Origin of the sequence: Anaeromyxobacter paludicola, assembly GCF_023169965.1 — a bacterium.
GTDB classification, from domain to species: domain Bacteria; phylum Myxococcota; class Myxococcia; order Myxococcales; family Anaeromyxobacteraceae; genus Anaeromyxobacter_B; species Anaeromyxobacter_B paludicola.
Genome location: NZ_AP025592.1, coordinates 4,300,001 through 4,355,593, shown reverse-complemented (window position 1 = coordinate 4,355,593; position 55,593 = coordinate 4,300,001). Strand labels below are relative to the sequence as shown.

At 74.5% G+C, this 55,593-nt stretch carries 48 protein-coding genes and 2 rRNA genes (2 of these 50 only partly in view); 22 read left to right on the top strand and 28 right to left on the bottom strand.

The window, feature by feature from the left end; translation table 11 throughout:
* The 5 genes from AMPC_RS19400 to AMPC_RS19380 all read left to right on the top strand — a co-directional run.
* A protein-coding gene (locus AMPC_RS19400; protein WP_248343180.1) for a sensor histidine kinase crosses the window boundary here: on the top strand, nt 1-1,388 show its 3' portion. 58 nt of this gene lie to the left of the window's left edge; the window shows 1,388 of its 1,446 coding nt (coding positions 59-1,446); its start codon lies off the left edge, out of view; the stop codon is at nt 1,386-1,388.
* Nucleotides 1,385-2,776 carry a sigma-54-dependent transcriptional regulator gene (locus AMPC_RS19395; protein ID WP_248343179.1) on the top strand — a complete coding sequence of 464 codons (1,392 nt, stop codon included), beginning with the start codon at nt 1,385-1,387 and terminating at the stop codon, nt 2,774-2,776. The genes AMPC_RS19400 and AMPC_RS19395 overlap by 4 nt, the downstream gene beginning before the upstream one ends.
* A gap of 253 nt (nt 2,777-3,029) precedes the next feature.
* Nucleotides 3,030-4,577: an ammonium transporter gene (locus AMPC_RS19390; RefSeq protein ID WP_248343178.1), complete on the top strand. Its 1,548-nt coding sequence runs from the start codon at nt 3,030-3,032 to the stop codon at nt 4,575-4,577.
* A gap of 79 nt (nt 4,578-4,656) precedes the next feature.
* Nucleotides 4,657-4,995: a P-II family nitrogen regulator gene (locus AMPC_RS19385; RefSeq protein WP_248343177.1), complete on the top strand. Its 339-nt coding sequence runs from the start codon at nt 4,657-4,659 to the stop codon at nt 4,993-4,995.
* A 207-nt stretch (nt 4,996-5,202) separates the two neighbouring features.
* On the top strand, nt 5,203-7,218 hold the full coding sequence (locus tag AMPC_RS19380) for a potassium transporter Kup (protein WP_248343176.1): 2,016 nt from the start codon (nt 5,203-5,205) through the stop codon (nt 7,216-7,218).
* A gap of 61 nt (nt 7,219-7,279) precedes the next feature.
* Here AMPC_RS19380 and AMPC_RS19375 read toward each other — a convergent pair whose 3' ends face one another.
* The 5 genes from AMPC_RS19375 to AMPC_RS19355 form a co-directional block, all read right to left on the bottom strand.
* On the bottom strand, nt 7,280-9,268 hold the full coding sequence (locus tag AMPC_RS19375; protein WP_248343175.1) for an ABC-F family ATP-binding cassette domain-containing protein: 1,989 nt from the start codon (nt 9,266-9,268) through the stop codon (nt 7,280-7,282).
* Nucleotides 9,265-12,042 (bottom strand): Hsp70 family protein, encoded by a 2,778-nt coding sequence (locus AMPC_RS19370; protein ID WP_248343174.1) that lies wholly within the window; start codon nt 12,040-12,042, stop codon nt 9,265-9,267. The genes AMPC_RS19375 and AMPC_RS19370 overlap by 4 nt, the downstream gene beginning before the upstream one ends.
* Before the next feature lie 11 nt (nt 12,043-12,053).
* A complete protein-coding gene (locus tag AMPC_RS19365; RefSeq protein WP_248343173.1) occupies nt 12,054-13,892 on the bottom strand; it encodes an Hsp70 family protein in 1,839 nt (612 codons plus the stop codon).
* A complete protein-coding gene (locus AMPC_RS19360; protein WP_248343172.1) occupies nt 13,889-14,611 on the bottom strand; it encodes a DUF2760 domain-containing protein in 723 nt (240 codons plus the stop codon). Before AMPC_RS19360 ends, AMPC_RS19365 begins: the two co-directional genes overlap by 4 nt.
* Before the next feature lie 115 nt (nt 14,612-14,726).
* Nucleotides 14,727-15,326, bottom strand: coding sequence for a glutathione S-transferase family protein (locus AMPC_RS19355; RefSeq protein ID WP_248343171.1), 600 nt, complete (start codon nt 15,324-15,326; stop codon nt 14,727-14,729).
* Nucleotides 15,327-15,367: 41 nt separating this feature from the next.
* Between AMPC_RS19355 and AMPC_RS19350 the strand changes: the two genes are divergently transcribed.
* The gene (locus AMPC_RS19350; protein ID WP_248343170.1) at nt 15,368-16,261 is read left to right on the top strand and encodes a DMT family transporter; all 894 of its coding nucleotides are present in this window, start codon (nt 15,368-15,370) and stop codon (nt 16,259-16,261) included.
* On the opposite strand, the gene AMPC_RS19345 is transcribed toward AMPC_RS19350, so the two are convergent.
* Nucleotides 16,224-17,027 carry a PP2C family protein-serine/threonine phosphatase gene (locus tag AMPC_RS19345; protein WP_248343169.1) on the bottom strand — a complete coding sequence of 268 codons (804 nt, stop codon included), beginning with the start codon at nt 17,025-17,027 and terminating at the stop codon, nt 16,224-16,226. The two genes, AMPC_RS19350 and AMPC_RS19345, sit on opposite strands and share 38 nt — an antisense overlap.
* Before the next feature lie 98 nt (nt 17,028-17,125).
* On the opposite strand from AMPC_RS19345, the gene AMPC_RS19340 reads away from it, so the two are divergent.
* Both AMPC_RS19340 and AMPC_RS19335 read left to right on the top strand, forming a co-directional pair.
* On the top strand, nt 17,126-18,127 hold the full coding sequence (locus AMPC_RS19340) for a serine/threonine-protein kinase (RefSeq protein WP_248343168.1): 1,002 nt from the start codon (nt 17,126-17,128) through the stop codon (nt 18,125-18,127).
* A 3-nt stretch (nt 18,128-18,130) separates the two neighbouring features.
* The gene (locus AMPC_RS19335; protein ID WP_248343167.1) at nt 18,131-19,468 is read left to right on the top strand and encodes an ammonium transporter; all 1,338 of its coding nucleotides are present in this window, start codon (nt 18,131-18,133) and stop codon (nt 19,466-19,468) included.
* 80 nt (nt 19,469-19,548) lie between these two features.
* On the opposite strand, the gene AMPC_RS19330 is transcribed toward AMPC_RS19335, so the two are convergent.
* Nucleotides 19,549-21,444, bottom strand: coding sequence for an APC family permease (locus AMPC_RS19330; protein ID WP_248343166.1), 1,896 nt, complete (start codon nt 21,442-21,444; stop codon nt 19,549-19,551).
* 338 nt (nt 21,445-21,782) lie between these two features.
* Complete coding sequence (locus AMPC_RS19325) at nt 21,783-22,445, bottom strand: helix-turn-helix domain-containing protein (RefSeq protein WP_248343165.1); 663 nt, start codon at nt 22,443-22,445, stop codon at nt 21,783-21,785.
* Between the two features lie 67 nt (nt 22,446-22,512).
* Here AMPC_RS19325 and AMPC_RS19320 point away from each other — a divergent pair, with 67 nt between their 5' ends.
* A complete protein-coding gene (locus AMPC_RS19320) occupies nt 22,513-23,541 on the top strand; it encodes a radical SAM protein (RefSeq protein ID WP_248343164.1) in 1,029 nt (342 codons plus the stop codon).
* Between the two features lie 278 nt (nt 23,542-23,819).
* On the opposite strand, the gene AMPC_RS19315 is transcribed toward AMPC_RS19320, so the two are convergent.
* From AMPC_RS19315 to AMPC_RS19300, 4 genes are all read right to left on the bottom strand, one after another.
* Nucleotides 23,820-23,972: a hypothetical protein gene (locus AMPC_RS19315; RefSeq protein ID WP_248343163.1), complete on the bottom strand. Its 153-nt coding sequence runs from the start codon at nt 23,970-23,972 to the stop codon at nt 23,820-23,822.
* Nucleotides 23,973-24,055: 83 nt separating this feature from the next.
* Nucleotides 24,056-24,688: a TPM domain-containing protein gene (locus AMPC_RS19310; protein ID WP_248343162.1), complete on the bottom strand. Its 633-nt coding sequence runs from the start codon at nt 24,686-24,688 to the stop codon at nt 24,056-24,058.
* A 10-nt stretch (nt 24,689-24,698) separates the two neighbouring features.
* Complete coding sequence (locus AMPC_RS19305) at nt 24,699-25,604, bottom strand: TPM domain-containing protein (protein WP_248343161.1); 906 nt, start codon at nt 25,602-25,604, stop codon at nt 24,699-24,701.
* Nucleotides 25,604-26,194 carry a LemA family protein gene (locus AMPC_RS19300; RefSeq protein WP_248343160.1) on the bottom strand — a complete coding sequence of 197 codons (591 nt, stop codon included), beginning with the start codon at nt 26,192-26,194 and terminating at the stop codon, nt 25,604-25,606. The genes AMPC_RS19305 and AMPC_RS19300 overlap by 1 nt, the downstream gene beginning before the upstream one ends.
* Before the next feature lie 58 nt (nt 26,195-26,252).
* Between AMPC_RS19300 and AMPC_RS19295 the strand changes: the two genes are divergently transcribed.
* Nucleotides 26,253-26,675, top strand: coding sequence for an MGMT family protein (locus tag AMPC_RS19295; RefSeq protein ID WP_248343159.1), 423 nt, complete (start codon nt 26,253-26,255; stop codon nt 26,673-26,675).
* Here AMPC_RS19295 and AMPC_RS19290 read toward each other — a convergent pair.
* From AMPC_RS19290 to AMPC_RS19280, 3 genes are all read right to left on the bottom strand, one after another.
* On the bottom strand, nt 26,617-28,161 hold the full coding sequence (locus AMPC_RS19290) for a sensor histidine kinase (protein WP_248343158.1): 1,545 nt from the start codon (nt 28,159-28,161) through the stop codon (nt 26,617-26,619). The two genes, AMPC_RS19295 and AMPC_RS19290, sit on opposite strands and share 59 nt — an antisense overlap.
* A gap of 143 nt (nt 28,162-28,304) precedes the next feature.
* Entirely contained in the window at nt 28,305-30,827 is a 2,523-nt protein-coding gene (locus tag AMPC_RS19285; protein WP_248343157.1) for a glycogen/starch/alpha-glucan phosphorylase, read from the bottom strand.
* 108 nt (nt 30,828-30,935) lie between these two features.
* Nucleotides 30,936-32,339 carry a M20/M25/M40 family metallo-hydrolase gene (locus tag AMPC_RS19280; RefSeq protein ID WP_248343156.1) on the bottom strand — a complete coding sequence of 468 codons (1,404 nt, stop codon included), beginning with the start codon at nt 32,337-32,339 and terminating at the stop codon, nt 30,936-30,938.
* An 82-nt stretch (nt 32,340-32,421) separates the two neighbouring features.
* On the opposite strand from AMPC_RS19280, the gene AMPC_RS19275 reads away from it, so the two are divergent.
* The 8 genes from AMPC_RS19275 to AMPC_RS19240 all read left to right on the top strand — a co-directional run bounded on the left by AMPC_RS19275 (nt 32,422) and on the right by AMPC_RS19240 (nt 40,505).
* On the top strand, nt 32,422-33,486 hold the full coding sequence (locus AMPC_RS19275; protein WP_248343155.1) for a YcaO-like family protein: 1,065 nt from the start codon (nt 32,422-32,424) through the stop codon (nt 33,484-33,486).
* Complete coding sequence (locus AMPC_RS19270) at nt 33,483-34,847, top strand: TfuA-like protein (protein ID WP_248343154.1); 1,365 nt, start codon at nt 33,483-33,485, stop codon at nt 34,845-34,847. Before AMPC_RS19275 ends, AMPC_RS19270 begins: the two co-directional genes overlap by 4 nt.
* On the top strand, nt 34,847-35,224 hold the full coding sequence (locus tag AMPC_RS19265) for a translation initiation factor (protein ID WP_248343153.1): 378 nt from the start codon (nt 34,847-34,849) through the stop codon (nt 35,222-35,224). Before AMPC_RS19270 ends, AMPC_RS19265 begins: the two co-directional genes overlap by 1 nt.
* Nucleotides 35,225-35,294: 70 nt before the next feature.
* Nucleotides 35,295-36,737: an efflux transporter outer membrane subunit gene (locus AMPC_RS19260; RefSeq protein ID WP_248343152.1), complete on the top strand. Its 1,443-nt coding sequence runs from the start codon at nt 35,295-35,297 to the stop codon at nt 36,735-36,737.
* Nucleotides 36,734-37,237 (top strand): MarR family winged helix-turn-helix transcriptional regulator, encoded by a 504-nt coding sequence (locus tag AMPC_RS19255; protein ID WP_248343151.1) that lies wholly within the window; start codon nt 36,734-36,736, stop codon nt 37,235-37,237. Before AMPC_RS19260 ends, AMPC_RS19255 begins: the two co-directional genes overlap by 4 nt.
* Nucleotides 37,238-39,397, top strand: coding sequence for an FUSC family protein (locus AMPC_RS19250; protein WP_248343150.1), 2,160 nt, complete (start codon nt 37,238-37,240; stop codon nt 39,395-39,397).
* Nucleotides 39,387-39,587, top strand: a complete 201-nt coding sequence (locus AMPC_RS19245; protein ID WP_248343149.1) for a DUF1656 domain-containing protein — start codon at nt 39,387-39,389, stop codon at nt 39,585-39,587. Before AMPC_RS19250 ends, AMPC_RS19245 begins: the two co-directional genes overlap by 11 nt.
* Before the next feature lie 18 nt (nt 39,588-39,605).
* A complete protein-coding gene (locus AMPC_RS19240) occupies nt 39,606-40,505 on the top strand; it encodes an efflux RND transporter periplasmic adaptor subunit (protein ID WP_248343148.1) in 900 nt (299 codons plus the stop codon).
* 1 nt (nt 40,506) lies between these two features.
* Here AMPC_RS19240 and AMPC_RS19235 read toward each other — a convergent pair whose 3' ends face one another.
* A complete protein-coding gene (locus tag AMPC_RS19235; protein ID WP_248343147.1) occupies nt 40,507-41,289 on the bottom strand; it encodes an MBL fold metallo-hydrolase in 783 nt (260 codons plus the stop codon).
* Nucleotides 41,290-41,515: 226 nt separating this feature from the next.
* Between AMPC_RS19235 and AMPC_RS19230 the strand changes: the two genes are divergently transcribed.
* Nucleotides 41,516-41,845, top strand: a complete 330-nt coding sequence (locus AMPC_RS19230) for a hypothetical protein (RefSeq protein ID WP_248343146.1) — start codon at nt 41,516-41,518, stop codon at nt 41,843-41,845.
* Here AMPC_RS19230 and sufT read toward each other — a convergent pair.
* From sufT to sufB, 6 genes are read right to left on the bottom strand one after another with little or no spacing between them, the layout of a single operon-like run.
* The gene (gene sufT, locus AMPC_RS19225) at nt 41,838-42,401 is read right to left on the bottom strand and encodes a putative Fe-S cluster assembly protein SufT (protein WP_248343145.1); all 564 of its coding nucleotides are present in this window, start codon (nt 42,399-42,401) and stop codon (nt 41,838-41,840) included. The two genes, AMPC_RS19230 and sufT, sit on opposite strands and share 8 nt — an antisense overlap.
* A gap of 2 nt (nt 42,402-42,403) precedes the next feature.
* Complete coding sequence (gene sufU, locus AMPC_RS19220) at nt 42,404-42,856, bottom strand: Fe-S cluster assembly sulfur transfer protein SufU (protein ID WP_248343144.1); 453 nt, start codon at nt 42,854-42,856, stop codon at nt 42,404-42,406.
* Complete coding sequence (locus AMPC_RS19215; protein ID WP_404800622.1) at nt 42,853-44,103, bottom strand: cysteine desulfurase; 1,251 nt, start codon at nt 44,101-44,103, stop codon at nt 42,853-42,855. The genes sufU and AMPC_RS19215 overlap by 4 nt, the downstream gene beginning before the upstream one ends.
* A gap of 1 nt (nt 44,104) precedes the next feature.
* The gene (gene sufD / locus AMPC_RS19210; RefSeq protein ID WP_248343143.1) at nt 44,105-45,409 is read right to left on the bottom strand and encodes a Fe-S cluster assembly protein SufD; all 1,305 of its coding nucleotides are present in this window, start codon (nt 45,407-45,409) and stop codon (nt 44,105-44,107) included.
* Nucleotides 45,406-46,194, bottom strand: a complete 789-nt coding sequence (gene sufC, locus AMPC_RS19205; RefSeq protein ID WP_248343142.1) for a Fe-S cluster assembly ATPase SufC — start codon at nt 46,192-46,194, stop codon at nt 45,406-45,408. The genes sufD and sufC overlap by 4 nt, the downstream gene beginning before the upstream one ends.
* A gap of 2 nt (nt 46,195-46,196) precedes the next feature.
* Nucleotides 46,197-47,636, bottom strand: coding sequence for a Fe-S cluster assembly protein SufB (gene sufB / locus AMPC_RS19200; RefSeq protein WP_248343141.1), 1,440 nt, complete (start codon nt 47,634-47,636; stop codon nt 46,197-46,199).
* Between the two features lie 214 nt (nt 47,637-47,850).
* On the opposite strand from sufB, the gene AMPC_RS19195 reads away from it, so the two are divergent.
* Nucleotides 47,851-48,705, top strand: coding sequence for a hypothetical protein (locus AMPC_RS19195; protein ID WP_248343140.1), 855 nt, complete (start codon nt 47,851-47,853; stop codon nt 48,703-48,705).
* Nucleotides 48,706-48,716: 11 nt separating this feature from the next.
* Nucleotides 48,717-49,334: a hypothetical protein gene (locus AMPC_RS19190; protein ID WP_248343139.1), complete on the top strand. Its 618-nt coding sequence runs from the start codon at nt 48,717-48,719 to the stop codon at nt 49,332-49,334.
* Between the two features lie 115 nt (nt 49,335-49,449).
* Here AMPC_RS19190 and AMPC_RS19185 read toward each other — a convergent pair whose 3' ends face one another.
* The 4 genes from AMPC_RS19185 to AMPC_RS19170 all read right to left on the bottom strand — a co-directional run bounded on the left by AMPC_RS19185 (nt 49,450) and on the right by AMPC_RS19170 (nt 53,681).
* Nucleotides 49,450-49,992 carry a YaeQ family protein gene (locus tag AMPC_RS19185; protein WP_248343138.1) on the bottom strand — a complete coding sequence of 181 codons (543 nt, stop codon included), beginning with the start codon at nt 49,990-49,992 and terminating at the stop codon, nt 49,450-49,452.
* 11 nt (nt 49,993-50,003) lie between these two features.
* The gene (locus AMPC_RS19180) at nt 50,004-51,932 is read right to left on the bottom strand and encodes a RecQ family ATP-dependent DNA helicase (protein WP_248343137.1); all 1,929 of its coding nucleotides are present in this window, start codon (nt 51,930-51,932) and stop codon (nt 50,004-50,006) included.
* Between the two features lie 110 nt (nt 51,933-52,042).
* Nucleotides 52,043-52,897: a nucleotide-binding protein gene (locus AMPC_RS19175; protein WP_248343136.1), complete on the bottom strand. Its 855-nt coding sequence runs from the start codon at nt 52,895-52,897 to the stop codon at nt 52,043-52,045.
* Between the two features lie 97 nt (nt 52,898-52,994).
* Nucleotides 52,995-53,681: an RNA polymerase sigma factor gene (locus AMPC_RS19170; protein WP_248343135.1), complete on the bottom strand. Its 687-nt coding sequence runs from the start codon at nt 53,679-53,681 to the stop codon at nt 52,995-52,997.
* 126 nt (nt 53,682-53,807) lie between these two features.
* On the opposite strand from AMPC_RS19170, the gene AMPC_RS19165 reads away from it, so the two are divergent.
* Nucleotides 53,808-54,233: a DoxX family membrane protein gene (locus AMPC_RS19165; protein WP_248343134.1), complete on the top strand. Its 426-nt coding sequence runs from the start codon at nt 53,808-53,810 to the stop codon at nt 54,231-54,233.
* A gap of 291 nt (nt 54,234-54,524) precedes the next feature.
* Here the strand turns inward: AMPC_RS19165 and rrf are convergent.
* A 5S ribosomal RNA gene (rrf, locus tag AMPC_RS19160) occupies nt 54,525-54,641 on the bottom strand.
* Nucleotides 54,642-54,786: 145 nt separating this feature from the next.
* Nucleotides 54,787-55,593, bottom strand: a 23S ribosomal RNA gene (locus tag AMPC_RS19155); it runs 2,191 nt beyond the window's last position.

Sequence of the window (55,593 nt, the reverse complement as noted above, 5' to 3'; positions counted from 1 at the left end):
TCCTCTTCGCCGGGGCCTCCTGGCTCGCCCTGTCGGCGCTCGCCGACGTGCGCGCCTCGCTGGCCCGCACCCGCGACCAGGCCGAGGGCGTGCGCGTGGCGCTCGAGCTCGCGAGCGCCGTGCGCGACCAGTACGCGCACCAGGCCCACACCATCATCATCGGGGACCAGAGCCACCTCGGCTTCTACACCGAGGCGGAGCGGCGGGTCCTCGACCACACGGCCGAGGTCCGCCGCCACGCGGTGAGCGACGAGGAGCGCCGCCACGTGGACGAGATCGAGCAGGCCTCGACCGAGCTCGACGGCATCTTCCGCCAGAGGATCGTCCCGGCGGTGGTGGCGGGGCGCGCCGCCGAGGTGCAGGCCGAGCACGCCCGGGCCCAGCTCGTGGTGACGCGCATCCAGGATCTCACCGAGGATCTCGTCACCGCCTTCGAGCGCGACATCGCGGTCCAGCAGGACCGGGCCGAGGTGGTGGGCCGGCGCACCTTCCGCCTGGCGCTCGCCGCGCTCGTCACGGCGCTCGGGGTCGCGCTCGCCGTGGGGCTCTACATCGGGCGCTCGGTGGCGCTCCCGGTGGCGCGGCTGCGCGCCGGCGCGGAGCGGCTCGCCGAGGGCGACCTCGACACCCGCATCGCCGTCGAGCGCGACGACGAGTTCGGGGCCCTGGCCCGCGGCTTCAACGCCATGACCGAGTCCCTGCGCCAGCACCAGGCGCAGCTCGTGGAGAGCGAGAAGCTCGCGGGGGTGGGCCGGCTCGCGGCCGGGGTGGCCCACGAGATCAACAACCCGCTCGGCGTGATCCTGGGCTACGTCCGGCTCCTGCGGAAGAAGGCGGAGGGGCCGCTCGACGAGGACCTGGCGGTGGTGGAGGAGGAGACGCTCCGCTGCCAGGAGATCGTGGAGGGGCTGCTCGACCTCGCGCGCACGCCGCGGATCGAGCGCCAGCCGGTGGATCTGGCCCGGGTCTGCGCCGAGACGGTGGCCCGGCTCCGGGAGGCGCACCTCCTCGACGGGGTGGAGGTGGGGGTGCGCGGCGAGGGCCGGGCCCGCGGGGCGCCCGCCAAGCTGCGGCAGGTGGTGCTCAACCTGGTGAAGAACGCGGCCGAGGCGGCCGGGCCGGGCGGACACGTGGCGGTGGAGGTCTCCGAGGGGGCCGGCGGCGCGGCGGTGGCGGTGGAGGACGACGGGCCGGGCGTCGCGGCCGAGGTGCGGGAGCGGCTCTTCGAGCCCTTCCAGACCTCCAAGCCGAGCGGCACCGGGCTCGGGCTGGCGGTGTCGCGCGCCATCGCCCGCGCCCACGGGGGAGACATCGAGGTCGGGACGTCGGCGCGGGGCGGGGCGAGGTTCGTGCTCCGCCTCCCCGCCGCGAGCGAGGTGGCGGCATGAGCGGACGGGGCAGGGTGCTGGTGGTGGACGACAAGGAGAACATGCTGAAGCTGTTCTCCAAGATGCTGGGCGACGACTACGACGTCACCACCGCGGGCGACGGCACACGGGCGCTGGCGCTCCTCGCCGCGCAGCGCTTCGACGTGGTGGTGACCGACCTGCGCATGCCGGGCGCCGACGGCTTCGCGGTGCTGCGGGCGGTGAAGGACCGCGCCCCCGACACCGAGGTGGTGATGATGACCGCCCACGCCACCGTGCCCGACGCGGTGGAGGCGATGCGGCAGGGCGCCTGGGACTACCTGCAGAAGCCGTTCGACCCCGACCAGGCGGGCGAGGTGGTCGCGAAGGCGCTCGCCCGCAAGCGCGAGCGCGAGGCCGCCCAGGCGCCGGAGACCGGCGAGGTGGGGGGGTACGGGGGCCTGGTGGGCCGGAGCGCCGCCATGCGCGAGGTCTACCGGCTCCTCGCGCAGGCCGCGTCCCTCGACATCACCGTCCTCCTGGGCGGCGAGACCGGCACCGGCAAGGAGCTCGCCGCCCGCGCCATCCACTTCCAGAGCGCCCGGCGCGAGAAGCGCTTCGTGCCGGTGAACTGCGGCGCGCTGCCGGCCGAGCTGGTGGAGTCGGAGCTCTTCGGCCACGCCCGGGGCGCCTTCACCGGCGCGGCGGCGGCCAAGGCCGGGCTCTTCGAGGAGGCGGAGGGCGGCACCCTGTTCCTCGACGAGGTGGGCGAGCTGCCGCTCCCGGCGCAGGTGAAGCTCAACCGCGCCCTGCAGGAGAAGGAGATCCGGCGCGTGGGCGAGAGCACGCCGGTGAAGGTGGACGTGCGGGTGATCGCCGCCACCCACCGCGACCTCGGCGCCGAGGTGAAGGCCGGCCGGTTCCGCGAGGACCTCTACTACCGGCTCCACGTCTTCCCGGTGGAGCTCCCGGCCCTGCGCGCGCGCAAGGAGGACCTGCCGCTCCTGGCCGCCGCCTTCCTCGACAAGTACGCCCGCGCCTTCCGGCGCGAGGTGACCGGCTTCACCCCCGCCGCGCTCGCCGCGCTCGCCGGCCACGCCTGGCCCGGCAACGTGCGCGAGCTCGAGAACGCGGTGGAGCGGGCGGTGGCGGTCACCGCCGGCCCGGAGATCCGGCCCGAGGACCTCCCGCCGGCCGTCACCCGCGCGCCGCAGGGGCTGCCCCCCGGCGAGGCGCTCTCGGGCCTGCCCTACCGGGAGGCGCTGGACCAGGCTCGCGACCAGTTCTCGCGCGAGTACCTCGTCGCCCTCATGAAGGAGTTCGGCGGCAACGTGACCCGCGCCGCCGAGCGCGCCGGCGTCGAGCGCGAGAGCCTGCACCGGCTGCTCAAGCGCCACGGGCTGCGGTCGCGGGACTTCGAGGGCCCTTAGGCGCTCCCTCCCGATGACCGGCGGGGCCCGCCGCGCGGCTTGCCGCGGCGCCGGGCAGCGCATGCCCCGAATCCGGGCGCACCGCGCGCCGGCCCCGAGGATTTCCGCGTAGACGCGCGATCCGCGCCGGGCATGCCCCGTGCACTGTCGCGTGGGCATCTGCACCATTGCCCGACGTCTACTGCCCGGCTCGAGGCCTCGCCCCGACCCGGATCGTCTCCGCGCTCCCGAGCCGAACCCGAAAGGACCCTTCGTGATCCGCAAGCTCATCGACAGACTGAACGAGAAGGAGGGGCGGCGGGTGCTCTTCGCCGTCCTCGGCGGCAAGGTCATCGCCGCCACCCTGCTCTGCCTCGGCATCTACGCAGCGTCGAACTTCGTCGGGAGCGCCTACGCCGACGACGCCCCCGCGCTCCCCGTCCACGTCAACGCCCTCAACACGGTCTGGGTGCTGGTCGCCGCCTTCCTGGTGTTCTTCATGCAGGCCGGCTTCATGATGCTCGAGGCCGGCTTCGCGCGGGGCCGCGAGACGGTGAACATCCTGCTCGAGGGCATCGTGGACACCGCCCTCTGCGGCATCCTCTTCTGGGCCTTCGGGTTCGCGTTCCTGTTCGGCTCCGGCAACGGCTTCATCGGCTACCACTACTTCTTCCTGCACGGCGCGCCCGAGACCTACGGCAGCACCGGCATCCCGATGCTCGCCTTCTGGCTCTTCCAGTTCGCCTTCGCCGACACCTGCAGCACCATCACCTCCGGCGCCATGGTCGGCCGCACCGGCTTCATCGGCGACCTCCTCTACAGCGTCGGCGTGAGCGGCTTCATCTACCCGATCGTCGGCCACTGGGCCTGGGGCCCGGACGGCTGGCTCAACAACATCAAGCCGGCCGCCTTCCACGACTTCGCCGGCTCGACCGTCGTCCACACCATCGGCGGCTTCATCGCCCTCGCCGGCGCGATCGCCCTCGGGCCCAGGCTCGGCCGCAAGTTCAAGCGCGACGGCGGCGGCATGCCCCCCGGCCACGACATGACCATCGCGGCGGTCGGCGGCGTGATCCTCTGGTTCGGCTGGTACGGCTTCAACCCCGGCAGCACGCTCTCGGCGATGGACCTGCAGGGCATGAGCCGCGTCGCCGCCAACACCACGCTCGCCGCGGCGGCGGGCGCCCTCGGCGCGCTCTTCTTCGTCTACCCGCGCCACAAGATCTGGGACACGGGCTTCACCGTGAACGGCTTCCTGGCCGGCCTGGTCGCCATCACCTGCCCCTGCTACTGGGTCTCCCCGCTCGGCGCGATCCTGATCGGCGCCATCGCCGGCGTGCTGGTGGTCGTGGTCTTCGACTTCATCGAGTGGCTGCGCATCGACGACCCGATCGGCGCCTTCGCGGTGCACGGCGCCAACGGCATCTGGGGCACGCTCAGCCTCGGCCTGTTCGCCACCGGCCAGTTCGGCGCGCCGGGCCCCGGCGGCGCCGACCTCTCGGGCGGCGTCGTGAAGGGGCTCTTCTACGGCGGCGGCCTCGACCAGCTGAAGGCGCAGCTCATCGGCAGCGGCGCCGTGACCCTCGCCACCTTCGCCGTGGCGCTGGTCCTCATGTACGCCGTGAAGGCCACCGGCACGCTGCGCGTCTCCGCCGAGGGCGAGATGATGGGCCTCGACCTGCACGAGCACGGCGGCTTCGCCTACCCGGAGATCATGTCCCCCTTCGGCAGCTCGATCAGCTCCGGCTACCACGATGCCTCGCCCGCCCCGAGCGGCAAGCCGGTCGCGGCGGCGGCGAAGCTCACCCCCAGCAACTCCTGACGCTCTCCCCGGGTGCGGGCCGGGGGCGCCCCGCGGCGCCCCGGCCCGCGCCTCTCCTCTTTTCGCCGTGAGGTGACACGTGAAGAAGATCGAAGCCATCATCAAGCCCTTCAAGCTCGACGAGGTGAAGGTGGCGCTGACCGAGCTCGGCGTGGCCGGCCTGACCGCCACCGAGGTGAAGGGGTTCGGCCGCCAGAAGGGCCACACCGAGCTCTACCGCGGCGCCGAGTACGTGGTGGACTTCCTCCCCAAGGTGAAGGTGGAGGTGGTCGTGGCCGACCAGCTCGTGGGGCGGATCCTCGAGGTGTTCGAGCGGACCGCCAAGACCGGCCGGATCGGGGACGGGAAGATCTTCGTCATCCCGGTCGAGGAGGCGATCCGGATCCGGACCGGCGACCGGGGCGAAGAGGCCCTCTAGCCGGAGGGGCGCCTCCGGGGCAGGCCGCGCCAGTGGCCCCGGACGGCGCTTTCCTCCAGCGGCGGGGGCGCCCGCGCTGCGTCGCGAGGCGCCGGGCCCCGAGGGTGCGGAGGATCCGCGAATCCGGCCGTTCCTCGGCTATACTCCCCCGCCTTCCGCGTCGAGACCATCTCGGTTGGGTGGCCTGACCAGCCTGGAGAGAGCAGCATGTCCGCGATGCCCCGGCGACCACCGCTGCCCGCTTCCACCGCCGCTGGGCTCGCGCGTCCCGATGGGGCGACCGTCCGGGCCCTCGGAGCGGAGCCCACCGAGGGTCCGGCCCACCCGGCCGGGCACGGCCACGGCGCGGCCCGGGGCGGCCTCGCGGCGCTCGCGCTCGGCGCCCTGGGCGTCGTCTACGGCGACATCGGCACGAGCCCGCTCTACGCGCTGAAGGAGTGCTTCGACGGCGTGCACGGGGTCGCGCCCACGCCGGCGAACGTGATGGGCGTCCTCTCGCTCGTCTTCTGGGCGATGACCTTCGTGGTCACCTTCAAGTACCTCTCGCTCGTGATGCGGGCCGACAACCGGGGCGAGGGCGGCATCCTCGCGCTCATGGCGCTGGTCGGCGAGCGCGAGACCACGAGCCACGGCCGGCGCACCCTGCTCGTCCTCGGGCTCTTCGGCGCGGCGCTCCTCTACGGCGACGGCGTCATCACCCCGGCGATCAGCGTCCTCGGCGCGGTGGAGGGCGTGGCGGTGGCCGCCCCGGCCTTCGAGCACGTGGTCGTCCCGGCGGCGCTCCTCATCCTGGTGGCGCTCTTCTGGTTCCAGCAGCGCGGGACCGCCACCATCGGCGCGGTCTTCGGCCCGGTGATGCTGCTCTGGTTCCTCTGCATCGCGCTCCTGGGGCTCCACGGGATCGCGCGGAACCCGTCCATCCTGGCGGCCGCCTCGCCCCACCACGCCCTCGCGTTCATCGCCCGCCACCGGGTCCACGGCTTCCTCGTGCTCGGCGCGGTGGTGCTGGTCATCACCGGCGGCGAGGCGCTCTACGCCGACATGGGCCACTTCGGCCGCCGGCCCATCCGGCTCGCCTGGCTCCTGGTGGCGATGCCGGCGCTGCTCCTCAACTACTTCGGCCAGGGGGCGCTCCTGCTCGGCCAGCCCGACGCGGCGCGGAACCCCTTCTACCTGCTCGCGCCCGGCTGGGCGCTCGGCCCGCTCATCGGGATCGCCTCCGCCGCCGCGGTGGTCGCCTCGCAGGCCCTCATCTCCGGCGCGTTCTCGCTCACCCACCAGGCGGTCCAGCTCGGCTACTCGCCGCGCGTGACCATCCGCCACACCTCCACCACCGAGGCGGGGCAGATCTACATCCCCGAGGTCAACTGGGCGGTGGGGGTCGCCACGCTGGCGCTGGTCCTCGGCTTCCGCTCCTCGTCCAACCTCGCCGCCGCCTACGGCATCGCGGTGACCGGGACGATGATGATCACCACCCTCCTCTTCCACCGGGTCGCCCGCGACCGCTGGCAGTGGTCCCGGCTGCGCACCTGGCCGCTGACGGTCCTGCTCCTCTCGGTGGACGTGTCCTTCTTCGCCGCCAACGTCGTGAAGGTCGAGGAGGGCGGCTGGTTCCCGCTCGCCGCCGGCGCGACCGTCTTCGCGCTCATGTCCACCTGGAAGCGCGGCCGCGAGGCGATGCGCGACCAGCTCAAGGACGCCGGGCTGCCGCTCGACCTCTTCCTCCCCGAGCTGGCGCGGAACCCGCCGGTGCGGGTCCCCGGGACGGCGGTCTTCATGTCCTCGGACCCCCACGGCGTGCCGCCGGTGCTCCTGCACCACCTCAAGCACAACAAGGTGCTGCACGAGCGCGTGCTCTTCGTCTCGGTGCTGACCGATGAGATCCCGGCGGTGCCGGAGCGCGAGCGGCTCCGGGTGAGCGCGCTCGGCAGCGGGGTGTTCCAGGTGATCGGCCGCTACGGCTTCATGGAGACGCCGAACGTCCCGGCGCTGCTCGCCGCCGTGCCGCCGAGCCAGCTCCCCGGGCCGCGCATCGACGCCTCCCAGCTGCAGACCACCTACTACCTCGGCCGCGAGACCATCCTCCCGACGGGCGCGGCGCGCCTCGCCCGCTGGCGAAAGCGGCTCTTCATCGTCATGTCCCGCAACTCGCAGCCGGCGAGCGCCTTCTTCGGCCTGCCGCCGAACCGGGTCGTGGAGATGGGGGCGCAGATCCAGCTGTAGGGGATCCGGCGACCGCGCCGGCCACGGCGCCCGGCGCCCGGCTCCGGCGCCACCCCGCCCCTCAGCCCCGCAGCGCCTCGAGCTCCTGCCAGCGCGCGTAGAGCCGGTCCACCTCGGCCCCGAGCGCGAGCAGCTCGTCCTGCAGGCGCGGCACCGAGAGCGGATCCTTCTGGTAGGTGGCCGGGTCCGAGAGCGCCCGCTCCACCTCCGCCTTGCGGGTCTCGGCCGCGAGGATCGCCGCCTCCATGCCCTCGAGCTCGCGCTGCTCCTTGAACCCGAAGCGGCGCTTGCGCGAGGCCTCGGGCTCCGGCGCCCGGGGCGCGGCGCCCGGCGCGCCCGCCGGCCGAGCCGGCCCGGCCTCCGCCCGCTCCGCCCGCTCCGCCCGCTCCGCCCGCTGGGCCTCGAGCTGCTGCTCCTTGAGCGTCCGGTAGGTCTCGTAGTTCCCCGGGTAGCGGACGACGCGCCCGTCTCCCTCGAGGTCGAGGATGCTCGTCGCCACCTTGTCGAGGAAGTAGCGGTCGTGCGTGACGAGGAGCACGCTCCCGTCGAACCCGAGCAGGAGCCGCTCGAGCACGTTGAGCGTGACGAGGTCGAGGTCGTTGGTCGGCTCGTCGAGCACGAGCACGTTGGCGCCGGCGAGGAAGAGCTTCGCGAGCAGGAGCCGGTTGCGCTCCCCGCCGGAGAGCGCCTTCACCTGCATCCGCTGCATCGCCGGCGGGAAGAGGAGATCGTCGAGGTAGTCGCGCAGCGCCACCCGGCGCCCGGAGAGCTCCACCCAGGCCTCGCCGTGGGCCGAGCCGGCCGACCCGGCGCCGGCGCCGCCCGGCAGGGCGGCCTCGTAGACCGTCGCCTCGGGGTCGAGCGCGAGCCGCTGCTGGTCGTAGTAGGCGACCTTGGTGCGGGCGCCCACCTCCACCTTCCCGGCGTCGGGCGGCAGCTCGCCGAGGAGCAGGCGGAGGAAGGTGGTCTTGCCGGCGCCGTTCGGGCCGACGATCCCCACCCGCTCTCCCCGCTGCAGGATGAAGCTCGCGTCGCGGATCACCTCGCGCTCGCCGAACCGCTTCGAGACCCGCTCCGCCTCGATCACCTTCTGCGAGAGGCGCGGCGCAGCGGCAAGCTCGAGCCGGGCCGCCTCGGGGCGGCGGAACCCCTTCTCGGCGAGGAGCTTGCGCGCCCGCTGGATGCGCGCCTTGCTCTTGGTGCGCCGGGCCTCCACCCCGCGCCGGAGCCAGGCCACCTCCTGGGCGATCCAGCGCTGCCGCTTGTGCTCCGCGAGCGAGGCCTGCTCCTCGGCCACCAGCTTCTGCTCGAGGTAGGCCTCGTAGTTGCCGGGCCAGCTCGTGACGCCGGCCCCGGGGTCGATCTCCACGATCCGGTCCACCAGGTCGTCGAGGAAGTAGCGGTCGTGGGTGACGAGGAGCAGCGCCCCCGAGAGCCGGTCGAGCTCCTCCTCGAGCCAGTCGGTGGTGTCGGCGTCGAGGTGGTTGGTCGGCTCGTCGAGGAGCAGGAGGTCCGGGCGGTGGAGCAGCGCCCGGGCGATGGCGACCCGCTTCTTCAAGCCCCCGGAGAGCTCGGCCACCGGCCGGTCCCAGTCCTTCACGCCGAGCCGGTCGAGGAGCCGCTTCGCCTCGTGCGCGGTGTCCCAGCCGCCGAGGTGCTCGATCCGGTCGGAGAGCGCCGCGAGCTCGGCCAGGATCCGCTCGTGCTCCGCCTCCCCGGCCGTCGCGAGCCGGCCCGACAGCGCCGCGTGCGCCTCGATCGCCTCCTTGAGCGGCGCCCGCGCCGCCGAGAGCTCCGAGGCGACCGTGGCGCCCGCCGCGAACGAGGGCTCCTGCGGCAGGTAGGTCACGCTGGCGCCGCGCCGGAGCTGCACCTCGCCGCGGTCCGGCTCGGACTGCCGCGCCAGGATCCGCATCAGCGACGACTTGCCGGAGCCGTTCACGCCCACCAGCCCGACCCGCTCGCCCTCCTCGATGGTGAGGGTGAGGGCGTCGAAGACGGTGCGGCTGCCGAAGGTGAGCCGGAGCTCCTTGGCGTGCAGGAGGGTCACGCGACCTCCGGCTCGGCGACGAGCCGCAGCCCCTTGGGCAGGCTCTCGCCGAAGATGCGCTGCTCGTCGGCCCCGGCGAGCGCCACCACCTCGCGCACCGGCCGGAGCGACTCGGCCGGCACCACCTCCGCCAGCGCCGAGAGCACCCGCGCGCGGACGTCGTCCGACACCTCGCGCGCCCGGTCGCCGGAGCGGCGGGCGAGCTGCAGCAGCGGGAAGGCGAGGTCGGCCGGGGCCGCCTTCAGCGCGAGGAGCCGCGTGATCCAGTCCTCGGCGGTCTCCGGCGAGACGCAGGCGTGGGGCGAGCCGTAGAACGGCACGCGCGCCCCGAGGCGGCCGAGCGCCCAGAGCAGGTGCGGCGCGGCCCCCTCGGCCCGGGCGCGCTGGAAGAGCGCCTCGCCGGCCTGCACCTTCCTCGCCGGCTGGAGCCGCTCGAGCGCGCCGGCGAGCCGGATGAGCTCGTCCACCGCCTCCGGCTTCACGCCCGCCTTCTTCGGCTTGGGCTTCTTGGGGTCGAGGGGCGGCAGGAAGGCGCCGATGAGCTCGAAGATCCGCTCCTGCTGCGCGGCATCGAGCCCGCCGGCCACGCGCCGCCAGAGCACCCACCAGGCCTGCCACTGGTTCGGCTCGGCCTGGAACTGCAGCCCCTCCGGGAAGACCTGGAAGGTCTCGGCCACGCGCCACGCGTCGAGCGGGGCGCCGAAGCCGGGCCGCAGGCACCACCCCGCGAGCTGGAGCCAGAGCCGCTCGTGGTCCGCCGTGCGGCGGCGCCGCGCCCGGCCCGCGTGCAGCGCGGCCCAGAGCTCGCGGATGACCGGCGTGGTCCAGCCCTCGCGCGGCCCGAGCACCTTCTCGAGGGCGCGGAAGAGCCCCTTCACCTCGCGCTTCTCCACGTCGGCCGGCTTCTTGCCGTAGAAGAGCTCCACCAGCGCCTTCGCCTCGCCGAAGCGGCGGGGCATCTCGGCCACCTCGGAGGGCGCCTCGGCCGCCCCCTGCCCCCGCAGCGAGAACTCGAGCTTCCAGCGCGCGTCGCGGTCGGTGGCGACGCACCAGAGCTCGAGCGTCCCGATCTCGGTCAGGCCGGCGTGGAGCCGCACCGGCACCTCGCCGCCCTTCCCGCTCGCCGAGCGGAGCACCGTCTCGATGGGCGGCAAGGGCGCCATCTGCTCGTCCACCGGCGCGAGGTCGCCGGGCTGCTCGAAGCGCGCCCGCGTGGTGGCGCGCAGCTCGAACCGGACCGGCCGGTCGAGCTTGAGCGCGAAGGTGCGCGGCACCTCCACCTCGCGACCCTCCTCGAGGTGGCGCGGCACCACGCAGAGCGCCTCGGGCCGTCCCGCCTGCCCCTCCACCTCGACGAAGTAGGCGCGGGGCGTCCCGCCGCCGATGCGCAGGCCGTGGCCGCGCCGCACCAGGGCGCCGTAGGCGGCGCCGCGCGCCACCGCCACGTCGAGGCCGGCCACCGGCAGGAGCGCCACCGGGGGCGCGCCCGGGAACCAGGAGGAGATCACCTCGGCGAGCCGCGCCCCCACCTCGGGCGGCGTGAAGACCCCGCCGTTGAGCAGGAGCGCGTCGGGGCGCGCCAGCCCGTGCTGCGGCGCGCCGAGCGCCTCCTCCACCTCGGCGGCGTGCTCGGCGAGGAAGGCGGCGGCGTGGCGGGTGACGGCGGGGTCGGCCTGGTACGGCAGCCCGAGCTCCTGGAGCGCCGCGCCGCGCGGCTGCGACCGCGGCCGCTCGTCGCGGCCGACCCGCGGGAAGAAGCCGTCGAGCAGGAGCGCCCGCACCTCCTCGCGCGAGAGCTCGGCCGAGAGCGCGCTCCCGAGGAGCCGGGCGCCGCGCGAGACCACCGAGACCCGCGTCCGCTCCGGCGCGCCGGGCGCGAGGAGCTTCTCCTTCGCCTCGCGGCAGGCCTGGACGAGGAGCCCCCACTGCACCGCGTCGAGCCGGGCGCCCAGCCGCTGCTCCGCCGCGCGCGCGAGCGCGAGGTCCACGTTGTCGCCCCCGAGCAGGAGGTGGTCGCCCACCGCGAGCCGGGTCAGCGCCGGGACGCCGTCGCGCACCGCGGCGTGGATGAGGGTGAAGTCGGTGGTGCCGCCGCCCACGTCGCAGACCAGGATGACGCGGCTGCCCGCGAGCGCCTGCTCGAGCGAGGCGCGGCTCCGCGCCGTGAAGTCGTGGAAGGCCGCCTGCGGCTCCTCGAGGAGGCGCACCCGCGGCAGCCCCGCCTCGCGGGCGGCGCGCAGCGTGAGCTCGCGCGCCACCTCGTCGAACGACGCCGGCACCGTGAGCGACACCTCCTGCGCGGCGAGCGGCGCCCCCGGGAAGCGGGCGTCCCAGGCGGCCCGCAGGTGGCCGAGGTAGCGCGCCGAGGCCGCCACCGGCGAGAGGCGCGGCACGCCCTCCGGCGCGCCCCACGGCAGGATCGGCGCGGTCCGGTCCACCCGCGCGTGGCTGAGCCAGCTCTTGGCGGAGGAGACGAGCCGCCCCGGCACGCGGGCCCCCTGGGAGCGGGCGAAGGCCCCCACCACCACCGCCTCGTCGCCCCAGGGCAGCCGGGTGGCGCCCGCCGGCAGCTCGCCCTCCGCCGGCAGGTAGGCGGAGGACGGCAAGAGCCGCAGCTCCGCCGTCTCGCCCGCGGCGACGAGCTGCGGGACCGGGAAGACCTGGATGGCGCCGGCGAGGTCGCCCTCGGAGGCGAGGTCCACGTAGGCGAGCGCGGAGTTGACGGTCCCGAGGTCGATGCCGACCAGGTACCGGGCTGGGCTGGGAGAGGTCATGGTGCTCGCCGCTACGCCCCCGGCTGCTCGCGCAGGTTGAACTCGACCTTCCAGGCGTGACCGCCCTGGTCCACCGCCTCGAGCTCGAGCGTGCCGATCTCGGTGACGTGGGCGCGGAGCCGCACCGGCACCACCTGCCCGGCGGCGCCGCTCCCGGCCGGCAGCGTGGTCTCGATGGGCCCGAGCTCCTCGAGCTCGGCCTCGCGCTCCACCACCGAGCCGACCTGGTCCTGCCGGCGCGTGGAAGAGGCGAAGAAGCGGAACCGGGCCGGCTCGCCGACCACCAGCCCGAGCTCGCGCTCCGGGAGGTCGGCGCGCGTCCCCTCCTCCATGCCCATCGGCGCCACGCAGAGCGCCTCCACCGGCGGGGCCATGCCCGGCACGGCCGGCATGGCGAGCTCGAACCCGACGTAGTACGCGCGCGCGGTGCCGCCGCGGATGCGGATGCCCTTGCCGCGCCGGACGCGCCCGTAGGCGGCCGCCCCCTTCGCGACCGCCAGGTCGAGGTCGCCGCCGGGGAGCACCCGCGGCGCCGCCCCGCCCTCCTCCGCGACCCAGCCCGAGACCACCTCCACCACGCGGTCGGCGAGCTCGCGCGCCTTCATCACGCCGCCGTTGAAGAGGACGGCGGTCGGGTGCAGGAGCGCCTTGCCGGCGAGCTTCAGGCCGGGGACCGCCGCCTCGCCGAGGCTCTCGCGGTGCCGGGTGAGGAAGTCGGCGAGGTGGCGGGTCACCGCGGCGTCGGCCGCGTAGGGCAGGCCGAGGGTGGTGAGGGCGGTCCGCCGCTGCGCGGCCGGCTTCGCGCTCGCCGGCACCCGCGGGAAGAACCCGTCCACCAGGGTGGCCTCGAGCTCGGCGCGGGTGAGCTCGGTGCGGAGCGCGCCGCCGAGCAGGCTCGCGCCGCGGCCCGGCACCGTCACCGGCGCGCCTGCCAGCGCCGGGTCGCCGAAGAGCGCCTCCTTGGCCTGCCGCGCGCCGTGGGTGAGCGCCTGCACCTGCCAGCGGTCGAGCTGGCGCCCCTGCGCGGCGAGCTTCCGCTGCAGCGCGTAGGCGAGCGCGAGGTCCATGTTGTCGCCGCCGAGGAGGATGTGGTCGCCCACCGCGACCCGCTCCAGGCCGAGCGCGCCGTCGCGGTCCACCACGGCGATGAGGCTGAAGTCGGTGGTGCCGCCGCCGACGTCGCAGACCAGGATGAGGTCGCCCGGCTTCACCTGCTTGCGCCAGGCGTCGCCCATCGCCTCCACCCAGGCGTAGAGCGCCGCCTGCGGCTCCTCGAGGAGCGTGAGCTCGGCGAGGCCCGCCTCGCGCGCCGCCTCCACCGTGAGCTCGCGGGCGACGGCGTCGAAGGAGGCCGGCACCGTGAGCGTGAGCTCCTGGGCGGAGAGCGCGAGCGACGGGTCGCCCTTCGCCACCTCGGCGTCCCAGGCGGCGCGCAGGTGCGCGAGCGTCCGGGCCGAGGCGTCGAGCGGCGAGATGCGCGGCACCTCCTCCGGGCTCCCCACCGGCAGGGCCGCCGCGCGGCGGTCGATGCCCGGGTGCGAGAGCCAGCTCTTGGCGGAGCTGACGAGCCGCACCGGCGTGTCGGCGCCGCGCTTGCGCGCGAGCTCGCCCACCACGTCCGTCGCCTCCGGGTCCCACGGGAGCGCCAGCGCGCCCGGCGGAAGCTCGGTCGGGTGCGGCCGGTAGAGGAAGGACGGCAGGAGCGGGCGCGGCTGCACCTCGCCCGGGTGGACGAGCTGGGGCACGCCGAAGACCCGCGGAACCGCCCCCTCCTCGTCGAGGGGCAGGAAGGAGAGCGCGCTGTTGGTCGTGCCGAGGTCGATGCCGACCGCGTACCTCGCCTGCCTCACAGCTCGACCTCCGCCGGCGCCACGATCTCGCGGCCGGCGGCGGGGGGCGTGGGCAGCTTCACCGACACGGCCCGCCAGCCGTGGTGGCGCAGGGCGCCGGTGAACGGCGCGGTCCCGACCACGTTGCCGGTGAGCCGGACCGACGCGGCGTCGAAGCCCGGCGCCACCGTGACCCGCGCCCCCTCCGGCTCGCGGTAGATCGGCTCGAGCCTGAAGTAGCCGTCGATCGCCTTCTTGCAGCCGGCGTGGACGGTGCGGGCGGCGGCGCCGATCTCGGCGTCGCTGAAGCCGGCCAGGTCCTCGGAGCAGAAGTCCACGAGCCGGCCGTCGCGCTGCAGGATGGTGAGGAGGTGGAGCGCCTCCTCGCCGTCCGGGCGCGCCGGCGCGGGCGGGGGCTTCGGCGGCTCGACGGCCCGGGGCGGCTCGACCGGCTCGACCGGCTTGGGAGGCTCGGGCGCGCGCGGCGGGGCCACCGGCTCCACCGGCTTGGCAGCGGGCGGGGGCGGAGGCGCCGCCTTCACCGGCTCCGGCGCGGGCACGGGCTTCGCCACGGGCGCCGGCTCCAGCCCTACCGGCCCGGCCTCCCCCGGGTGGGCGCGCCGGCGCTCGCGGTACGCCTGCAGCGCGACCGCGAAGCGGAGGTCGGCGAGCGCGTAGTAGAAGGCGACGAACGCGAGGACGAGGCGCTGCCAGAAGGAGAGGGTCTGGGTCTGGTCCATGGCCGGGATGATGTAACCGAAAAGCGATTCCCGGGGGACGCAAAGGGAGAGCGCGGGGGCGCGGCGGGCGCCCCCCGTCGGGGTGAACGCCCGGGGCCGGGCTCCGCCGGCGCCGTCAGTCCGCCAGGGCCCGGCTCGCCGCCGGCCGGCTGGTCGCGCGCGAGAGGTAGGCCTCGAGCGCCGGCGAGGGCGGGAGGAGGCCGTTGCGCTGCGCCGAGGCGAGGAGCGAGGCCAGGACGACGTCGGCCACCGTGAACCGGTCGCCGGCGATCCAGCTCCGCCCCCCGAGCTCGGCCTCGAGCGGGCCGAGCGCGGCCGCGAGCCGCTGCTTCATCGCGGCCACCAGGGCGGCGTCGCCCGCCGCCCCCTTGCGCAGCTCCGCGCCGGCGATCCCGAGCGGCGTCTCGAGCTCGGTGACCCCGTAGAAGATCCACTGCAGGGCCTGCGCGCGGCCGGGCGTGCCCGGCACGTCGAGCAGCCGCCGCTCCGGATCGCGGTCGGCGAGCCAGAGGCAGATCGCGCCCGACTCGAAGATCCGGACCCCGCCGTCCTCGAGCACCGGCACGTGGCCGAGCGGGTGGCGCCGGAGGTGCTCCGGGGTCCGGGTCTCGCCGGCCTTGGGATCGAGCCGCGCCAGCTCGTAGGAGAGGCCGAGCTCCTCGAGCACCCAGCGCGGCCGCGTCGCCCGCGTCTTCGGAACGTAGTAGAGCTTCATGCTCCCACCTTCTGGCCCCCGCCGCCGCGCGAGTCAAGCCGATGTCCCGCCCCTCCCAGCGCCCCCTGGGCCTCGCCCTCACCGCCGCCGCCGCCACGCTCTGGGGCTGCTGGGCGCTCTTCCTGCGCCCCTCCGGGCTCGGCGGCGCGCAGGTGGCGCTGCTGGTGCTCGCGACGATGTCGCTGCCGGCGCCCTTCGCCTTCCGGCGCGAGGCGCTGCGCGACCGCGGCGCCACGCTCGCCCTGGCCGGCCTCGCCCTCGCCGACGTGGGGAACATGGCGCTCTACTTCGCCGCCCTGCAGCGAGGCCCGCTCGCCGTCGCGGTGCTCACCCACTACCTCGCGCCCGTCGCGGTGGCGGTCCTCTCGCCGCTGCTCTTCCGGGAGCGCCACTCGGCCCGGGCGCTCGCCGCCGCCCCGGCCTCCCTCGCCGGCCTGGCGCTCCTCGTCTGGCGCCCCGGGGCCGCCGGGTTCCCGCTCGCGACCGCGCTCCTCGGCGCCGGCAGCGCGGTCTTCTACGCCGCCATCGTGCTCTGCGCGAAGCGGGCCGGGCGCAGCTACGGGCCGACCGCGATCACCGCGCTCCACGCGCCGCTCAGCGCCGCCGGCCTGCTGGCGCTCCACGGCCGCGCCGCGCTGCCGGGCGCGCTCGGTCCGGCGCTGCCGGTCCTGGCGGGCGGGCTCGTCTGCGGGCTCGGCGCCAGCGTGCTCTTCTACGCCGGCCTGCGCCGCATCCCGGCCGAGGTGGCGGGCGCCCTCACCTACCTCGAGCCGCTCACGGCCACGCTCATCGGCGCGGCGCTGCTGGGTGAGCGGCTCGACCTCGCCGCCTGGGCCGGCGCGGCGCTGATCCTGGCCTGCGGGCTCTGGGTGGCGCTGGAGCGGCGCGGCGAGCCGCTCAGCCCCCGCCGAAGATGCGGCGCAGCCGGGCCTTGAGGCCGCCCTGCCCGGGCTCGGCGGCGTCGTCCGGGACCGGGCCCACCAGCCGGATCACGGCGGCGGAGAGGTTGTCCGGGGTGCCGCGCCGGTTGGCGGTCTCGAGCAGCCGGCGGCACGCCTCCGCCGCGCTCCCGTCGCAGAGCTCCGCCAGCTCGCCGTCCTCCAGCACCCCGTGCAGCCCGTCGCTGCAGGCGAGGAGCAGGTCGCCCTGCTGGAGCCGCTGGGTGATCCGGTCCCGGCTCACGATCAGCTCGCGCCCCACGCTGCGGGTCAGCACCGAGCGGTCGGGGTGGTTCCGGGCCCGCTCCCGGCTGAGGAGGCCGTACCGCACCTTCTCGGCGGCCACGGTGTGGTCCTTGGTGAGCTGCACCACCTGCCCGCCGCGGACGAGGTACAGGCGCGAGTCCCCGGCGTGGACCGCCGTGAGCTCGCCGCGGTCCACCACCAGCGCGGTCAGCGTGGTGGTCATGCCGCGCAGCTCCGGCACCGCCACCGCCCGATCGTAGATCTCGATGTTGGCCTGCTGGAAGGCGCGGTAGAGCCGCTGGCCGGGGCTGCCCCCCTCCTCGCGGAAGGCCCGCAGCAGCACCTCCACCGCCATCTCGCTCGCCACCTCGCCGCCGGCGGCCTGCGACACCCCGTCGGCCACCGCCGCGACCGCCTGCCCCTCCCCCTCGGCCGAGCTGACGCAGGCGTCCTCGTTGTGGTCGCGGCCCGTCCCCACGTCGGTGAGGGAGGCGTGGTCGAGCTCGAAGTCGTTCATGATGGGCAGCCCTCCGTGGCGGAATGTTGCGCCCTCGCGCTCGGGCACACTAGGCTCGCTGCATGTGCCACCCACGCCTGCCGCCCGAGGGGCGCTGAATGCGCGACCCGACCGTCGGCGAGCGGCTCGATGGCTTCGCGCTCACCGAGCTGCTGGCCCGCAGCGGCATGGCGTCGATCTTCAAGGCGGTGGACGTCTCCACCGGCCGGACGGTGGTGCTCAAGGTCCCCCACGTCCAGTACGAGAGCGACGTGGTCTTCTTCGAGCGCTTCCGGCGCGAGGACGAGGAGGGGCAGCGGCTGCACCACCCGAACGTGGTCGAGGTGCTCCCCACCCCCGAGAAGAGCCGGATGTACATGGTGATGGAGCACGTGGAGGGGCGCTCCCTCCGGGCCATGCTCGGCAGGCAGCCGCTCCCCACCGCGCAGGCGCTCGACCTGGCCCGGCAGATCTGCGGCGCCCTCGCCTACCTCCACGGCGAGGGGGTGCTGCACCGGGATCTCAAGCCGGAGAACGTGCTCGTCACGCCGGCCGGCCAGGTGAAGCTCATCGACTTCGGCATCGCGGTGTTCGCCTCGAAGCGGCGCATGACCTGGGGCGCGCTCTCGAACGCCATGGGCACGCCGGACTACATGGCCCCGGAGCAGATCCGCGGGCGCCGCGGCGATCCGCGCACCGACGTCTACGCGGTCGGCACCATCCTCTACGAGATGCTCACCGCGCACCTGCCCTACGAGAGCGCCAACCCGCGGGCGCTGCTCAAGGCCAAGGTGGACGAGGAGCCCCGGCCGCCGAGCTACCACGTGCCCGGCTTCGATCCCAAGCTCGAGGCCCTCCTGCTGCGGGCGGTGGCCCGCGACCCGCGCGACCGCTACGCCAGCGCCGCCCTGCTCCTGCACGACCTCGAGCACCCGGAGTCGGTGCAGCCCCTCGATCCGGCCACCGGGCTCGGATCCCGGCGGGGCGGGAGGCCGTCGCGCCGGGTGGTGCTGCCCGCGCTGGCCGCCGCCGCGCTGGCCGCCGTGGGCGCGCTGGTCTGGCTCAGCGCCCGCCACTCCCCGCCCGCCGATCGCTCCGCGCCCGCTGCGCGCGGGAGGTGACCCATGTCCGAGCTGGCCCGCTCCCTCGATCTCGCCTGGGTGCTCCTGGCTGCCTTCCTGGTGATGTTCATGCAGGCCGGCTTCGCCATGGTGGAGACCGGCTTCACCCGCGCCCGCAACGCCGTCCACACCATGGCCATGAACTTCGTGGTCTACCCGGTGGGCGTGCTCGGGTTCTGGCTCGTGGGCTACGGGCTCATGATGGGCGGGGTGCACGAGTGGCCCACGCTGGGGGCGGCGGTGACCGGTGGCCACGAGGTCGGGCTGCGGCTGGGCGGCCACCTCTGGGGCCTGTTCGGCGCGTCGCGCTTCGCGCTGGTCACCGTCGCGAGCGAGCCGGCCAGCCTCGCCATGTTCCTGTTCTCGGCGGTCTTCATGGACACCGCCGCCACCATCCCGACCGGCGCCATGGCCGAGCGCTGGAAGTTCTCGGCCTTCCTGCTCTACGCCGCCTTCATGTCGGCGCTCCTCTACCCGCTCTACGGCAACTGGGTGTGGGGCGGCGGCTTCCTCGCCGCGCTCGGCGCGAACCTCGGGCTCGGGCACGGCCACGTGGACTTCGCCGGCGCCACGGTGGTGCACATGACCGGCGGCGTGACCGCGCTCGCCGGCGCGATCGTGCTCGGGCCGCGCCTGGGCCGCTTCCGGGCCGACGGCACCGTGGGCGCCATGCCGGGGCACAACCTGCCCATGGCGGTGGTGGGCTCGCTCATCCTGGCCTTCGGCTGGTTCGGCTTCAACGCCGGCTCGACGCTCTCGGCGCAGAACCCGCGCATCGCGCTCATCGCCGTGAACACGCTGCTCGCGTCCTCGGCCGGCGCGGTCGCGGCCCTGCTCTACGTCTGGGGCCTGCACTCGCGCCCCGACCTGGCGATGGCCTGCAACGGGCTCCTCGGCGGGCTGGTGTCGATCACCGGCGCCTGCGCCTTCGTGAGCCCGGCGGCGGCGGTGCTCATCGGCCTGGTCGCCGGCGGGCTGGTGGTGCGGGCGGTGGTGTTCCTGGAGCGCCGCCTCCGCGTGGACGACCCGGTGGGCGCGGTGGCGGTCCACGGCGTCTGCGGCGCCTGGGGCGGGCTGGCGGTGGGGCTCTTCGCGGACGGCAGCTACGGGGACGGCTGGAACGGCGTCGCCGGGCCGGTCCGGGGGCTCCTCTTCGGAGCGCCGTCCCAGCTCGGCGCGCAGTGCGTCGGGGTGGCGGTCAACGCCGGGTTCGTGTTCGCAGCGTCCTATGGCTTCTTCCGGCTGCTGGAGCGGGTGATGGGGAACCGCGTCCCGGCCGAGGTGGAGCTGACCGGCCTCGACGCGCTGGAGATGGGCACCGACGCCTACCCGCGGGGTTGAGCCTCCCGCCCGGGAAACGCCGCGGCCGGCGGCCCCGGGGAGCTCCCGGGGCGCGCCGGCCGTCGGCCGAGGGCGAGCGGCTACGCGCTGGCGGCGGGCCGCTCCGCCGCGCGCTCCACGAACACCGGCTTGGAGTTCTTCTTGCTGGCGCGCAGGAAGTAGAGCCCGCCGTAGATCGCCCAGGCGCCGCAGACCGCGAGGGCGATGTAGGGCTCCTTCACGCTCATGCCCGACACCGTGAACGGGCCCACCAGGTAGAAGAGCATGCAGAGCAGGTTCGCCACGAGCCCGAACATGGGCACGAACATGTGCTTGAAGCCGTTGAAGGCGTGGTGCTCCTTGAAGGCCACCATGGCGATGATGCAGGTGAGCATGTAGAGCAGGAAGGTGCCGAAGTTGCTCACCAGGGTGACGACCACCAGGCTGTTGGGGAGCTTCGCGTAGAGCTCCGGCTTGAAGATGCCGAAGGCGTACCAGATGTTCTGGTACTTGGCCTCGAGCGGCGCCGGGGTGGTGCCGCCGAGGTAGCAGGACACGGTGACGATCCCGATCACCGCCGAGATCGCGGCCAGGGTCCAGATGGCGCGGTGCGGGGTCAGCCGCTTGCCGTGCAGCAGGCCGAAGTGGCTCGGGACCTCCTCGTCACGCCCCATGGCGTAGGTGACGCGGGCGCCGGTGGAGAGGCAGGAGAGGGTGGTGCCGATGAGCGCCAGGAACACCGTGGCCGCCTGCACCAGCATGAAGGCGCGGCCGGCGGTGTAGCTGCCGAAGAGCCAGGTGCCGACCAGCACCATCATGTCGCCGAGCGGCGCGCCCGAGCCGGCGGCGTCGGCCAGCGTGTACCCCTGGTTGAGGAAGTAGCCGGCCGCGAAGTACTCGATGGCGTAGCAGAAGAGCCCCTGGATGCCGAGCGAGAGCAGCACCGCGCGCGGGATGTCGCGCTTGGCGTTGCGGGCCTCCTCGCCCATCGAGGTCACCGACTCGAAGCCCACCAGGATGAGGATGGCGATGCAGGCCTGGATGATGATGTACGAGAACCCGTGCGGCGCCGGCACCGACCCGGCGGTGGGGTGGAACTTGAAGTGCGGGGTGAGGTCCTTGGGGTGGTCGGCGTCCACCGGCTCCATGACCGTGGCGGCGTCGGCGGCGTAGCTCAGGGTGAACGGGACCGGCTTGCCGTCCTTGAGCTCCGCCACCGGGGTGCCGTCGGCGTCGAGCTTGTTCTGGAGCACCGGGGCGCCGGCGGCGTCGAGCTTGGGCTTGCCGTTCTCGAGCACCGGCTCCTGGGCCACCACGTAGTCCACCGGGACGCCGTTCACGAGGTGCCAGCCCTTCGAGCCCTCGGGGTGCTGGACGCGGTAGGAGATGGCCATCACCGAGAACACCAGCAGCGCGGTGATCTGGATGACGTTGATGGCGAAGTTCACGCCGGTGGTGCCGGACACGCCGCGGAAGGCGACGTAGGCGGTGCCGAAGGCGAACACCACGCAGAACAGGATCATGAACAGCGGGCTGTTGTAGGTGCCGCTGAAGGTGTTGGGGAAGAACTGGTTCAGGAGGTAGCCGGAGAGGATGGCGGTCACGCCGACCATGCAGCCCGGGTAGACCCAGTAGTAGAGGTGGCTCGCCCAGCCGGTGATGAACTTGGCGATGCGGGCGAAGCGGTAGGCCTTGGTGCGGTTGAGGAAGGCCTGCTCGGCGAAGAAGTACGAGGAGCCGGCGCCGGGGTAGAGCTTGGAGAGCTCGGCGTAGCTGATGGCGGTGGCGAAGCAGAGCAGCAGCGCGGCCAGGATGCCGAACCACATGGCCGAGCCGGCCATCGGGGCGCCGTAGAGCGACTGCATCTGGAACGTGAGCCAGAGGAAGGCGCCCGGGGCGATGAGCGCCATGGCGTTGATGGTGAGGCCGGTGAGGCCGAGCGTCGGGCGCGAGGTCCGGCTGGCCTCGGGCGGGGCGGCGGAACTTCCTGGGGTCATCGGATCTCCTGGCTGGAGCGGGCGGGAGCGCCTTCGCCAGGAGGGGTTTGCAGCAGCCGTGCCGCCGCCCGCGCCCCGCGCGCCCACGAGATTTTCGAGTACCCGACGGAGCGCTGTCCGGAGCGCGGGCAAGGGACTGCACGGAGCGAGGGCAGCGCGCGGGGCCGGGGCCGGCGGGTGCCCGGGAAACGGGCAGGTCATCGCGGAAGCCCGGTAGCCAGGCAGCCGCGGCCTCCTGCCCGGGCGCGGCCCGCCGTCGGCGCGCGGCGCCAGCCCGGCGGTGGAGCACGACGACGCCCGCCCGCGGGGGCGCGGCCCCCTGGAAGCGGGAGAGCGCCCTAGCCGACCGTCTCGGCGTAGGTCATGACGAGGTACATCACCGCCTCGTCCTCCCCCGGGTTCCGGTAGGAGTGCGGCCGGTCGGCCTCGAAGACGATGGCGTCGCCGGGGCCGAGGAGCTGGCGCGAGCCGTCGATCTCGAGCTCCATCGACCCCTTCGAGACCACGAGGTTCTCCATGGTCCCTGGGGCGTGCGCGTCGGCGTTCTCGGTGCCGTGCGGCCCGAGCTTGAGCTCGTAGAACTCGACCCGGCGCGGCTCGTCGAAGGGGAAGAGCGCGCGCGAGCTGAAGCTGCCGTCGTGGCTCGCGAGCACCTTGGCGTGGTCGGCGCGGAGGATGTGCACCCCGCCCGCCGCCCGCGAGCCGAGCAGCGCCGAGAAGGGCACCTCGAGGGCGGTCGAGATCTTCCAGAGCACGTTGATGGTGGGCGCGCTCTGGCCGAGCTCGATCTGCCCGAGCATGGCGCGGGAGACGCCGCAGAGGCGAGACAGCTTCTCGAGGGAGAGGTCGCGCTCGGTCCGCAGCCGCCGCAGGTTCTCGCCCACCACCTGCGTGAGGTTCGCGCCGATGGCCTCGGCGTGCTGCGGCTCGCGGCCGGCCGGCCGCTCGGCCGCCGGCTTCGCCTTGACCTTCGCCTTCGCTCCCGGCTTCACGTTCGCCATGCCCCATATGTCCGTTATCGCGGAGGGGTTGTCAATTCCGGGGACGCGCCGGATGATGCCGCTCCCGATGCGCGTGGACGGAGTCGAGGAGGGCGGGCCCTGGCGGATGACCTTCGTCACCAGCCCGGACGACTGCAACCTGGCCTGCGACATGTGCCCCGGCCACTCGCCGCTCGGCCCGGGGCCGCGACGCCCGCCGCGCCGCCTGGACGCCGGGCTGGTGCTCGCGGTGCTGGCGGAGCGGGCCGGCTCCCCGCTGCGCGAGGTCATCCCCTCCACCATGGGCGAGCCGCTGCTCTGGAGCGGCCTCGCGGCGCTCGCCTCGGCCTGCGCGGCCGCGGGGCCGCGGCTCAACGTCACCACCAACGGGACCTTCCCCGGGCGCGGCGCGCGCGGCTGGGCGGCGCTCCTCGCCCCGGTCACCCGCGACCTCAAGCTCTCCTGGAACGGGGCGACCGCCGCGACCGCCGAGCGGCTCATGGCAGGGCTGCGGTTCGAGGAGGCGGTGGCGGCGGTGCGCGAGTTCCTGGAGGTGCGGGACGCGGTGGCCGCGGCCGGAGGGAGCCGCTGCCGCGTGAGCTTCCAGGTCACCGCGCAGGAGGAGAACGTCGCGGAGCTGCCGGAGATCGTCCGGCTCGCGGCGCGGCTCGGGGTGGAGCGGGTGAAGCTGAACCACCTCCAGCCGAGGCTGCCCGGGCTCTCCGCGCGGGCGCTGTCGCGCGACGAGGCGGGGCGGGCGCGCTGGAACGAGGCGGTCCGGCGCTGCCGCGCGGCCGCGGCCGAGGCGGAGCTCCCGGGCGGCGGGCGCGTCCTCCTCGAGAACGCGGTCGAGTGGCCGGCGGCGGGGGCGCCGGCGCCCGAGCCCGGCCCGTGCCCGTTCCTCGGGCGAGAGGCCTGGGTGCTCGCCGACGGCGCCTTCGCCCCCTGTCCGCATCCGGCCGCCGCCGAGGGCGCGCTCGGCCGGTTCGGCGACGTCTCGACGAGTACGGTGGGGGAGCTCTGGCGAGGCGCGGCGCTCGCGACCTTGCGGGCGAGCTACCGGGACCACCCCATCTGCCGGGAGTGCAGCTTCCGGCGACCGGGCGGGGCCAGCTAGCCGCGCGGGCCGCCTGGCCGCCCCGCCCCTCCCCTTCCCTCCTCGCCCGAGCGGGGAGGGAGCGCAGCGAGAGGCCCGCTCCCCTGCCCGGGGGTCCCTGCGAGCTGCCGCCCGGGGGCCCCTCTTCCCTCTCCCGCGGAGCGGGGGAGGGAGTGCAGCGGGGATGCTGCGGAAGTTGCGCCCCAGGGTTCCTGCGAGCTGCCGCCCTCGGGCTCCTCTTCCCCTCTCCCGCGGAGCGGGGGAGGGAGAGGGAGGGGGAGGGGGTGCGACCCGCGGCGCTAGGAAGCCTGCGGGGCCGGCGCGGCGGCCGGCGCGCTCGCGGCGACGCACGGCGCGGGCTGCGGCTCGGCGGCCTGGGCGGGCACCGCGACGTGGAGCAGGAAACCGACCTCGAGTCCGATCGACAGGGCGAGAATGGCGAGGGCCTTCATGACTTCCTCCGTTCGCCCTGCCCTACGGAGCGGCCACGCGGCCTATTTCGCGGCTCGCGTGGGGCCTGGCCGGCGCGGCGGCCCTACTCGTCCTCCCGGAGCGCGTCCGGGAGCTCGTTGTCGGGCGCCGCACCCTCGCGCGGGAAGTGCTGCGCGAGCCGCTCGCCGCAGAGGTCGATGGCGGCCCGGAAGCCGCCGGCCGGATCGTCCCGCCGCACGCCCGCGACGAGCGCGTCGAGCGCGCGCTGCCAGTCGCCGTCCTTCATCTTCTCGTGGATCCCGTGGTCGCCCAGGATCACGGCCCGCCGCTCCAGCAGCGAGGCGAAGACGAGCACGCCCGTGCCGCGCGACGTCCGGTGCAGCCCGTGCTCGTGGAAGGCGCGCAGCGCCCGGGCGCGGGTGGCCGCCTCGAGGGCCGCGCTGCCCGCGAGGAACCGCTCCACCGGCGCGAGGCGGGCCGCGGCCGCCCCGAGGGCGGCGCAGAGCGCCTGCGCGAGCGCGAGCTCGCGCAGCGTGATGGGGAGCCGCAGCAGCAGCACCACCGCGGTCACGGCCGCGGCGGCGAGGAGCGCGCCCTCGAGCCGCGTCTCGTGGTAGCGCGCCGAGCGCCTCACCACCACCGGGACGATCTGCCCGAGGCTGCGCGCCTCCGCCGCCTGCACCGCCTGCTCCACGCTGGCCCGCGCCTCCGGGCCGAAGAACCGTTCGACGTTCATGCCAGCCCCCTCACCAGCTGCCCGAGGCGCCGCCGCCGGAGAACCCGCCGCCGCCGCCGCTCCAGCCGCCCCCGCTCGAGCCGCCGCCGAAGCCGCCGCCGCCGCCCCACCCGCCGCCGCCGATCCAGGGGCCGCCGCCCCACGGCCCGCGCCGGCGCGGACCGAGGCCGCCGAAGATGCGGGAGACGACGAACAGGAAGACCAGCAGGATGAAGATGGCCGGCGCGCCGAACGAGAAGAGCAGGCCGAGCAGGAGGCCGAGGAGGCCGGAGGGGAGCTCGTGCGCCGGGCGGTCCTCGTGCGGCGCCGTGCGGAGCGACGAGGGCAGCGCGCCGAGCGCGGAGAGGATCTGCTCGCCGGCGACGAAGAGCCCCTCGGCGTAGCGCCCCTCGCGGAAGGCCGGCGCGATCGTCTGCCGGATGATCCGGCCCGACTGCGCGTCGGTGAGCCCGCCCTCGAGGCCGCCGCCGACCTCGATGCGGATGCGCCGGTCGGCGACGGCGATCACGACCAGCACGCCGTTGTCGCGCCCCTTGGTGCCGATCTTCCAGCGCTCGGCGACCCGCATCGAGAAGCTCTCGATGGGCTCGCCGTCGAGCGTGCGGACGAGGAGGTACTGGAGCTGCACGCCCTGCCCGCCCTCCCCCTCGCGCGCCGCGCGGCAGAGGGCGTCGAGCCGGCGGGCGCCGCGCGCGTCGAGGAGGCCGGCCGCGTCCACCACCGGCCCGGTGAGGGGCGGGACGGCCAGCTCGGCCCGGGCCGCGGGCGCCGCGGCGAGCAGGATCGCGAGCAGCGCGGCGCGCCAGGCCCCCTCCCTCGCCCTCCCCCGCTTCGCGGGAGCGGGACTCCTCTCGGCGCTCCCTCCCCGCCGGGCGGGGAGGGCCGGGGAGGGGCGAGCCGGGGCGCCCTGCGGCACTAGAACTTCACCTTGGGAGCCTGCTCGGCGCCCGCGGTGGTGGCCGTGAACTGGGCCTTGGGCTGCTTGTGGTAGAGGATCGCGTTGGTGAAGCTCGTGGGCGGCACGGTCACGAGGTTGTTGAACGCCTGCACCGTCTCGATGTAGCGGCGGCGGGCGATGGTGATCCGGTTCTCGGTCCCCTCGAGCTGCACCTGCAGGTCGCGGAAGTTCTCGTTGGCGCGCAGCTGCGGGTACTGCTCGGCCACCACCATCAGGCGGGACAGCGCCCCCTTGAGCTGGTTCTGCGCCGCCTCGAACTTCGCCAGGTTGTCCGGGGTGAGGTCGTTCGCGGAGAGCTGGATGGAGGTCGCCTTGGCGCGCGCCTCGATCACCCCCTCGAGCGTGCTCTTCTCGTGGGTGGCGTAGCCCTTCACCGTCTCGACCAGGTTCGGCACGAGGTCGGCGCGGCGCTGGTACTGGTTCTGCACCTCGGCCCAGGCCCCGGCCACGGCGTTCTCGCCCTGGGGGATCGACTGGAAGCCACAGCCGGTGGCGGCGAGCAGGACCAGGCCAGCCAGGGCGGCGCGCAGCGGAGCGTTCGTTTTCATGCGCGCTAGCGTAATGCCGGGTGGGGGGTTGTAAAGTGAATCCGGGAGAACACCAGCGATGCCGAAGGCTTCGATGCCGAAGGGGTGGGAGCGCTACTACCGGATCGTCCGCCGTGTGCCGCGCGGACGGGTGACCACCTTCGGCGCGGTGGCGGCCCTGGCGGGCCAGCCCCGGGCGGCGCGGCAGGTGGGCTACGCGCTCTCCGCGCTCAAGGGGACGAAGCACGACGTCCCCTGGCAGCGCGTCCTCGGGAAGCGCAGCGGCGACACCGCCGGCGTCTCGCTCCTCGACCCCATGGGCGCGGCGGTGCAGCGCGATCTGCTGGAGGGCGAGGGGGTCGCCTTCGACGAGCGCGGGCGCGTGGCGCTGGCGCGCTTCGGCTGGCCGGGGGCGGCGCGCCGGCGCCGCGCCGCGCCCGGGCTCAAGGCGACGCGCCGGCCTGCTCGCAGGCGGGGCCGAACGCCGGGAGCCAGAGCCTGAAGGTGGTGCCCTCGCCGAGGCGGCTCTCCACCCGCACCCGCCCGCCGTGCGCCTCGGCGATGCCGCGGACGATGGCGAGGCCGAGCCCCGTGCCGCGGTAGGGGACGTCCTTCCCGCGGCGGTAGGGCTGGAAGAGGTGGGGGAGCTCCTCGGGCGGGATGCCCGGCCCGGTGTCGGAGACCGCGAGCTCCACGCCGCCGTCGCGGCGGGCCGCCGCGAGGGTCAGCCGGCCGCCCGCCCGCGTGAGCTGCACCGCGTTCCCGAGCAGGTTGGAGAGCGCCTGGAGCACGCGGTCGTGGTCGCAGCAGACCTCCGGCAGGCCGCCCTCGGCGCGCACCTCGAGCGAGAGCCAGCGCTCCTCGGCCACCGGCTGGAACGCCTCGCGCGCCTCCTCGAGCAGCCGCGCCGGCTCCGCGCGCCGGGGCCTCACCGAGAGCCGACCGCCCTGGATGGCGGCGGCGTCGAGGAGATCGCCGATCATCCGGCGCATCCGCTCGGCGGCGCGCGCGATCCGCGATCCGGCCGCCTGCACGCGCGGGGCGCCGGCGATCGAGCCGCTGGCGAGCTGCCGGGCGCCGAGCAGGATGGCGCTGAGCGGGTTGCGCAAGTCGTGGGAGACCACCGCCAGGATCCGCTCGCGCACCCGGGCCTCCTCCCGGCTCGCCGCCGCCATGCGCTCCAGCGCCTCCCGCGCGCGCTCCTGCTCGGTGACCTCGAGGACCACCCCGCCGACCCCCACCACCTCCCCATCCACCCGGACCGGGAAGAAGTCCTCGCGCCAGATCCGCTCCTCCCCGGGCTTGGCGTGGGTCTCGCCGCGCACCTCGACGCCCAGCACCGGCTCGCCCGTCTCGAGGATCCCGCGCCAGCGCGCCATGATCTCCTCGACCCCGGAGATCCCCCGGAAGAGCTCCGCCGGCGTCTTCCCGAGGTGGGCCTCGAGCGGGAGCCCGTTCATCTCGGCGAGCTTCCGGTTGAGGCGGACGAACCGGAGGTCGCGATCCCAGAACGCGAGGCCGGTGGGGGCCGCCTCGAACAGCGCCTCGAGCTCGCCCGCCGCCTCGTCGGCCTCGTGGACGGCGCGCCGCAGGGCCTCCTGGGTGTCGTGGAGCTCGGTCACGTCGGTGAGGCTCAGCACCGCCCCGACGAGCTCGCCGCCGGGCTCGCGCAGGGGCGCCGCGCTCGCCGAGACCCAGGTCCAGGCCGCGCGCCCGCGGCGCCGCAGCCGGATCACCTCCTCCGCGCGCTCGCCGTGGAGGGCCCGGGAGAGCGGCGTGTCCCTCATGCGCAGCGGCTGGCCGCCGGCGGTCTCGAGGTCGATGAGCCCGAGCCGCTCCGTGAGCGGCAGCGTCCGCTCCTCCGGCGAGAGCTGCAGGAGCTTCTCGGCCCCGGCGTTCAGGGCGACCAGATCCCCCGCCAGGCCGTAGACCACGAGCGGCCCCGCCACGGCGTCCACCAGGGAGGCGAGGTCGGCGCGCCGGGGCATACGCCGCCAAGGTGCGACCGAACTCCGGGAGGGGCAAGGAGCGCCCGGCTCCCCGCCCGCGCCGGCGGGAGGGCCCGCCCCGGTCGCGGCGGCCAGGGTCGCTCGCGGGGTGGCGGGGGGCCGAGCTCCCGGCGCTCAGCGCCTCAGGCGACCGGGGTCGGCGTGGCGCCCCAGATCTCCTCGGCGTACTCGCGGATGGTCCGGTCGGAGCTGAACTTGCCGCTCCGGGCCACGTTGAGGATGGCCATGCGCGACCAGCGCTCCGGGTCGAGGTACGCCTGGGACACGCGCTCCTGGCACTCGAGGTAGGAGCGGAAGTCGGCGAGGCAGAGGTACGGATCGCCGCCGTTGAGGAGCGAGTCCACGATGGGCTGGAAGAGGCGCGGCTCGCCGGGGGAGAAGCGTCCGGACGAGAGGGCGTCGAGGACCGCCTTCAGGTCCCTGTCGTTCCGGTAGTACTCCCAGGGGTTGTAGCCGCGCCGGCGCAGCTCGGCGACCTGCTCCACCGTGAGCCCGAACAGGAAGAAGTTCTCCGCCCCCACCTCCTCGCGGATCTCGACGTTGGCGCCGTCGAGCGTGCCGACGGTGAGCGCGCCGTTCATCTGGAACTTCATGTTGCCGGTCCCCGACGCCTCCTTGCCGGCGGTCGAGATCTGCTCCGAGACGTCGGCGGCCGGGAAGACCCGCTCCGCCAGCGAGACCCGGTAGTTCTTGAGGAACACCACCGCGATCCGGCCGCGCACGTCGAGATCGTGGTTCACCACCTCGCCCACCGAGTTGATGAGCTTGATGATCTGCTTCGCCATGAAGTACCCGGGCGCCGCCTTGGCCCCGAACACGTAGGTGCGCGGGACGGGCGCGTAGGCCGGATCGGCCTTGATGCGCAGGTACTGGTGGACGATGTGCAGCACGTTGAGCAGCTGCCGCTTGTACTCGTGCAGCCGCTTCACCTGGACGTCGAAGATCGAGTCGAGGTCGAGCGTGATGCCGTTCTCGGCCTTGACGATGGCGGCGAGCCGCTCCTTGTTCTGCCGCTTGATCTCCCGGAAGACCCGCCGGAAGTCGGCGTCGTCGGCGAGCGGCTCGAGCCGGCGCAGCTCGTCGGCGTCGGTCACCCACTGCGGGCCGATGCACTCGGTGATGGTGCGCGCCAGCTCGGGGTTGGCGGCGAGGAGCCAGCGGCGCGGCGTCACCCCGTTGGTCTTGTTGTTGAACCGCTCCGGCCAGAGGGCGTGGAAGTCGTGGAAGAGCTCGGTCTTGAGGAGCTCGGTGTGGAGCGCCGCGACGCCGTTCACCGAGCGGGAGCCGATGACCGCGAGGTTGGCCATGCGCACCTGGCGCCCCGGCCCCTCCTCGATGATCGACATGCGCGCGACGGCGCCCTCGTCGGCCTTGCCGCTCGCGCGCACCTCGTCGAGGAAGCGCCGGTTGATCTCGTAGACGATCTCGAGGTGGCGCGGCAGCACGCGGCCGAAGAGCTCCACCTGCCAGCGCTCCAGCGCCTCCGGCAGCAGCGTGTGGTTGGTGTAGCCGAAGACCGACCGGCAGATCTCCCAGGCCTTCTCCCACTCGAGGTCGTACTGGTCCACGAACACCCGCATCAGTTCCGCCACCGCGATGGCCGGGTGCGTGTCGTTGAGCTGGATGGCGACCTTGTCGGCGAACCCGTCGAAGCTCTCGTGGGTCTTGAGGTGCCGGTTGAGGATGTCGTGGATCGAGCAGGCGACGAAGAAGTACTGCTGCTGGAGCCGCAGCTCCTTGCCCATCACCGTGAGGTCGTTCGGGTAGAGGACCTTGGAGATGGTCTCGGAGAGGTTCTTCTCCTCCACCGCCGCGATGTAGTCGCCCCGGTTGAAGTCGGAGAGGTCGAACTCCTCGGAGGCCCGCGCCCGCCAGAGCCGCAGCGTGTTGACGGTGTGGTTGTGGTAGCCCGCGACCGGCGTGTCGTAGGGCATCCCGAGCACCTTGCGCGTGTCCACCCAGCGCACCCGGTGCTTGCCGTGCTCGTCCACGAAGTGCTCGGTCCGCCCGAAGAAGTGGACCGGGACCTCGTACTCGGGGCGCGGGATCTCCCAGGCGTTGCCGAAGCGCAGCCACTCCTCCGGCCGCTCGACCTGCCAGCCGTTGCGCAGCTCCTGGTCGAAGATGCCGAACTCGTAGCGGATGCCGTAGCCGTAGGCCGGGTACTGCAGGGTGGCGAGCGAGTCGAGGAAGCAGGCCGCGAGCCGCCCCAGGCCGCCGTTGCCGAGCCCGGCGTCGGGCTCCTGGGCGAGGAGGTCGTCGAGCTCGAGCCCCAGGCTCGCGAGCGCGTCGCGCATCGAGTCCCGCAGGCCGAGGTTGATGAGGTTGTTCTCGAGCGCCTTCCCCATGAGGAACTCGAGCGAGAGGTAGTACACGCGCTTGGTGTCGCTCCGGTAGTACGTCTGCTGGGTCTGGACCCAGCGGCGCATCATCCGGTCGCGGACGGCGTAGGCGACCGCGAAGTAGCGATCGAGCGCGGTGGCGGTGTGCTCGTCCTTCGCCTGCGAGTACTGCAGGTGGTCGGCGAAGGCGCGCCGGAGCGAGTCCACGTCGGTGGCGGTCCGCGAGTTGGGCAGCTCGCGCGCGCGCGCCAGCGCGCGGGCCTCCTCGCTGCGGCCGGCGGTGGACTTGGGGGGCGGCGGCATCCAGGCTCCTCGGAAGGTCGTCTGCGTCCCGGCCGCACGGCGCGGCCCGGTGGTCCGGCCGAAACAGCCGGACCCCTGATTCTAATCCGCCGGGCGGTGCCGCCCCGCCTAACCCTTGCGCGGCAGCGCCGCCGCCAGCTCGCCGTAGAGGTGGATGGCGCTGCGCGTCGCCTTCTCGAGGTCGGAGATGGAGAGGCTCTCGTTCTCCGAGTGGGCGTTCGAGTAGGGATCCTCGACGCCGATGAGGAGCGCCGGCACGCCGCCGAGCGCCTTCCCGAACGGCTCCACGAACCCGATCGACCCGCCGCACCCGATGGCGAGCGGCTCCCGGCCGTAGCCGGCCGCGAGGGAGCGGAAGGCCGCCTGGAAGGCCGGGTGCGAGACGTCGGTGGTCCAGGGGGCCCCGCCGGAGTCGATCTCCACCTTCACCTCGACGCCCCAGGGCGCCGCCCGCTTCAGGGCCTCGGTGAGCGCGCGCCCCACCTCGGCGGGATCCATGTCGGGGACGAGCCGCACCGAGACCCGGGCCCAGGCCGCGTCGTTGATGATGTTGCGGGCGTCCTTGCGCGAGGAGGCCTGCATCGCGTTCACGGTGAGCGACGGCTGCCACCAGTTGGTCTCCCAGGGGTGGCGGCCGCCCAGCACCTCCACGCCCGGGAGCATCCCGGCCTGCTCGCGGAACTGCTGCTCGGTGGTGGGGAGCTTGCCGATGCTCTCCTTCGCCTCCGGCGAGAGCGGCCGCACCTGGTCGTAGATCCCCGGGATGGCGATGGAGCCGTCGGGGTTCACGAGCGCGGCGAGCATCTTCGCGAGCGCCATCGCCGGGTCGGGCACCGGGCCGCCCCACATGCCGGAGTGGACGCTCTGCTTGAGCGCCCGCACCTCGACGCTCGCCGCCACGATCCCGCGCAGCGCCACCGTCACCGAGGGGACCCCGGTGTCGAAGTTGCCGGTGTCGGTGAGCACCATGGCGTCGGCCTGGAGCCGGTCGCGGTACTTCTCGAGGAACCTCGGCAGGTGGTCGGAGCCGGTCTCCTCCTCGCCCTCGATCACCACCCGCACGTTGATGGGGAGCTCGCCCGCGCCGCGCACCCAGGCGTCGATGGCGCCGGCGTGGACCAGGATGCCGGCCTTGTCGTCGGCGGCGCCGCGGCCGAAGAGCCGGCCGTTCCGCTCCTCCGGCTCGAAGGGCCTGGAGCTCCAGGCCTCCTCGTCGCCGGCCGGCTGGACGTCGTGGTGCGCGTAGAGGAGCAGCGTCGGCGCCTTCGGGTCTCGGATCCGCTCGGCGTAGACGTAGGGGTGGGCCCCCTCGACCTCCAGGATCTCCACCTTGTCGAGGCCGCGCCGCTCGAGGAGCGCCTTCACCGCGGCGGCGCTCCGCCTCACCTCCTCGGCGGGGAACCCGGCGAAGGAGACGCTGGGGACGCGCACCAGCGCCTTCAGGTCCTCGAGGTACTCGGGGGCGTTCTTCCGGTGGTGATCGAGGGCCTGCTGCAGCTTCGGTGACGACATCCGCGCCTCCTGGGGGTGGTTCCGTTGGACGGGGCGGAGTGTACGACCGCCGGGCCGGCCAGGGGGAGGATATAAACGGGCGATGGCGCGCGCGGCCGAGGTGCGGAGCGGGGTCGGGGAGGACTGGCGGGGGCTCGCCCGCGCCATCGGCGTCTCGCGCGTGGCGCGGGTCACGGGGCTCGATCGGAGCGGGGTGGAGGTGGCCTGCGCGGTCCGCCCCGGCGGGCACGTCCTGCAGGTCTCGAACGGGAAGGGCGAGACCTTCGCCGAGGCGGCGCGCGGCGCGGTGCTGGAGGCGGCGGAGCTCTGGGCGAGCGAGCGGGTCGAGCCGGGCGAGCTCGTCTTCGGCCCCGACGCGGACGGCCTGCGGGTGGCCTGGCGGCGGGCGCGCCGGCTCGCCCCGGGCCGGGGCCCGGCGGAGGTGCTCGTCCCGGCGAGCGCGGTCCACTGCCCGCCGCCCGGCGCGCCCGGCCTCGGTCCCGCCACCGCGCGCTGGACCTCGAACGGGATGGGGGCCCACCCCTCGCGCGACGCCGCCCTGCTGCACGCGCTCTGCGAGGCGGTGGAGCGGGACCAGCTGGCGCGGGCGCTGCCCGAGGGGTTCACGCCGCGCGCGCTCTCGGCCCGCCGCATCGACCCGCGCACGCTCGCGGGCGCCGCCCCGCGGACCGCGCGGCGCGCCGCCCAGCTCGAGGCGCGCGGGTTCTCGGTGCACCTCTTCGCCCTCGCGGCCGACCTCGCGCTCCCGGTCGCCGGCGCGCTGCTCCTCGACCGCGAGGCCGGGCCGGTGGCGCTCACCGCCGGCTACGGCTGCGCCCTCGACCGCGACGGCGCGCTCCTCGCGGCGCTGCTCGAGGCCGCGCAGTCGCGCCTGACCGACATCCACGGCGCCCGCGAGGACGTGTCGCACCGGGGCGACGACGACGCCCGGGCGGTGGCGCGGGCCTGCCGCGGCCCCGGCGAGGCGAGCGCGCGGGACCTGCCCGAGCTCCGCGCCGCCGGGGCGGGCGACGGGGTGCGCCGGGTCACCGCGCTGCTCGCCGCCGCGGGGCGCCCGCCGGCCGCGGTGGAGCTCGCGCCCCCCGCGCTCGGGATCCACGTCGTGAAGGTGCTCGCGCCGGGCCTCCTGCTCTCGGAGCTGCTGTGAACGATCTGGTCGTGTTCCTGGGGCCCTCCCTCCCGGCCGCCGAGGCGCGGCGGCTCGCCCCCTGCCGCGTGCTGCCGCCGGCGCGCCAGGGCGACCTCTGGCGCGCGCTCGCCCTCCGCCCGCGGGCGGTGGCGCTCGTGGACGGCGTCTTCGAGAGCGTGCCCTCGGTCTGGCACCACGAGGTACTGGCCGCGCTCGACGCCGGGGTGGCGGTGTTCGGCGGGGCGAGCATGGGGGCGCTCCGCGCGGCGGAGCTCTCTCGCGAGGGGATGGTCGGCGTCGGGACGGTGTTCGGCTGGTACCGCGACGGCGTCGTGCGGGACGACGCGGAGGTGGCCCTCATCCACGCCGGGCCGGAGCACGGCTTCCGCGCCTTCTCGCTGCCGCTCGTGAACGTCCGCCACGCGGCCGGGCTGGCGCGGGCGGCGGGCGTGCTCTCGCGCCGGGAGGCGGCGCTCCTCGTGGAGGAGGCGACCGCGATCTTCTACCAGGAGCGCACCTGGGGGGCGGTGCTCTCGCGGGCCCGGCCGAGGTGGCGGCCCGCCGCGGCCCGCCGGTGGGACGCTTGGGCGGCGAACGGGATCGAGGACCTCAAGGCGCGGGACGCGCGGGAGACGATCCTCGCCGCGGCGGCGTACCTGCGCGAGCAGCGCCCCCTCCCCGGCCCTCCCCCGCTGCGCGGGAGAGGGAGCGCCCGGGGTGGCCGCGGGGCCCGAGAGGTGGGCCCGGCGCCGAGCACCGGCCGCGGTTCCTCGCAAGAGCCCGGGCCGGCGCTGGCGCGCGCGCCGCGCCCCGTCTCCTCGCTGGTGCGCCGCCGGCGGCTCCGCGAGGGCGCCACCCTGCCCTGGGGCGGCGAGGCGCCCCTCTCCTCGGGCGCGGTGCTGGCGGCGCTCGAGGCGCACCCCGACGCCGCGGCGCTCGCGGCGCGCGGGGTCGAGCGCGCCCTGCTCGCGGCGCTGGCGCGCGCCGCGGGGCTGCGGGCCACGCCGGAGGCGCGCGCCCGCGCCGAGCGCGCCTGGCTCGACGCCGTCGGCGTCCGCCCCCGCGACCGCGCCGCCTTCCTCGCCGCCTCCGGCCTCGACGACGGCGAGGCCGCCCGCCTCTGCGACGACCTCGCGCTCTGCGAGGCGGCGCGCGAGCTCTCCGAGCGGCTCGTCGCCGACGGGCCCGACCGGGCCGAGGGGCTCGCGCTCGAGGCGCGCCTCACCGGCCTCTGGGCCGAGGCGGCGGCGCGGCTCGCGGAGCGGCCGGTGCCGGGCGCCGCCGGTCGCTCCCGGACCACGCCTCCCCGACGACCGAGGCGCGCGGCGAAGCGGCCGCGGCGCCGCGCCCCCAAGCCCGCCCCGCCCCGGAGCCGCTGATGGCCAAGCGCGACAAGCCCGACGCCCCCCCGCCGCCGTTCCACAACCCGTTCGCCTCGCTGCGCGACAAGCTCGGTCCGCTCCCCGAAGCCCCGCCGGAGCCCGCGGCGCCGGCCCCCGCGCCCGCGGCGAGGCCGGCCCCGGCCCGCGCCGTCGTCCGGCTCGAGCGCAAGGGGCGCGGCGGCAAGGAGGTCACCGTGGTCGAGAAGCTGGAGCTCCCCGCCGCCGAGCTCGAGCGGTGGCTCACGGAGCTGAAGCGCTCGCTCGGCTGCGGCGGCGCCGTGGAGGGGAGCGCGCTCGTGCTCCAGGGCGACCTGCGCGACCGCGCGGCGGCGCTGCTCGAGCTCCGGGGCGTCCGCAAGGTCACCCGCAGCTGAGCGCGGCCGACCCCACCCTTGAACTTCCCGGCCCTGCGGACTATCTTCGCGTCGCCGGAGAACTCCAACTTTGGATTATCGCTTTTTCATCTTTTTCCGGGCCGCCGCCCTCGCCGTCGCCCTCGGGGCCGGCTGGGGCTGCGCCGCCCCGGGGGCCGTCCGGCCCTCGACGCCCGTCACCGATCCCGCGTCGCTCTCCCCCGGCCGCGAGATCGCCGACGCCGAGCTCTCCGGCCGCTGGCCCGACTCGGACTGGTGGAAGGGCTTCGGCGACCCCCAGCTCGACGCCCTCGTCGCCCGGGCCATCGCCCGGAGCCCGCGGCTCGCGGTGGCGGAGGCCCGCATCCGGCAGGCCGAGGCGCTCGCGGGCGCGGCTCGCGCCGGCGGCCTGCCCTCGGCGCAGCTCTCCGGCGCCGCCACCCGGACCCGCTTCTCCGCAGCCGCCGGGCGGCCCCCGCCGGTGGGCGGCTCCTGGCAGTGGAACGACTCGCTCGGCGCCGGCCTCTCCTACGAGCTCGATCTCTGGGGCCGCCACCGCAACGAGCTCGCGGGAGCCCTCGACGGCGTGCAGGCCGCCGCCTACGAGGCCAGGGCCGCCCGGCTCGCCCTGGTGGGCGCCGTGGTGCGCGCCTACGCCGACCTGGCGCTCCAGCTGGAGCTGCAGGACTCGGCCCGGGCGGTGCTCGCGGACCACCAGCGCACGCGCGAGGTGGCCCGCCGGCGCCTCGCGGCCGGGCTCGGGACCGAGCTCGCCGTCCGCCAGTCCGAGACCGAGATCGCGACCGCGCGCGCGGAGCTCGAGCGGCTCGAGGCCCGGAGCGTCGCGCTGAGGCACGAGCTCGCCGCGCTCGCGGGAGCGGGCCCGGGCGCGGGAGACGCGCTCCACCGCCCTGCCCTGCGGCTCGACGGCGCCGGCGCGGTGCCGAGCCGGCTGCCAGCGGAGCTGGTGGGGCGCCGCCCCGACGTCCTCGCCGGCCGCTGGCGCGTGGAGCGCGCCGCGCGAGGCGTGGACGTGGCGCGGGCCGCCTTCTACCCCAACGTGAACCTCGCCGCGTTCGCCGGCCTGCTCTCCTTCGGGTTCGGCAAGCTCCTCTCCTCCGACGCGGTCGAGGCGGGCGTCGGCCCGGCGGTCACCCTGCCCCTCTTCGACGGGGGACGGCTGCGCGCCGGCCTCGAGGGGCGCGGCGCCGAGTACGACGCCGCGGTGAGCGAGTACGACGCCACCGTCGTCGACGCGCTGAGGGACGTCGCCGACCAGGTCGCGGCCCTCCAGTCGCTCCGGCGCGAGCAGGCGGAGCGCCAGGTGGCGGTCGCGGCGGCGGAGCGGGCCCACGCGCTGGCGCTCGAAGGTTACCGGGCGGGGATCGGCGAGTACCTCGACACCCTCCAGACCGAGGTCGCGCTCCGGACCCAGCGCGACGACGTCTCCCGCATCCACTTCGCACAGCTCGCCGCGCAGGCCGCCCTGAACCAGGCGCTCGGCGGCGGCGTCGATGAGAGGCCATACCCGTGAGCCACCGCCCCGCGCTGGAGCTCCTCGAGGAGCACCTCGGCCAGATGGCCGTCCTCGTCCCCGGCTACCCCCACGAGCTGGCCCTGCTCGCCCGGGTCGCGGCGCTGGTGGAGCGCCGCATGGTCGAGGCCGGCGCCGCGGTGCTGAAGCCGCACGGCCTGACCTACCCCATGTACCAGGCCCTGGCCATGGGGCTCGCGAGCGGCGCCGGCGGGCTCGCGCCGGGCGACATCGCCGGCGCGACCGGCGAGCGCCCCACCAACGTGACCCACCTCTGCGACGAGCTGGTGGCTCGCGGATGGATGACGCGGCGCCGCGACGCGGGCGACCGCCGCCGCGTCCAGCTCAACCTGACCGCCGCCGGCAAGCGCCTCCTCGCCGAGCTCCAGCCGCGGATGTGGGCCGTCTGGCGGCGCCGCTTCGACGGGATGAGCGCCGGCGATCGGCGCAAGCTCCTCGACCTCCTCCGCCGGCAGCACGCCCAGCTCGAGGAGCCCTGATTGCCGGCCCGACCGAGCTGGACCGCGGGCCTCCGCTCGTCCGCGATCCGGGCGTGGGCGGAGTTCGCGGGCGAGGAGGCGCGGTGCTGGGGCTACGCGCTGCGCGTCCTCGCGGCGTGCCTCCTCGCGCTCTGGATCGCGCTGCGGCTCGATCTCGCCTCGCCCTCCTCGGCGGCGCTCACCGCCCTCATCGTCTCCAACCCCCGGGCCAGCCTCTCCCTCGAGAAGAGCCTCTACCGGCTGCTCGGGACCCTGGTGGGCGCCGGCGTCGCGCTGCTCCTGATGGTCCTCTTCCCCCAGCAGCGGGATCTCGTCATCCTCGGGCTGGCGATCTGGACGGGCACCTGCGTCGCGGGCTCCGCCTGGTTTCGCGGCTCGCAAGCGTACGGGTGGGCGCTCTCCGGGTACACGGCGTGCCTCGTGGCGTTCGCGACCTACGCGCAGCCCGACCAGACCTTCGACATCGTCATCGACCGGCTGACGACCGTCTCCCTGGGGGTGATCTGCGGTGGCGTGGCGAACGCGGTGGCGTTCCCGGGCCGTTCCCGCGAGGAGATCCTCCAGGCCGTGCGCGCCGCCGTGCGGGACTTCGGCGCGTACGCCTCGGCGTGCCTCACCGGCGTCTGGCGGCGCTCCGAGGCCGAGGTCGCCGAGCAGCACTTCGTGCGCGACGCGATGCGCCTCGAGACGGTCAGGGTCTGGCACGCCTTCGAGGACCCCGATCCCTCCGCCACCCGGCGGCTCGAGGGGTTCATCAGCTACTTCATGATCGCCTCCACCACGGCCCGCGCGGTCGAGCAGGTGCGCGCGGATCTGGCCGCGCGCGGGCTCCGCGACGTCCTCGCGGCGGCGGAGCCGCTGGGCGACCAGCTCCTCTCGGCGCTGCGCGGCTCCGCGGCGCGCCTGCCCGAGGCCGCGGGGGAGGCCGCCACGGCCGCGGAGCGGCTCGCCGGCCTGGCGCGGCGCTGGGGGACGTCGGCGGACGAGGCGCGCGCGCGGCTCGGCCCCGGCGCCTCGCCCGAGGACCGCCTCGAGCTCGACAGCGTGCTCGCGCTGCTGCGGCAGCTCCTGCGCGACGCGCGCGAGCTCGCCCGCCACGACGCCGAGCTCGAGGCGCCCCGCGCCGGCCGGCCCCCCCTGCCGAGCCGGCCGATCCGGCGCCGGCAGGATCCGCTCAGCGCGGCCGCCGCGGGGATCCGGGCTGCCGTGACCTTCCTCGCCGTCTGCGCGCTCTGGATCCTCACCGGGTGGCCGGACGGCAACTACGCCGCGGTGGCCGCCGCGGTGGGCTGTGCCATCTTCGCCGGGGCGCCCATGCCGCTGCGCGCCGCGGGGCGGGAGCTGGCCGGCTACGCCCTCGGCCTGGCGGCCGCCCTCGTCTGCTCCACCTTCGTGCTCCCCAGGATGCAGGGCTTCCCGCTCCTCGCCGCGGGGCTCGCCCCGTTCCTCCTCCTGGGCGGGTACCTGACCTCGCGCCCCTCCACGGCCCCGCTGGGCTTCCCCTACCAGGCCATGATCTTCGTCGCGATCCGGATCACCGGCGTGACGCAGTACGACGTCGAGGCCATCGTCAACAGCATCCTCGCCAACATGGTCGGGATGGTCGCGGTGCTGGTGAGCTTCGCGGTGATCCTGCCCACCGACAGCCGCTGGCGGGCCGCGCGCCTGGAGCGGGCGCTCACCCGCGAGGTCCGCGCCGCGCTCGGCTCGCGGCGCTCGCACCTGCGCCACCGGTTCGAGGCAGGGGTGCGCGACCTCACGCTCCAGCTCGCGGAGCTGCCGGGCGCCGGCGCCGCGGAGCGCGAGCGGCGCGTCCTCCGCGGGATGACGGTGCTCGAGGCCGGGCACGCGGTGATCGCCCTGCGCGGTCAGCGGGCGCGGGCGGCGCTCCGCGGCTGGGCGGGGCAGATCGACACCGCGCTGGATCGCGCCGCGGGAGCGCTCGAGTCGAGGGACCCGGACGAGGCCGGGCGCGCGCTCGGCGTCCTCCTGCGGCTCCGGGAGCGCGTGGACGCCGCGGCCGTGAGCGGACCGCGGGCCGCCCTGGTGTCGCTCCGCACCAGCCTCTGGCTCCTGCAGCTCGCGGTGGCCGAGCACGCCGCGGCCCTCGTCGAGGGGGCGAGCGCCCGGCTCGCGCCGGAGGTGAGCCATGCCGCGTGAGATCGAGCTCTTCGGGCTGCTCCTCCCCACCCTCCTCGTCGCGTTCCACGTCGCCGCCGTCGCCTTCTGGCTCCTCGACCGCGCGCTGGCCCGCGCCGGGCTCTACCGCTTCGTCTGGCACCCGGGGCTCTTCCGGGTCTCCCTGCTGACCGCGCTCTTCGGCCTGCTGGGCCTCGCCATCTACCGCTGATCCCCGGACCCTCGCGCCATGTGGAAGACCCTGCTCCGCCCCGCCCTCACCCTCGCCGTGCTGGCCGTCGCCTCGCTCGCCGGCCACGCCCTCTGGGTCCGCTACATGTACGCACCGTGGACGCGAGACGCCCGCGTCCGGGCCGACGTGATCCAGGTCGCGCCGGACGTCGGCGGACAGGTGGTGGAGGTCCCCGTCGCGGACAACCAGCGGGTCCGGCGAGGCGACGTGCTGTTCACCATCGACGCGGCCCGGTACCGGCTCGCCGTGAAGCAGGCCCGCGCCTCGCTCGCCGGGGCCCGGACCGACCGGGAGCTGCGACGGGCCGAGTCGAGCCGGCGCGCCTCGCTCGACGGCACCGTGGTCTCGAGCGAGAACCGGCAAGCGGCGCGGGCGGCCGCGGATGCCGCGGAGGCGCGCGAGCAGCAGGCGGAGGCGGCGCTGGCGTCCGCCGAGCTCGACCTCGAGCGCACCCGCGTCCGCGCGCCGGCCGACGGTTACGTGACCAACCTCGGCGTCCACCCCGGCAGCTACGCCGTGGCCGGCCACCCCATGCTGGCGGTGGTGGACGCGCGGTCGTTCCGGGTGGAGGGCTACTTCGAGGAGACCAAGCTCGCGGGCGTGCAGGTGGGCGCGCCGGTGGACGTCCGGCTGATGAGCGGCGGCCAGCGCCTCCGCGGGCGCGTGGCCAGCATCGCCCGCGCCATCGGCGAGCCGGAGGTGGAGGGGCTCCTCTCCAACGTGAACCCGACCTTCCACTGGGTCCGGCTCGCCCAGCGCATCCCGGTGCGCATCGCGCTCGACCCGGCCGCGGAGGTGGCCGCGCTCGCGGCCGGGATGACGTGCACGGTGACGGTCCGACCGGGCGCCGGCCAGCCGGCCCTCGCGATGAGCCCGCCCGACCGCGCGCAGCGCTGAGCTACAGCCGCGCCGCCAGCTGCCGCAGGAGCCGCTTCCCCTCCCCGCCCGGCGTGCAGCCGCCATGGGAGGTGCAGACCACCTCGACCTCGCGATCCTCCACCGCCGACGCGAGCGAGAGGATGCCCTTGCGGCTCTGGTCGGGGCGCCGCTCGAACGGGCGCGGCGTGGGCCCGAGCCGGCCCTCGCCGTACCAGACCACGTCCCCGGCGAAGAGCACCCCCTGGTACACGTACGCGTAGGAGCCCGCGGTGTGACCGGGGACCGGGAGCGCCACCACGTTCTTGCCGTCTCCCACCGCCACCACCCGGGAGCCGGCCATCGGGTCGGTGATCCGCGCCGGGGTGGGCGGGAGGACCACCCCGATGAGCCGGGAGACCAGCGAGGCTCCCCCGGTCTCCTTGCCCGCCGCCAGGTCCACGTCGGCGGCGCCGCCGTGGACCCGCGCGTTCGGGAAGAGGTGCACGGCGCCGGTGTGGTCGGCGTGGCCGTGGGTGAGGAAGACGTCGGCCACGTCCTCGCGCTTCGCGCCGAGGGCGTGCAGGATCCCGTCCACCGGCCGGCCGTCCGGGTCGACGCCGGTGTCGAAGAGCACCACCTTCTTCCCCGCCCGCGCCGCGAAGAGCCAGATGCCGCCGGCGCTGCGCGCCCCGAGCACCTCCGGGGCGATGGCGATGGGCTCGCTGTAGCTCCCCCGCGTGAGCCGCAGCGCCAGCCCCGCCCCGGCGAGGAGCAGCACGCCGACGGTGAGGATGGCCGTGAGGTAGTGGAGGAGCCGCTTCACGTCCCCGATCCTTACCACGCGGTCGCCGGCGGATCTGCATCCGGGGTGCCTCGATGTGCGTGACGGTGGGTGACGCGCCGCCCCGCGCGGAGCGCTCGCTCGCCCGGAGGGCCGAGCCGCGCCGGGGCGCGCCGGCCGGCAAACTCGGGGCGGGCGGTCGGGCGCTGACGACCGTCAAGGCGCGGCCCACCTCGACCCACACATCGTGTCGAGTCTGGGAGAACGCATGCCCGAGCTCATCCTCGCCCACCCGGTCCGCCCCGTCCCGCACGGGGACGTCTTCATCTTCTCGGCCCACTTCGCGCGGGAGCTCCCCCCCGGCTCGGCGGAGCTGGGCGAGATCGTGCGGTGGGCGAGCGCCCACGGCGTGGGCGCGCGGCTCGAGGCGGCGACGCCCTTCAGCGGCGCGGCCTGCGCGGTGACGCTCGAGTGGGTGACGCTCGACGAGATCCGGGACTTCGAGGACCGGTTCCCCTGCGAGCTGCAGACCACCCGGCTCTGGCCGGAGGGCGGCTGGCGCCCGGGCGCCGGCGAGCCCCCGGCGGCCGTCACATGAGGCCGAGCTGCAGCTTCGCCGCCTCGCTCATCATCGACTGATCCCAGGGAGGGTCGAAGACGAGCTGCACGTCCGCGCTCCGCACCCCGGGCACGGCCAGCACCTTGCGCTGCACGTCGTCGAGCAGCATCGGCCCGACCCCGCAGCCGGGGGCGGTGAGCGTCATCCGCACCAGCACCTGGTGCCCGCCCTCCGGGAGCGGCTCGCTCGCCACCAGGTACACCAGCCCGAGCTCGACGATGCTGGCCGGGATCTCGGGGTCGAAGACGGTCCCGAGCTGCTCCCAGACCCTCGCCTCGTCGAAGTCGCCGGAGAGCCGCGCCGCGCCGGCCTCGGCCGCCTTCCGCGCCAGGTCGGCGTACTCGGGGCCGAGCGCGTCGGCGTCGGCCTGGGCGATGCGGGCGAGCCCCCCGCGCTCGGCGAGCACCGTGACGTCGCCCCCGAGCGTCTGCTGGACCACCACCCACGACCCCTGCGCGAGCACGCCGCGCTCGCCGCTCGGGATGTGCACCGCCTCGACGTCGCGGGTCAGGGAGACCGGTTCGTGTCGAGGCATGGCTACTCCGTCGTCACCACCGTCTCGCCCTGGCCCTCGATGACCGAGTGGAGGGTGTGCCAGACGAGCGAGGCGCACTTCACGCGCGTGGGGAACTCGCAGACGCCGGAGAGCGCGGCCAGCTTCCCGAGCTCGCTCGCGCGCGCCTTCTCCGGCCCCTCGGTCACGAGGGTGTGGAAGCGGTGGAAGAGCTCCTCGGCCTCGGCCCGCGTCTTGCCCTTGACCGCCTGGGTCATGAGCGAGGCGCTCGCCTTGGAGATGGCGCAGCCCGAGCCCTCGAAGGCGAGGTCGGCGATCCGCTCGCCGTCGAGCCGCACGTAGAGGGTGAAGTGGTCGCCGCAGAGCGGGTTCAGCCCCTCGGCCGACCGCGCCCCCTCGAGCTTGTGGAAGTTCCGCGGGTGGCGCCCGTGGTCCAGGATCACCTCCTGGTAGAGATCGCCCAGCTCCGAGCTCATCCGAGCATCCTCTTCACCTGCTCGAGGCCGCGCACCAGCGCGTCCACCTCGGCGCGGGTGTTGTAAGCGGCGAACGAGGCGCGCGCCGTGGCGGCGACGCCGAAGCGGGCCATGAGCGGCTGGGCGCAGTGGTGGCCGGTGCGGATGGCCACCCCCTCGCGGTCGAGGATGGTGCCGATGTCGTGGGGGTGGACGTCGTCCATGACGAAGGAGACCACGCCGGCCCGCTCGCGCGGCGTGCCCACCAGCTCGACCCCGGGGACCGCCGCGAGCCGCTCGGCCGCGTAGGCGGCGAGGTCGCGCTCGTGGGCGAGGAGCGCCTCGGGGCCGACGCCCTCCAGCCAGTCGAGGGCCGCCGCCAGGCCGGCCGCGCCGCCCATGTTCGGCGTGCCCGCCTCGAACTTGTAGGGGACGCGGTTGTAGACGGTCCGCTCGAAGGAGACCGAGAGGATCATGTCGCCGCCGCCCTGCCACGGGGGCATCGCCTCGAGGTGCTCGAGCCGCCCGAAGAGCGCGCCCACGCCCGTGGGGCCGTACACCTTGTGGCCGGAGAAGGCGTAGAAGTCGCAGCCCAGCTCGCGGACGTCCACCGGCAGGTGCGGCGCGCCCTGGGCGCCGTCCACCAGCACCGGCACGCCGCGCGCGTGGGCCAGCGCCACCGCCTCGCGGACCGGGTTGACGGTGCCGAGGGCGTTCGACACGTGCGCGAGCGCGAGGAGCCGGGTGCGCGGCGAGAGGAGCCGCTCCACGTCGGCGAGGTCGATGTCGCCGGCGTCGCTCACCGGGACCACCTTCAGGGTGGCCCCCTTCTCCTGGCAGAGCATCTGCCAGGGGACGATGTTGGAGTGGTGCTCGAGGCCGGTGACGAGCACCTCGTCGCCCGCGCCCACCCGCGCCCGGCCGAAGGTCTGGGCCACCAGGTTGATCGCCTCGGTGGTCCCGCGGACGAGGACGATCTCGCGCGGATCGGCCGCGCCGAGGAAGCGCGCCACCCGCGCCCGCGCCCCCTCGTAGGCGGCGGTGGCCCGCTCCGAGAGGAGGTGCACCCCGCGGTGGACGTTGGCGTTCTCCTCCTCGTAGTAGCGGGCGATCCGCTCCAGCACCGCCCGCGGCTTCTGGGTGGTGGCGGCGTTGTCGAGGTAGACGAGGGGCTTGTCGTGGACCGGCCTCGCCAGGATGGGGAAGTCGCGGCGGATCCGCTCGACGTCGAAGGCGCCCGGCATGGGCCTGAGCTCGGGGGCGCCCATGTCAGGCCGCCTCGGCGAGGAGGGCCCCGCCCGGCAGCCGCGCCGCCACGGTCCGCCGCAGGGCGGGGCGCAGCGGGGCGGGCACGCGCTCCACGAGCTCGCTCGCGAAGGCGTAGGTGAGCAGCGCCCGCGCCGCCTCGCGCCCGATCCCGCGGGAGCGCAGGTAGAAGAGCGCCTCCTCCGAGAGCTGGCCGATGGCGCCGCCGTGGGAGCACTTCACGTCGTCGGCGAGGATCTCCAGCTGCGGCCGGGCGTCGGCCTGGGCGTCGTCGGACAGGAGCAGCGAGGAGCTCACCTGATCGGCGTCGGTCCGCTGGGCCCCCTCCCGTACCTTGATCCGGCCGGAGAAGACGCCGCGCGCCTCGCCGTCGAGGATGCCCTTGAAGCGCTCGCGGCTGGTGCAGCGGGGGCTCGCGTGATCGAGGTGGACCACCTGATCGAGCACCTGCCGGCCCGCGCCGAGGTAGAGGCCGTCGAGGACGCACTCGGCCTCCTCGCCCTCGAGCGCCGCCCGGGTCTCGACGCGCGAGACGGCGCCGCCGAGCGCGACCGAGCGGCTCGCCACCCGGCTCCGCGCCGCCTGCGACACCGCGAGGAGGCCGACGTGGAACGCCGCCGGCCCCTCCTCCTGCACGCGCAGGTGCTCGAGCGCGGCGCCCGCGCCGGCGCGCACCTCCACGAGCGAGTTGGTGAGCGTGGGGGCGGCCCCGCCGCCGAAGTGGGCGTGGCGCTCCACCAGCGAGAGGGCGCTCCCCTCGCCGAGCGACACGAGGGTGCGGTAGTGGGCGGCGCGCGGCGCCGCGGCGGAGTGGAGGAAGAGGAGCTCGATCGGCGCGTCGAGCCGGAGCCCGGCGGGGACCTCCACCAGCGCGCCGTCGCGGGCGAGCGCCGCGGCGAGATCGCCGAACGGGTGCCCGGCGAAGGGCGCCGCGGCGAGGAGCGGCTCGAGGAGGTCGGGCCGCTCGGCCAGCGCCGCGGCGAGGGTCGTGACCCGCAGCCCGGGAGCGAGCTCGGCGAGCGTGGAGCGGCCGGGCTGGAAGGCGCCGTCGAGGAAGACGAGCTGCAGCCGCCCGGGCCCGTCGCGGCGGGCCTCCCCGCCGCCCGCCGGGGCCGGCTCGTGCGAGAGCGCGAGCTGCGAGAGGCCGGCGAGGCTCGTGTAGCGCCACTCCTCGTGGCGGGTGGTCGGCAGCCCCTGCGAGAGGAACCGCTCCGCCGCGCCGGCCCGGAGCGCGGCGAGCCAGCCCGGCGCGCCAGGCGCCCGCCCCGCCTCCAGCGCCGCCCGCGCGCTCTCCACGAACGCGCTCACGTCCGGACCTCCGCCGGGCCGCCGCGCCGCAGCTCGGCGTAGCCCTTCTCCTCGAGCTCGAGCGCGAGCTCGCGGCCGCCGCTCTTCACGATGCGCCCGGCGGCCATCACGTGGACGAAGTCGGGGACGATGTAGTCGAGCAGCCGCTGGTAGTGGGTGATGACGATCATCGCGCGGTCGGGGCTGCGCAGCGCGTTCACGCCGCCGGCCACCACCCGGAGGGCGTCGATGTCGAGCCCGGAGTCGGTCTCGTCGAGGATGGCGAGGCGCGGCTCGAGCACCGCCATCTGCAGCACCTCGTTCCGCTTCTTCTCGCCGCCCGAGAAGCCCTCGTTCACCGACCGGGACATGAAGGCCGGATCCATCTCGACGAGCTTCATCTTCTCCTTGGCGAGCGCGAGGAAGTCCATCGCGTCGAGCTCCTCCTCGCCGCGCGACCGGCGCAGGGCGTTGAGGGCGGTGCGCAGGAAGTAGAGGTTCCCGACGCCGGGGATCTCCACCGGGTACTGGAAGGCGAGGAACACGCCCTTGGCGGCGCGCTGCTCCGGCCCGAGCCCGAGCAGGTCCTCGCCGTCGAGCGCCACCCGGCCGCCGGTCACCTCGTAGGTCTCGCGCCCGGCGAGCACCTGCGCCAGCGTGCTCTTGCCGGAGCCGTTCGGCCCCATGATGGCGTGCACCTCGCCCGGGCGGACGACGAGGTCGAGCCCGTGGAGGATCTCCTTGTCGGCGACGCGGGCCTTCAGCCCCTCGATGCTGAGCAGGGGGTTCGGTCGAGAGGAGGCCATCGCTACCCCACGCTCCCTTCCAGGCTCATCCCCAGCAGCTTCTGCGCCTCGACCGCGAACTCCATCGGCAGCTCTTTTAGCACCTGCTTCGCGAACCCGTTCACGATCATCGACACCGCGTCCTCCTCCTTGATGCCACGCTGCCGGCAGTAGAAGAGCTGATCCTCGCCGATCTTCGAGGTGGTCGCCTCGTGCTCCACCTTCGCCGTCGGGTTGCGGACCTCGAGGTACGGGAAGGTGTGGGCGCCGCAGCGGTCGCCGATGAGGAGCGAGTCGCACTGCGAGTAGTTGCGCGCGTTGGCCGCGCCCTTCAGCACCTTCACGAGCCCGCGGTAGGTGTTCTGGCCACGGCCCGCGCTGATCCCCTTCGAGATGATGGTCGAGCGGGTGTTCCGGCCGACGTGGATCATCTTCGTGCCGGTGTCGGCCTGCTGGCGGTGGTTGCAGAGCGCCACCGAGTAGAACTCGCCCACCGCGTCGTCGCCCTGCAGGATGACGCTCGGGTACTTCCAGGTGATGGCGCTGCCGGTCTCGACCTGCGTCCAGCTGATCCGCGCGCGGTTCATCGCCTTGCCGCGCTTGGTGACGAAGTTGTAGATGCCGCCGCGCCCCTCGGCGTCGCCCGGGTACCAGTTCTGGACCGTGGAGTACTTGATCTGCGCGCCGTCGAGCGCGACCAGCTCCACCACCGCGGCGTGCAGCTGGTTCTCGTCGCGCTGCGGGGCGGTGCAGCCCTCGAGGTACGAGACCTGCGCGCCCTCGTCGGCCACGAGCAGCGTCCGCTCGAACTGGCCGGTGTCCTTCGCGTTGATCCGGAAGTAGGTGGAGAGCTCCATCGGGCAGCGGACGCCCTTCGGCACGTAGGCGAAGCTGCCGTCGGAGAACACGGCGCTGTTGAGGGTGGCGAAGAAGTTGTCGGTGAACGGGACGACCGAGCCGAGGTACCGCTCCACCAGCGCCGGGTGCTCCCGCACCGCCTCGCTGAAGGAGCAGAAGACGATCCCCAGGTCGGCGAGCTTCTTCTTGAAGGTGGTCGCCACCGAGACCGAGTCGAAGACGGCGTCCACGGCGACGCCGGCGAGCCGCTGCTGCTCCACGAGCGGGATGCCGAGCTTGTCGAAGGCCTGCTTCAGCTCCGGATCGACCTCGTCCATGGAGCCGAGCGCCTTCTTGGGCTTGGGCGCCGAGTAGTAGACGATGTTCTGGTAGTCGATCCGGGGGTAGTGGACGTTGGGCCAGGCCGGCTCCTCCAGGGTGAGCCAGTGCCGGTAGGCCCGGAGCCGCCAGTCGAGCATGAACTGGGGCTCGTTCTTCTTCCGGGAGATGAGCCGGATGATCTCCTCGGAGAGCCCCCGAGGGACGGCGTCGGCCTCGATGTCGGTGACGAAGCCGTAGCGGTACTTCTGCTCGGTGATCTCGCGGAGGGCCTGCTGGCTGCTCATGAAGGTTCCGTTGTCCTGATGCGGGTTTGGGCAAAATAGACCGATGAGGTCCAGTACGCCCGGGTATCTAATCAATCCCCGCCCGTCCGCCAGCATTCCGGAAGGGTTCCGCCGGACCCGCTCTGGCAGTGGACCCCCCAGACGGGCTAGGCTTCGCCCGGCTACCCGAGGGCCGCCCTTATCGCGCAGCCCCAATCTGGCCGAAGGAGTCTTCATGACCATCGCCCCCCTCCTGGCGCTGCTGGCCCTCGCCGGCGCCGCCGACCCGACGCCCCCGGGCGCGGGCCCCGCTCCAGCGGTGACTGCGGCCCCGGAGACCGCCCCGGCCGACCCCGCTCCCGCCGTCGCCGCCCCGGCCGACGCCAAGGTCTCGGCGGCCGCTGCCGCCGCGGATGCCAAGGTCTCGGCCGTCGCCGCCTCCGCCGACGAGAAGGCCGCCGCCGCGGGCGCCGTCGCGGTGCCCCCCGCCCCGATCCCGCCGGCGCCCGGCGCCGACTTCGCCGTCCGCACCGCCGCGCTCGAGCAGCCGGCTGCCGCGCCCGCGCCGCGGCAGCCCTGGTACGCGATGTACGACGGCACGCACCTCGGCCTGCAGCTCGACCTGGGCGCCCCCGACATCTCGGGCCTCTCGCTCGTCTTCCGGCCCTACCGCTTCCTGCGGCTCGAGGCGGGCGGCAACTTCAACGTCCTCTCCGGCGGCCTGCACGGCGGCGTGACGCTGCTCCCCTTCCACTGGGGCGTGGTGCCCACGCTGCACTTCGAGTACGGCCAGATGTTCGACGGCGACGCCAGCAAGTACGCCCCCGACTCGTCCAGCGCGGCGGCCAAGATCGCCCTGAAGCAGATCGGCTACGCCTACCAGCAGGCCCAGCTCGGCCTCGAGTTCGGCGCCCAGAACCGCTTCGTCTTCTTCCTCCGCGGCGGCCTCTTCTGGCTCCAGACCGAGGCCAAGAACTTCAAGGCGGCGGCCGACGCCAGCAACCCGGGGGCCGTCACCTCCGCCACCAACCCGCAGATCAGCGTGCGCGGGCCCTCCGTCAACCTCGGCTTCCTCCTGTACCTGTTCTAGGGAGCGCACCCATGACCAAGAACCTCCAGCGCGCGGCCCTGCTCCTCGTCACCGCCTTCGCCCTCGCCGGCTGCGGCGGGCTCTTCTTCGCCCAGGCCGAGGAGAAGTCGATCGCCATCACCCACGACTTCGGGGGCCTGCCCGGGACGAGCCACCTCGGCGTGCCGATTGCCGGGCCGGTCGACGTGCCGGTCCAGGTGGCCCTGCCGCCCGCCAGCAGTACCTTCGAAGCCGACATCCCGCTCACCAAGAACGATCCGAACGGCACCATCAAGGTGTCCACGGTCATCACCCTCAACGGCGCCGACGTGGCGATGAAGTCCACCACCGGCGACCTCGCCGGCGTGGACAGCGCCGCGCTCAAGGTCTTCGACCCCGCCGTGGACCCGTCGGGCGCGCAGGCCACGGTGATCGCCACCTACACGCGGCCCGCCGGCGGCGCGGTCGATCCCACGAAGCTCCACTTCGTGAGGAAGGGCGACGTGAACCTCGCCGACTACCTCGCCAACAAGCAGATGGGCGTGATGCTCGCCATGACGGTCCAGGGCGCGGTGAACCTGCCGCAGCAGGACTGGAACGCGGATCTCACGCTCGACTTCTACGTGAAGACCCGCGCCGAGGCGCCGTAGGTCCGCTTTACGCCGGGGAGGGCCGGTCCCCTCCCCCGAGCCCCCTGCCGCGCGAGCGGGAGGGGGCTCTCTCTTTGGAGCGCCTTCGAGCGCGCGCCCGGGCCGCGGCCGCCGCTCACCCGCGGTGCAGCGGCCCGTCGAGGCTCTCGCCGGCCACCTCGAGGTAGAGGTGATCGCCCACGACGGTGAGCGAGAGCTTCTGCCGGCGCTCCTCCCGCGGCGCGAGCTGGCGCAGCAGGGCCGCGTCGGGGGCGTAGAGCTCCACGCGATCGAGGCGCGCCAGCCCGGCGGCCGCCGCCTCCTCGCGGAAGGCGGCCACGCGCGCCGCCGAGTCGAGGAAGAGCGCCACCCGCGCCTTCCCGCCCCGGTCGGACTCGCGCTGGATCTTCGCCGGGTCCTGGCGGCCCACGCGGACGAGCAGCGTCCGCTGGCCGGTGAGATCGTCGGCGAAGAGGTCCGGCGCGTCGGGGTCGCTCAGCCCCGGGCCGAACGCCAGCCGCTCCTCGTGGAGGCAGCAGTAGGCGAGGACCCGCAGCCAGACCCGCTCCATCGACTCGGAGGGGTGGCGCGCCGTCTTGACCTGGAGGCGGGCGTCGATCCCGCGGTCCACGTGGGAGAGGGCGACGTCGAAGTCGTAGAGCGTGGGGGCGAGCGCCAAGGTCGGGCCTTTCAGGCGTGCTTGCGGAGCACGGCCAGGAACTCCTCGCCGTAGAGGGCGAGCTTCTTCTCCCCGACGCCAGGCACCTCGAGGAGCTGGTCCTCGGTGACGGGCTTCCGCTCGGCCATGAGCGCCAGCGCGGAGTCGGGGAAGATGACGTAGGGCGGGACCTTCCGCGCCCGCGCGAGGCCGGTGCGCAGGGCCCGCAGCGCCTCGAAGAGCCGCAGGTCGCCCTCGGCCGTCTCCGGGCCGGCGTCGTCGTCGCGGCCGCGCGTGCCCGGCGCGGCCCGCGGCGTGAGCCGCACCTTGCGCCGCCCGGCCGCCGGGGCGCTCGCGACGAGGTCGAGCCCGGCGCAGTGGTCGCAGGAGGCGCCGCAGGGATCGAGCTCCTCGCCGAAGTAGGCGGCGAGGTCCTGGTGGCGGCACCTCGCGCCGTCGGCGAAGTCGAACATCTGTCGGACCTGCCGCTTCTGCCAGCGCTGGATCTCCGGGTCCTCCGCCTCCCCCGCGAAACGGTCGTACGAGAGGACGTCGGCCCAGGAGTAGAAGAGGACGCAGTCGCTCTCGCGGCCGTCGCGGCCGGCGCGCCCGATCTCCTGGTAGTAGCCCTCGATCGAGCGCGGCATGTCGCGGTGGATGACGTACCGGGTGTCCGGCTTGTCGATCCCCATCCCGAAGGCGACGGTGGCGACGACCACGTCCACCTCGTCCGCCTGGAAGGCGTCCTGCACCCGCGCCCGCTCCTCCGCCTCGAGCCCGGCGTGGTAGGCGGCGGCGCGGACGCCGTGGTCGCGGAGGAACTCGGCCGTGCCCTCGGAGGACTTGCGCGAGAGGCAGTAGACGATCCCGCTCTTCCCCGGACGCGCCCGCACCAGCCGCAGGATGGAGTCCCGGACGGAGATCTTGCCGCTCCCCTCCCGCTCCTCCCCCTTCTTGTAGGCGTGGAGGCGGAGGTTGGGCCGGAAGAAGGTGCCCCGGAACGCGAGCGGCCGCTCCATGCCGAGCTGCGAGGCGATGTCCCGGGTGACCTCGCGCGTGGCGGTGGCGGTGAGGGCCAGCACCGGCAGGTTGCCGAACCGGGCCTTCAGGCCGGAGAGGTTGCGGTAGGCGGGGCGGAAGTCGTGGCCCCAGTGGCTGATGCAGTGGGCCTCGTCCACGGCGATGAGCGAGAGCGGCAGCCCCTGCAGCACGCCGCCCACCGAGGCCTCGAGCCCCTCCGGCGCCGCGTAGAGCAGCTCGTAGCGGCCGGCGCGCAGCCCCTCGATCCGCTCCCGCCGCTCCTCCGGCGAGAGGCTCGAGTTGAGGAAGGTGGCCGAGAGCCCCACGCGCGACATCGCGTCCACCTGGTCCTTCATGAGGGCGATGAGCGGCGAGATGACGAGGGTGACGCCACCGAGCAGGCGCGCCGGGATCTGGTAGGTGAGCGACTTGCCGGCGCCGGTCGGCATCACGCCGACGCAGTCGCGGCCGGCGAGGACCGCCTCGATGATCTCGCGCTGCCCGGGGCGAAAGCGCTCGTGGCCGAAGAGCTCGCGCAGGAGGCGCGCCGCCCGCTCGGCGCCCTCGCCCGGCTCGACGCGGCGAGCGGCGCTGGGCGTGCAGCGGGGCTCGGCGCCGGGCGTGGCGCGGGAATCGACGCCCGGCGTGGACCCGGCATCGACGGCGGCTGCGGAACGGGGCTCGACGGCGGGCGCGGCGCGGTGCGCGGCGCGCGGAGCGCCGAGCGGGCGGCGCAGCCCCTCGCCCACCGCCCGGAGCTCGTCCGTGATCTCGCGCGTAAAGAGCTCGGGCGCCGTCCGGTAGAGGTCCCGCAGGGCGTCGAGCCGCTCCAGCACCTGCGCGCGCAGCGCGGCGTCGGAGCCCTCGCCCGCCTCCCAGTCGGCGCGCAGCGCGCGGGCGGCGGCCGAGAGCTCTTCGCGCGTGGGGAGCGGGGCGGGCATGGGGCGGCGCAGTCTACACCAGGGCTCCGACCCTCGAGTCGCGCCGGAAATGGCCGCGGCGGCGGGCCGGGAGGCCGCGCCGCCGCGCTCGATGCCGGATGCGGCGAGGCCTACTTCGAGACCTTCGCCTCCTCGACGATCACCGGGTACGCGTAGCCGTAGCCGAAGTCCTTGTCGAGGTGCACGGTGCCCTTGGCGGTGACCGTGTCGCCCACCGCCACGTTGTCCATGGTGGTGACGGTGATGTCGTTGTCCTTCTTCTCCTCGGCGCCGCTGCCGTCGCGGAGGTGGACCCAGTTCTTGCCCATCACGCCGGCGTTGAACTTCACCACCTGGCCGCGGACGGTCACGCTCTTCTCCTTGAGCGAGGCCTTCTGCGCGTAGATCTCGGAGACGGTCCGGGCGTCGGGGCCGGTCGCCTTGGCGACCTTCGCCACCTTCACCGGCGCGGCGTTCACGCCCTGGTGCTGGGCCGCCACGTTCGGCGGCTGGCCGCCCATGCCGGCCGGGGGCATCCCGCCGCCCATGCCCTGGGGCGGCATCCCGCCCATCGCGGCCGGCGCCGCGGCGCCGCCCATCGGCGCGCCGCCCATGGGCGCGCCGCCGGCGGCGGCCTCCTGGCCAGCGAGCGTGCCGAAGTAGACGACCGCGAACTTGCGGTTGAGCGTCTTGCTCTCGAAGTCCTTCATCGGGAAGGCGTTCACGACGGTGACCTCGGCCCCGTTCGCCGCGGTGGTCTGCGGCACCGCGGCCCAGGTCTCGCCCTGCGCGGTGTCGAGCTTCAGGTAGCTGTAGGGAGCCGCGTCGATCCGCTCGACGAGCTTGCCCTTGATGCCGCCGGCCGCCGGGGCCGCGTCGGTCGCGGCGAGCGGAGCGGCGGCGCCGGCCGCCGGCTTGGCGGGAGGCGGCTGCTGCTTGCAGGCGGCCATCGCGAGGGTGAAGGCGGCGACGAGGGTGAGGCGCATGAGGTTCCTCCGGTCGGGACTCGGTCAGAAAGGATCGACTTGGGCGCGCAGCATAGACCCAACCGGGGAAAAAAACGAGAGCCGCCGTTGCGCCCAATCAAGCGATCGGGCGGGGGCTCTCCGGGCCCGGCAGCCGGGCGAGCACGGCGCGCACGACGCGGTCGCACCGGGGCGCGAGGAACGGAAAGGCCGCGTGCGCCTGGCGCTCGGCCCGATCGAGCAGCGCCGTCCGGAGCGCGGCGCGGGCGCGGTGCAGCCGCACCTTCACCACCTCCGGCGACAACCCCAGGCACCCGGCCGTCTCGGCGGTCGAGAGCCCCTCGATCTCGCGCAACATGAAGGCCGTCCGGTAGAGCACCGGCAGCCGATCGACCGCCTCCTCCAGCAGCGAGAGCAGCTCCCGCGCGCCGGCCTGGCGCTCGGGATCGCGGGCACCGGGGTCCATCTGCTCCTCCTCGTCGACCTCGCGCACCGCCGGCCTGCGGCCCGGCCGGAGTCGCGAGAGCGCCTCGTTCACGGCGATGCGGATGAGCCAGGCGCGGAACGGCGCCTCGCCGGTCCACTGGGACAGCCGCGCCCAGGCGTGCAGGTAGGCCTGCTGCATCGCGTCCTCCACCTCCGCCTCGTCGCGCAGGAGGGAGCGGATCGCCCGGTACACGCGCTGGTTGTGGCGGCGCATCAGGAGCTCGAAGAGCGCCACCTCCCCGGCCCGCACCCGGCGCACCACCTCCTCGTCGCTGGGGACGTCCGGCGCGGGCGCCGGCACGATGGAGAGCTCGGTCACGTTCGCCTCCTCCTCACACCATGACGCCGGCGGCCGCGCGAGGTGACCGGCTCCCAGCGCACCGCCCACCTGGGCCGCCGCGGTAACCGCCGGCCTCCGGCGGCCTCTCATCGGCAGGAGGACGTCATGAACGACAAGCGACTCGAGTCGGGGTACTGGGCGCTGCGCATCGCCTTCGGGGTGGTGCCCATCGTGGCCGGCCTGGACAAGTTCACCAACCTGCTCGTGGACTGGACGGGGTACCTCTCCCCCATCGCGAAGCAGCTCCTGCCGGTGAGCCCGGCGACCTTCATGCACCTCGCGGGGATCATCGAGGTGGTGGTGGGGATCGCGGTGCTGACGCGGTTCACGCGCCAGGCCGCGTGGGTGGCGTGCGCCTGGCTGGTCTGCATCGCGCTCAACCTGCTGTCGAGCGGCCACTTCCTCGACATCGCGGTGCGCGACCTGGTGATGGCGGTCGGGGCCTTCGCGCTCGCCCGGCTCGCCGAGGTGCGCGACGAGGCGATCGCCCGCGAGACCGCCACCGCGGCGATGCGGCCGGCGAGGGCTTGAGCCGGCTCGGCCCCGGCGGACGGCGGCAGCGGCGTGCCGGCTGCACCCTCGCCGTCCGGGGCCGCTTCCGGCGTCGGCGGCCCGGGATCGGCCGGGCCTCGTCGCGGCGGCCTGGGCGGCTCGGCGCGCCGGAGCTCTTCGGGTGTCCCCGGGCCTTCCAGTTCCCGCAGCGCGGCACGCGGCAGTCTACCCGGCGCATGCCGCGGAGCGCGGCAGTCTACCCCGCCCCGTCCCCCCGCGCGCGGGCATAAAAAAAGGGCCCGCCGGTTGAGGCGGGCCCTTCGAGAAAAGATGCGGCAGCGACCTACTCTCCCACACGGCTTCCCGTGCAGTACCATCGGCTCTGGTGGGCTTAACTTCCGTGTTCGGGATGGGAACGGGTGTGACCCCACCGATATAGCCACCGCAAAGCTATTAAATTGTCGGCCGAAGCCGTCTGACAACCATACGAAGGGTAGTAATGCTCTTCCAGCGGGTCCTGCTGGCCGGCTCACTCCTAAGAGGAGCTTCGACCTCGACCTCGACGCCTCAGCGTCTTCGGCCTGAAAAAAGAGAGACCAAGCCTCACGCCCGATTAGTACCGGTCAGCTGAGCGCCTCACAGCGCTTACACCTCCGGCCTATCAACCTCGTCGTCTTCGAGGGGGCTTCAGGGGCTTTCGCCCGGGAGAAGTCGTCTCGAGGTTGGCTTCCCGCTTAGATGCTTTCAGCGGTTATCCGTTCCGCACATAGCTACCCAGCGATGCCTCTGGCGAGACAACTGGTACACCAGCGGTGCGTCCATCCCGGTCCTCTCGTACTAAGGACAGATCCTCTCACTTCTCCTACGCCCACGGCAGATAGGGACCAAACTGTCTCACGACGTTTTGAACCCAGCTCGCGTACCGCTTTAATTGGCGAACAGCCAAACCCTTGGGACCTGCTCCAGCCCCAGGATGCGATGAGCCGACATCGAGGTGCCAAACCGCGTCGTCGATGTGAACTCTTGGACGCGATAAGCCTGTTATCCCCAGAGTACCTTTTATCCGTTGAGCGATGGCCCTTCCATACAGAACCACCGGATCACTATGACCTGGTTTCCCACCTGCTCGACCTGTCGGTCTCGCAGTCAAGCCCCCTTATGCCATTGCACTCGTCGCCTGGTTTCCAATCAGGCTGAGGGGACCATAGCGCGCCTCCGTTACTCTTTGGGAGGCGACCGCCCCAGTCAAACTACCCACCAGCCATTGTCCCCAACCCCGTTGAGGGGTCCAGGTTAGACACCAGAAATCGCCAGGGTGGTATTTCACCGTTGCCTCCCCCCAAGCTAGCGCCCGGGGTTCATAGGCTCCCACCTATCCTACACAAGCAATTCCTAGTGT

What these genes read in the sequence shown, in the direction of transcription:
- AMPC_RS19175 (WP_248343136.1), bottom strand. Translation starts at nt 52,897, where the DNA reads ATGCGCCTCACCCTCGTCGCCGCCTTCACCCTCGCGATGGCCGCCTGC.
- AMPC_RS19330 (WP_248343166.1), bottom strand. Translation starts at nt 21,444, where the DNA reads ATGACCCCAGGAAGTTCCGCCGCCCCGCCCGAGGCCAGCCGGACCTCG.
- AMPC_RS19395 (WP_248343179.1), top strand. Translation starts at nt 1,385, where the DNA reads ATGAGCGGACGGGGCAGGGTGCTGGTGGTGGACGACAAGGAGAACATG.
- sufC (WP_248343142.1), bottom strand. Translation starts at nt 46,194, where the DNA reads ATGGCCTCCTCTCGACCGAACCCCCTGCTCAGCATCGAGGGGCTGAAG.
- AMPC_RS19275 (WP_248343155.1), top strand. Translation starts at nt 32,422, where the DNA reads ATGGCGCGCGCGGCCGAGGTGCGGAGCGGGGTCGGGGAGGACTGGCGG.
- AMPC_RS19300 (WP_248343160.1), bottom strand. Translation starts at nt 26,194, where the DNA reads ATGAAAACGAACGCTCCGCTGCGCGCCGCCCTGGCTGGCCTGGTCCTG.
- AMPC_RS19325 (WP_248343165.1), bottom strand. Translation starts at nt 22,445, where the DNA reads ATGGCGAACGTGAAGCCGGGAGCGAAGGCGAAGGTCAAGGCGAAGCCG.
- AMPC_RS19215 (WP_404800622.1), bottom strand. Translation starts at nt 44,103, where the DNA reads ATGGGCGCCCCCGAGCTCAGGCCCATGCCGGGCGCCTTCGACGTCGAG.
- AMPC_RS19360 (WP_248343172.1), bottom strand. Translation starts at nt 14,611, where the DNA reads ATGGACCAGACCCAGACCCTCTCCTTCTGGCAGCGCCTCGTCCTCGCG.
- AMPC_RS19240 (WP_248343148.1), top strand. Translation starts at nt 39,606, where the DNA reads ATGTGGAAGACCCTGCTCCGCCCCGCCCTCACCCTCGCCGTGCTGGCC.
- AMPC_RS19370 (WP_248343174.1), bottom strand. Translation starts at nt 12,042, where the DNA reads ATGACCTCTCCCAGCCCAGCCCGGTACCTGGTCGGCATCGACCTCGGG.
- AMPC_RS19335 (WP_248343167.1), top strand. Translation starts at nt 18,131, where the DNA reads ATGTCCGAGCTGGCCCGCTCCCTCGATCTCGCCTGGGTGCTCCTGGCT.
- AMPC_RS19245 (WP_248343149.1), top strand. Translation starts at nt 39,387, where the DNA reads ATGCCGCGTGAGATCGAGCTCTTCGGGCTGCTCCTCCCCACCCTCCTC.
- AMPC_RS19310 (WP_248343162.1), bottom strand. Translation starts at nt 24,688, where the DNA reads ATGAACGTCGAACGGTTCTTCGGCCCGGAGGCGCGGGCCAGCGTGGAG.
- AMPC_RS19165 (WP_248343134.1), top strand. Translation starts at nt 53,808, where the DNA reads ATGAACGACAAGCGACTCGAGTCGGGGTACTGGGCGCTGCGCATCGCC.
- AMPC_RS19315 (WP_248343163.1), bottom strand. Translation starts at nt 23,972, where the DNA reads ATGAAGGCCCTCGCCATTCTCGCCCTGTCGATCGGACTCGAGGTCGGT.
- AMPC_RS19355 (WP_248343171.1), bottom strand. Translation starts at nt 15,326, where the DNA reads ATGAAGCTCTACTACGTTCCGAAGACGCGGGCGACGCGGCCGCGCTGG.
- AMPC_RS19265 (WP_248343153.1), top strand. Translation starts at nt 34,847, where the DNA reads ATGGCCAAGCGCGACAAGCCCGACGCCCCCCCGCCGCCGTTCCACAAC.
- AMPC_RS19195 (WP_248343140.1), top strand. Translation starts at nt 47,851, where the DNA reads ATGACCATCGCCCCCCTCCTGGCGCTGCTGGCCCTCGCCGGCGCCGCC.
- AMPC_RS19285 (WP_248343157.1), bottom strand. Translation starts at nt 30,827, where the DNA reads ATGCCGCCGCCCCCCAAGTCCACCGCCGGCCGCAGCGAGGAGGCCCGC.
- AMPC_RS19190 (WP_248343139.1), top strand. Translation starts at nt 48,717, where the DNA reads ATGACCAAGAACCTCCAGCGCGCGGCCCTGCTCCTCGTCACCGCCTTC.
- AMPC_RS19295 (WP_248343159.1), top strand. Translation starts at nt 26,253, where the DNA reads ATGCCGAAGGCTTCGATGCCGAAGGGGTGGGAGCGCTACTACCGGATC.
- sufT (WP_248343145.1), bottom strand. Translation starts at nt 42,401, where the DNA reads ATGCCTCGACACGAACCGGTCTCCCTGACCCGCGACGTCGAGGCGGTG.
- AMPC_RS19320 (WP_248343164.1), top strand. Translation starts at nt 22,513, where the DNA reads ATGCGCGTGGACGGAGTCGAGGAGGGCGGGCCCTGGCGGATGACCTTC.
- sufB (WP_248343141.1), bottom strand. Translation starts at nt 47,636, where the DNA reads ATGAGCAGCCAGCAGGCCCTCCGCGAGATCACCGAGCAGAAGTACCGC.
- AMPC_RS19280 (WP_248343156.1), bottom strand. Translation starts at nt 32,339, where the DNA reads ATGTCGTCACCGAAGCTGCAGCAGGCCCTCGATCACCACCGGAAGAAC.
- AMPC_RS19290 (WP_248343158.1), bottom strand. Translation starts at nt 28,161, where the DNA reads ATGCCCCGGCGCGCCGACCTCGCCTCCCTGGTGGACGCCGTGGCGGGG.
- AMPC_RS19180 (WP_248343137.1), bottom strand. Translation starts at nt 51,932, where the DNA reads ATGCCCGCCCCGCTCCCCACGCGCGAAGAGCTCTCGGCCGCCGCCCGC.
- AMPC_RS19380 (WP_248343176.1), top strand. Translation starts at nt 5,203, where the DNA reads ATGTCCGCGATGCCCCGGCGACCACCGCTGCCCGCTTCCACCGCCGCT.
- AMPC_RS19350 (WP_248343170.1), top strand. Translation starts at nt 15,368, where the DNA reads ATGTCCCGCCCCTCCCAGCGCCCCCTGGGCCTCGCCCTCACCGCCGCC.
- sufU (WP_248343144.1), bottom strand. Translation starts at nt 42,856, where the DNA reads ATGAGCTCGGAGCTGGGCGATCTCTACCAGGAGGTGATCCTGGACCAC.
- AMPC_RS19230 (WP_248343146.1), top strand. Translation starts at nt 41,516, where the DNA reads ATGCCCGAGCTCATCCTCGCCCACCCGGTCCGCCCCGTCCCGCACGGG.
- AMPC_RS19340 (WP_248343168.1), top strand. Translation starts at nt 17,126, where the DNA reads ATGCGCGACCCGACCGTCGGCGAGCGGCTCGATGGCTTCGCGCTCACC.
- AMPC_RS19345 (WP_248343169.1), bottom strand. Translation starts at nt 17,027, where the DNA reads ATGAACGACTTCGAGCTCGACCACGCCTCCCTCACCGACGTGGGGACG.